Here is a 56836-nt window from a genome sequence, read left to right on the forward strand (position 1 = left end):
TTCTATTACGTTGTGTGGTTATTTGGAATAGCCTCACCCCGCCGGCGCCACCAACACCGGCACCTGCACCCCATCAATCACCTTCCCGCTCACCGAAGGGTCCAACAACCGCCCCAGCCGCGACAGATGCCGGTGCCCCATGATGATCAACTCACACCCCAGCGCCCGCGCCTTCCCCACAATCACCTCAGCCGGCAGCCCAGCCATCATGTGCCCCTGGCACTCAAACCCCGCCCGCTGCAGATCATCCACAGCCGCCCCCACAGCCTGATCCGCATGCTGCTGCTCCTCGCAAGCCGCAGGGTACTCCTGCATTTCCTCAGGCGTATAAGGCCCAGGCACATCATGCACCGCAAAGGTGGCATCAATGGCCAGCAGCACATGCAGGCGGTGTTCCCCAGGTTGGCAATACCGCCTGGCCAGGGTAACCAGCGCGTGGGAGGCGGGGGAGGCGTCAATGGCAATAAGGACAGGGCAGGGCATCGTGTTTCCTTGAGTCGGCCAGGCGAAAGGGGCTGTCTTCGAGCCACCATTCTTCGCCCAACCCACCCTGTGGATAAATACCCCACCGCGCACGAGCGCATTGCACCAGACGCAATCGGGCAACCTGCTACCATCGCCCCATCGAAATAGCGCGACGGAAACCACCCCCATGCAACTCCCGGACATGAACCTGCTGGTCGCCCTCGATGTGCTGCTCGACGAGGGCAGCGTGGTGGGCGCCGCGCAGCGCATGAACCTGAGCCCCGCTGCCATGAGCCGCACCCTGGGGCGCATCCGGGAGGCGCTGGGCGACCCGATACTGGTGCGCGCCGGTCGCGGCCTGGTCCCCACCCCACGCGCACTGGCCCTGCGTGACCAGGTGCACGGCCTGGTCGAGCAGGCCGGCCAGGTGTTCCGCAGCCGCGAAGGCGTGGACCTGGCCAACCTGCACCGGGCCTTCAACATCCGCACCAACGACCTGTTCATTGCCCTCTACGGGGCCAAGCTGCTGCGCATGATGCTGGCCGAGGCGCCCCACACCGTGCTGCGCTTCGTGCCGGAGGGCAGTGGCGATGACGATGCCATGCTGCGCAACGGGCAGATCGACCTGATCGTCAGCTCGTCCGTGGAACTGGGCCCGGAGATCAAGGTGCAGAGCCTGTTCAATACGTACTTCGTGGGGCTGGCCCGTACCGACCACCCCATCTTCGACGGCCCCATTACCCCCGAACGCTTTGCCGCGTTCCCGCAGATCAGCGTGTCCCGGCGGGGCCGCGCCAACGGGCCAATCGATGTGGCCTTGGCCAACCACCGCGTGGAACGGCAAGTGGCACTGATTACCACCAGCTTCCATTCCGCGATGTTCTCGCTGCCGGACTCGGACCTGATCCTGCCCATACCCGCCAACATCCTGAACAGCGTGCAGCGCCTGAAACTGCCGTTGCGGTCTTTTGAGATCCCGGTGCCGCTGGAAACCGTCACCGTGATGCAGGCCTGGCACCCGCGCTTTGACAACGACCCCGCCCACCGCTGGCTACGCCAGACCATGAAAGCCTGCGGTATCAGCGACCCGTGAAAGTCGTCGATTGCGTTTGACGCAATATAAACCTGCTGACAATTCAGTTTTCGTCATCATTCGACCTTCTTAAAATTGCTCCAGTCGCAAATATGTTGCTGGAGATTTCTGTTAATGAATGCCTTTTCTGCCCCTTCTACCGGAACCGCCGCCGCACCCGCGCCGGCCGTACCGGTGCCGAGCCCCTTCGGCCTGCGGGTGGTGGTTGGGCTGTTTGGCGTGTTGCTGGCCGTGCTGTGTGCGGGCCTGAATGAATCGGTGACCAAGATTTCCCTGGCCGATATCCGCGGGGCCATGGGTATTGGTGCCGACGAAGGCGCCTGGCTGCTGGCGGCGTACAGCGCCGCCTCGGTGTCGGCCATGGCCTTCGCGCCGTGGCTGGCTACCACCTTCTCCCTGCGGCGCTTCACTCTCTGCGCCATCGCAGTGTTCGCAGTGCTGGGCCTGCTGCAGCCATTTGCCCCCAACCTGCACAGCCTGATGCTGCTGCGGGTGCTGCAGGGCTTTGCCTCCGGTGCCTTGCCGCCGATGCTGATGAGCGTGGCCCTGCGCTTTCTGCCCCCAGGCATCAAGGTGTATGGGCTGGCCTGTTATGCCCTGACAGCAACGTTCGGCCCCAACCTGGGCACGCCGCTGGCGGGCCTGTGGACCGAGTACGTCGGCTGGCAATGGGCGTTCTGGCAGATCATTGTGCCGTCACTGCTGGCGGGTGCCTGTGTGGCCTGGGGCCTGCCGCAGGACCCGTTGCGCCTTGAACGCTTCAAGCAGTTCGACTGGCGCGGTGTGCTGCTCGGCCTGCCGGCCATCAGCAGTATCGTGCTGGGGCTCTCGCTGGGCGACCGCTGGGGCTGGTTCGACTCGCCGCTGATCTGCTGGCTGCTGGGCGGGGGCGTGTTGCTGCTGGTGCTGTTCCTGTTCAACGAGTGGTCCGAGCCCCTGCCGTTCTTCCAGTTGCGCATGTTGTCGCGGCGCAACCTGAGTTTTGCCTTGCTGACACTGTGTGGCGTGCTGGTAGTGCTCTCGGGCGTAGGCAGCATCCCGTCCGCCTACCTGGCGCAGGTGCAAGGGTATCGGCCCGCGCAGACCAGCCCGTTGATGCTGTTGGTGGCCATGCCCCAGCTGATCGCGCTGCCGCTTACCGCCGCACTGTGCAACATCCGCGCGGTGGATTGCCGGTGGGTGCTGGCTTGTGGGCTGGCCATGCTGTGCTGCTCGTGCATTGGCAGCAGCCTGCTGACCTCACAGTGGATACGGGGCGACTTCTACCCGTTCTACCTGCTGCAGGTGTTTGGCCAGCCCATGGCCGTGCTGCCCCTGCTGATGCTGTCCACCACGGGCATGAGCCCGCAGGACGGGCCGTTTGCATCCGCCTGGTTCAACACCGTCAAGGGCCTGTCCGCCGCCATCGCGGGCGGCCTGCTGGACGGGCTGGGTACCGTGCGCCGGCATTTCCATTCCAATCACCTGGTCGACAGCCTGGGCAATGCCGCGTTGGTAGACGGCAACACCCCTGGCCTGGCTGCACGCATTCACGAACAAGCCGCAGTACTGACCTCCGCCGACCTCTACCTGGTCATGGCGGGTGTCGCCGTTGCCCTGATCTGCCTGATTCCTTTCGTGCCTACCCGGGTCTACCCGCCGCGTGCGGTGGCCTGACCCCTGGATGACTTCGAGTAACGCTGAAATGACCCAAAACCGCAAAACCCTGTTCATTGGCTCGGTGCTGGCCGTGGCCGTGCTGGCCGCCCTCGTTGGCCCCTGGCTGTTTGGCAGTGACCACCGGCAGAGCACCAACGATGCCTATGTGATCGCCGACTACACCGTGGTCGCGCCCAAGGTCGCCGGCTTCATCAAGGAGGTATTGGTGGAGGACAACCAGCAGGTCAAGGCTGGGCAGTTGCTGGCGACCATCGACGCCCGTGACTACCAGGCCGCCCTGGATGCTGCCCAGGCGCAGTTGCTGGTGGCCCAGGCACAAAGCGCCGACGCCCGCGCCACCCTTGACCGGCAGGGGGCACTGATCGCCCAGGCCGAAGCGGCGGTAAAGGCGGCCCAGGCCGAAGTGAGCTTTGCCGACCATGAAGTGCGCCGCTACGGCCGGCTGGCCGAGCAGGGCGCCGGCACCGTGCAGAACGCCCAGCAAGCCCGCAGCCGGGTGGACCAGGCCCGGGCCCGTCTGGCCAATGCTCAGGCGGCGCTGGTGGCTACCCGCAAGCAGGTGGACATCCTCACCGCCCAGGTGGCCAGTGCCGATGGCCAGCTCAAACGTGCCGAAGCGGGCCTGGAGAAAGCCCAGCTGGATTTGTCGTACACCCGCATCACTGCACCGGTGGACGGCATGGTGGGTGAGCGCGCCTTGCGCGTGGGTGCCTATGTAACGCCCGGGGCGCGGCTGCTTTCGGTGGTGCCGTTGCAGCAGGCCTATGTGGTCGGCAACTTCCAGGAAACCCAGCTGACCCACGTGCAGCCCGGCCAGCCGGTGACTGTCAGCGTCGACACCTTCGCCGGTGAGCAACTGCACGGCCACGTGCAAAGCATCGCCCCGGCAACGGGCGTCACCTTCGCCGCCGTCAAACCAGACAACGCCACGGGTAACTTCACCAAGGTGGTGCAGCGCATCCCGGTGAAAATCGTGTTCGATGACGGGCAACCCCTGCTGAGCCGCCTGCGGGTTGGCATGTCGGTGGAGGCCACCATTGATACCCAGGCGCAAACACTGCAGGGCAGCGAGGTCAGTGCACGATGAAGCCGGCATTACGCTTGAGCCCGTTGCTGCTGGCCCTGTGCATGGCCGGCTGTACCCTGGGCCCGGATTTCCAGCGGCCCGACAGCCAGGCCCCGCAGCAGTGGGCCGGTATCCAGGGCCAGGCTGCGGCCAGCCAGCCGCAACCTGAGCCCCTGGAAACCCGGTGGTGGGAAACCTTTCACGATGCGCAGCTCACCGCGCTGATCCAGCGGGTTGCCGAGCGCAACCTCGACCTGCAGATGGCCAGTGCGCGCCTGCTGCAAAGCCGGGCGATGCGCAGCACCGTGGCGGCCGACGAAGCGCCGACAGTGGAGGCCAACGCCGGTTACAGCCGCGCCCGCAACAGTGCGGAGGGCCTGAATGACCCCTCGGGCAAGGCCGGCAAGCAGGCGTTCAGCCTGTGGCAGGGTGACCTGGTGGCCGGGTGGGAGCTTGACCTGTGGGGCCGTGTGCGACGGCAAGTAGAGGCGGCGGATGCCTCGGTGCAGGTGGCTGAAAACGATCGCCGCGCCGTGTTGCTGGCATTGCTCTCGGAAACCGCCGGGGACTATATCCAGTTGCGCGCCGTGCAGCACACCCTTGCTGTGACGCAGGACAACCTCAAGGTCGCCCGGCATAGCCTGAAGCTGTCTGAAGACCGCCAGGCCGAAGGCGTCGCCACCCGCTTGGACGTGGCCCAGGCCAGTGCCCAGGTGGCGTCCATCGAAGCACGCCTGCCCACGCTGGAAGCTCGGCGTGACGACCTGATCAACGCCCTGAGCCTGCTCGCCGCCGAACCGCCGCGCAGCCTGCAGGCCCAACTGCAGCAGGGCGCCGACCTGCCTGCACCGCAACAGCGCTTTGCTATCGGTCTACCGTCCGAACTGGCCCAGCGCCGGCCCGACATTCGCCGGGCCGAAGCCCGCTTGCATGCGGCCACGGCCAGCATTGGCGTGGCCAAGGCCGACTTCTACCCCAGCATTCGGCTGTCGGGCAATGTCGGCTTCCAGGCCATGCAACTGGCCGATTTCGGCGCCTGGGATTCGCGCCGCTTCGCGTTTGGGCCGCAGTTGTCGTTGCCGATTTTCGAAGGGGGCCGGCTCAAGGGCACCCTGGCGCTGCGCGAGGCGCAGCAGCAGGAGGCGGCGTTGAACTACCGCAAGGTGGTGCTGGGCGCGTGGCACGAGATCGACGACGTGCTGCGGCTGTACAACGCCAGCCAGCTGCGCCGCGATCACCTGGCAGAAGCCGTGCGCCAGAACCGTATCGCCCTGGAAACGGCCCAGCGCCAGTACGTGGAAGGTGCGGTGGACTTTCTCAATGTACTGACCGTGCAGGGCGCCTTGCTGACCAGTGAAGAGCAACTGATCGACAGTTCGGCGGCAGTTTCCCAGGCCCTGGTGGGGTTGTACAAGGCGCTGGGCGGTGGGTGGCAGGGGTTTGAGCAGGGTTGAACCTTGGTGTCGATCTGCGCACCACCGTACAAACCACGTCCTGCCTCAAAGCCCGCGCAACAACCCAAACCGTTTGCGCAACACCCAGTCCAGCAGCCGCCGCGGCAGCACTCGCGCCAATAGCGGCAGGGCGGTGCTGCCATTGCCGAGCCTGACCAGCACCGGCACGGGCGAGCGCCGCGTTGCCGCCAACACACCCTGGGCAAAGCTCGCCGCAGGGGTGGGCCTGTCCTGGGAAGCACGGGCCCTGGCCTGGATCTGCTCACGTAACGGCCACCAGGGCGACGTCGGTGCCAGCAACTGCTCAGCCTCGTGTTGCGCATGGCTGGCAAACTGCGACGCGATGGCACCGGGCTGCACCTCCATCACCCGAACGCCGAACGGCGCCAGCTCCAGCCGCAGGGCGTCGGTCAGTGCATGCACAGCGGCCTTGGAGGCGCAGTAAGCCCCGGCGAACGGCGTCACCAGCACACCCGACACACTGCCGATATTCACCACCAGGCCTCTGGACCGGCGCAGCAACGGGAACAACGCGCGGGTTACCCCCACCAGGGCGAACACATTGGTCTGGAACTGGCGCTGCATGGCGTCTACCCCACCATCGAGCAGGGGCCCCATGGCGCCGTAGCCTGCGTTGTTGATCAGGATATCGAGGGTGGGCAGCTCCTCGGCCAGCCGGGTCAGTGCCTGCGGGTCGTTGACGTCCAGCGGCCTGGCAGTAAAACCTGCAGCGGCCAGGCGTTCAACGTCTTCAGGTTTACGGGCGGTGGCCCACACTTCATGGCCGGCATCGCGGAAGGCGTCGGCCAGGGCGCGGCCGATGCCGCTGGAACAACCGGTGATCAGAACGGTGGGCATGGCAGAGCCTTAGGTCAGGGTCGGTTAGTTGGCGAAGGTGCCTTGCAGGTGCTCGGCGCGGAATTCCAGGGTTTGCGCACGGTAGCCTGCGCGCAGTGGGGGCAGTGGCAGGCAGTCGCTCCATTGGGCACCCGCCTGCAGTTCGCCAGGGCCACGGTAGCGCGGTGCGTTGTAGGTGTTTTCGGCAAGGTTGACGGTGTCGCCCGGCGCATAGGCGGCCACCCGCCAGCGCAGTTCGGTGAGCGGCACCGCGTTGTCGTTGCGGATTGTGACCTGCAATGGGCGATCGGCCGGGCATTGGGCAGGTGCATGGACCAGCCGCAGGTCTAACCGCGCCAGTTGCGACGCCTCGCGGCTGTCCTGCCAGATGACGAACAGTGCCACCAGCCCCAGCCCACCAATGGCCGCCAGGGAGATCGGCAATGCCTTGGCCGGGTAGCGCAGCAGCAGTACCAGCCAGGTAAGGATGAGCAGGGCGCCGATGATCATGGGGATGCAGACCTGAGTTGCGCGGGGTCTGAGCATCGTAGCGTGAAATGGGAATGGGCTCAAAACGGCGGCAGTCACTGCCTTGACCCGTTCGAGCCCATCGCTGGCAAGCCGGCGCCTACACCGGCCTCATCAACCCAGGCCGGTCGCGCCCTCTGCCGCCACCGAGGTACGCCCATACACGTCCTCGAAACGCTCGATATCGTCCTCGCCCAGGTAGCTGCCCGATTGCACCTCGATGATTTCCAGCGGGATCTTGCCGGGGTTGCGCAGGCGGTGTACCGAGGCGATCGGGATGTAGGTGGACTGGTTCTCAGTCAGCAGGAATACCTTCTCGTCACAGGTGACCTCGGCGGTGCCGGACACCACGATCCAGTGTTCCGCACGGTGGTGGTGCATCTGCAACGACAGGCTGGCGCCCGGCTTCACGGTGATGTGCTTGACCTGGAAGCGGCCGCCCATGTCTACCGAATCGTACGAGCCCCACGGGCGATAGACTTCCAGGTGGTTCTGGGTTTCGCTGCGGCCCTGCTCGTCCAGCGACTTGACCATCTGCTTCACGCCCTGAACCTTGTCCTTGTGGGCGATCATCATGGCGTCCTTGGTCTCGACCACCACGATGTTCTCCAGGCCGATCACCGACACCAGCTTGCCATTGCCGTGGATCATGCAGTTGTGGCTGTCCTGCACCATCACGTCGCCCTTGGTGACGTTGCCGTTGTCGTCCTTGTCGTGCACATCCCACAGCGACGACCAGCAACCCACGTCGCTCCAACCGGCCGACATCGGCACCACGCAGGCGCGCCGGGTTTTCTCCATCACCGCATAGTCGATGGAGTTGTCCGGGCAGCAGGCGAAGGTGGCTTCATCGATGCTCAGCGTGTCGCCATCGGCCTGGCTGCGTTCCAGGGCCAGCATGCAGGTGTCGTAGATATCGGGGTCGTGCTTTTTCAGTTCTTCGATGAAGCGGCTGGCACGGAACAGGAACATGCCGCTGTTCCAGAAGTAGCCACCGGCCTGGACGAACTCGGCAGCGCGCTTTTCATCGGGCTTTTCCACGAACTGGGCCACCCGCGCCACCCCTTCGGGCAACAAGGCATCCTGGCTGGAACGGATGTAGCCATAGCCGGTTTCAGGCTTGGTCGCCGGCACCCCGAACAGCACCATCTCGCCACGTTCGGCAGCTACCGTGGCCAGGGCCAGCGCGCGTTGCAGGGCCTTCTGGTCATCGATCACATGGTCGGCTGGCAGTACCAGCATCAGCTCGTCACGGCCTTCATTCACCAGCTTCATGGCGGTCATGGCCACGGCTGGGGCGGTGTTGCGCCCGAATGGCTCCAGCAGGATGCCCTGGGTCTGCAGCGACAGCGCGGCCAGTTGCTCCTGCACGATGAAGGTGTGGTCCTTGTTGCAGACCACAATGGGCGCATCCATGCCTTCGAACACCAGCCGTTCGATGGTTTGCTGGAACAGGGTGTGCTCGCCGGTCAGGGCCAGAAACTGCTTGGGGAACTGCTTGCGCGACAGGGGCCACAGGCGCGAACCGCTACCACCAGAAAGAATTACCGGGATCATCGTGTTTCTCCACTAGTCATCGAGGGGTAGTTGAAATCAGTTGCCCGATACCGGGCGGGTGACCCAGACCGGCGACAGCGCGCTGCCGGAACCGGTGACGTACAGCACGGCCGCTTCGCCGCGCTCCAGGGCGACGGGTTTCACGTCACCCACTTTCTTGCTGCCCTGGTACAGCGCCAGGTTGACCTTGACCGGGTTGATTTCCCGTTCGCCACGGCCGTGGGCGGCCACCGGCTTGACCACTTCGGTCTTGCCGTCGGCGGTTTTCAGGGTGAGTGACTGGTCGCTCAGGTTTTGCACGCGTACCAGGGCCTTCTGCTTGTTCTTGAACGGCGGCTCCTCCACCAGCTGCGGGTTGCCGGTACCGCTGTTGACCAGGGTGTAGTACTTGTCGGAGGCCAGTTGCACCGGCACCTGCTTGCCGCCGACCTGGGCGGTGTAGTCACCGCCTGGCAGGAAGCTGAAGTCGCTGCTGGCCTGGGCACCCACCTGCTTGATCTGGGTATTGCCGACGCTGGCGGCAGCCGGTGCGCTGGCGGCGTTGAACAGGCGCACGAAGGTGGAGCCTTTTGGCGCGCTCGGCCCGTAGAGGGCGGCGTCGGCGCCGGCGAAGGCCTGCAGTGATGCCAGGGACAGGCCGGCTGCGAGGGTGAGGGCCTTGGCAATGGAAGTTTTAGGAGTCATGTGCGGTTTCCTCTCTATCAGGGGTGCGTCCGGGTGGACGACATGGCCAGGTTTGCTTCGGACTTGCGGGTGTTCTTCAGCTGCGCGATCCATTGCGGATCGAAGCGGCTGAGGTCGGTTTTCATCGGCAGGTAACGCTCGGGGAATTCCCACACCACCACTTGCGGCGGGGCATTGCGCAACGCGTCGCTTTGCAGGTACTTGAGCATCGGCACCAGCGGCCCGTGGCCGTCTTCGGCGTAGTTGGCCACGTCGCTGCGCAGCGCCTGCTGCAGTGCCCCCAGGAAATTCCAGTGCGGGTTGGCGCTGTAGCTGGTGCCCACCAGGGCCACCGGAATGCGGGTGTCGGCGAACAGCGCGTCATCGCCCTGCGTTTCGGCCTGCGCCGGGCGCGTGGTGCGCTGTTGCAGGGTGTCGGGTGCCGGCAGCAGGTTGCTGAACAGCGGGTCCAGCGGCAGGAAATGGGTCAGGTCGCCCTTGTACGGGGCGGTGGGGCCGGCTTCGGTCACGAAGGCCTGTTGCTCGCCTTCGAGCAGGTGCTGGCGGCCGACCGCTTCGGCCAGGGCCTGGGCTGCGGTCTCGGCGCCCATCGGTGTCCAGTGGGTGTCGGTACGCAGGAACACCTGGCCGCGGGCCTTGGCTTGTTCCAGCGGCGCCATCAGGTCTGGGGCAAACACCCCGGCCTGGCGCGCCCTGGCATGGAAGCGGTTGTACAGGTCCTCGTGCAGGCTGGCCGGGCGTTGCTTGCCCAGGTACTCGTCATACACCCGCGCCTTGGCCGGTACGATCGCCAATACCAGCTGGCTGCCCTGCTGTTGCAGGGTATCGCGCACGCCACGGATCAGCGCCAGGTTGTCCTGCATCCGTTGCTCGGCGCCGGCGGCGGGCTTGAATTCCTCGTCGCTGTACAGCCACTGGTCGCGCCCCAACACCACACCGGGGCGGCCCTCGTTGAACAGTTTTAAATCCATGGCCGCCCACAGGTTGGTGCCCAGGCGCTTGATCGGGAACTGCGCGTCGTAGTGCGTCTCGGCGGCCTTGGCCAGCTTGCCATCCAGCAGGGTCATCGGCGCCGTGCGCTGGAATCCCTGCAGGCCACCAAGGGACCACACCCCCATGCCTACCAGCAGACCGAGGAACGACAGGGAATAGGTGATGCGTAATGTGCGGGTCATGTGAGGCCCCTCAGAACTGGAAGTACAGGAACGGCGAGTAGCTCTGCGCCGAAAGCTTGAGGACCGAGGCGGCGAACAACAGCAGCACCAGCACACGGGTCAGTACTCGCGTCACGTCCACGCCCACCGAACCGTCGGCGTTGACCTGCGCCGGGGTGGGCAGGGCCGCTGCCGGGGTGGCCGTGCGATAGAAGTCGCGCAGGCCGAACCACGCCAGGGTGAGGTAGGCAATCACCAGGGTGGCCACCTGCAGGCCGGTCAGCTGGGCGCGGTTGAGCTCCGACAGCTGCCAGTCGCCGAAGCTGAACATGGCGCCATACATGCGGCCGGCCACGTGCAGGTTTTCGGCGCGGAAGATCACCCAGCCGACCACCACCAGCAGGAAGGTGAATGCCCATTTGACCGGGTTGAAACGCTGCGGGTTGGTGTCGATGCCCAGCGCGCGTTCGATCGCCAGCCACATGCCGTGCCAGGCACCCCAGAGGATGTAGGTGAAGTTGGCGCCGTGCCACAGGCCACCCAGCAGCATGGTCAGGAACAGGTTGCGGTAGGTGTTGAAGGTGCCTTTGCGGTTGCCACCCAGGGTGATGTACAGGTAGTCGCGCAGCCAGGTCGACAGGCTGATGTGCCAGCGGCGCCAGAACTCGGTGATCGACTGGCTGATGTACGGCTGCTTGAAGTTCTCCATGAAGCGGAAGCCCATCATCAGGCCAAGGCCGATGGCCATGTCGCTGTAGCCACTGAAGTCGAAGTACAACTGCGCGGTGTAGGCCAGTGCCCCCAGCCAGGCGTCACCGGTGGTGGGTGCCTGCAGGGCGAAGCAGTGGTCGGCGATCACGGCCAGGGTGTCGGCGATGAACACCTTCTTGATGAAGCCCTGCATGAAGCGGGTGCAGCCTTCGGAGAACTTGTCCAGGGTGTGGGTGCGGTTGTTGAACTGCTCCACCAGGTCCTTGAAGCGCAGCACGGGGCCGGCGATCAGGTGCGGGAAGATCGCCACGAACGCCGCGAAGTCGATCAGGTTGCGGGTGGCCGGGGTGTCGCCGCGGTACACGTCGATGATGTAGCTGATGGACTCGAAGATGTAGAACGAGATACCGATCGGCAGCAGCACGTGGGTGAGGATGAACGGCTCCAGGCCGAACGAGGTGACGATGGCGTTGAGGCTGTCGACGCCGAAGTTGGCGTACTTGAAGTAGCCCAGTATTGCCAGGTCCACGCCCACGCCCAGCAGCAGCCAGCGCTGTGCCGGCTTGGTACGCACGCCGGCTGCACCGACCTTCAGGCCGATCCAGTAATTCCACAGCGTGACGCCGGCGAACAGGGCCAGGAAGTCCACCCGCCACCAGGCGTAGAAGATGTAGCTGGCGACCAGCAGCAGCAGGTTGCGATAGCGCTGCCCGCTCAAGTAGTACAGGCCGAGGAAGATCGGCAAGAACAGGAACAGGAACACGTTGGACGAGAAGACCATCCCGGCTCTCCTAATTGGCTCACAGCATTCAGGGCAAACGCCCCCCAAACCCCCCACGCAGACGCGGTGGGCTACCTAGACTTTCCGTAGGCGCGCGTTTACCCGCGCCTACGGGCTTGCGTCAGTTTTTCGGGTCATACACCCGGGTCATGTCGCCACCCATGCGGAAGCTGTTGAACGGCTGCATGCCGTGCTTGCGCTGCAGGGTGTCGCCTACGCAGTGGTACAGCGCACACCAGGGTTCGAGCCAGGCGTACTTGGTGTCCACTTTCAGGTCCTTCATGTCCTGTTTCTCGCCTGCCCGTTCGGCGAAATGGCGCGGGTCGCGGGCGCCGGCCAGCACGCCTTCGCCCAGGCGCTGCAGGGCGAAGTTGTTCTCGCTGCGCAGGTCCACGCCGTTGGCCTGGGCGAAACTTGCGATCAGCGCCAGCGGCGGCAGGGCGTAGTTGTGGTAGGCCAGGGCGCGCTGCCTGCGTTTGATTTCATTGGGCAGGAAGCCCTGCTCGTCGACCTGGTTGGCGCCCACCTTGTATTCCTTCACGGCCCAGTCGAACAGGTCGCGGCGGTCGGTGGCCACGGCAGTGGCCATCACCGACCAGGCGGCCCAGTAACTGTGGTTGTTGATCTTCTGCAAGGGCAGGTTGCTCCAGTCGCGCACGGTCTGCTCGGCCAGGCGGGCGAACCACTTTTCGATCAGTTCGGCCTCGGCCTGGTGGGCCGCCAGCGGTTGCGAGCGGGAGAACTTCAAGCGCAGCCAGGAGCCGCTCATGCTGCCCAGCGCCCATTTGCGCATCGACTTGCCGGTGTGGTTGTACTGGGTGGACATCAGCGCATCGGCCCGGGCCCAGGTGCCCAGCCAGGTCAACGCGCAATCGAGCTGCGCCGGGCGGCCGTCACGCATGTACTGGGTGACCATCTTGCTCACGCCTTTTTCAAGGGTGGTGATGGCTTCGGTCGAGGTGCGGAAGGCGTGTTCGGAGTCGAGGTTGAGGGTGGCCCGCGCCTTGTCCGAGCCCTCGTACTTGCTGCGAAATTGCAGCGCGCCGGTATAGGGTTTGGGCGCAGCTTCACAGCGGAACTTGCTGTCGCCGGTCTTGAGCTTTTCGATGCCTTCGTAGTACCCCTGCGGCGGTACCAGGGCGGCCTGTGCGGCACTGCCGCAAAGGGCCAGGGCGAGCAGGGCGGGGCGCAAGATGTTCGTGTAATGGGTCATGGTCGCCTCACTGGCCGGCTTGCGCGGTGTGCGCAGGCCCGGCGAAGTTGTTGCGTTTGCAGAGCTTGGCCTCGACGTTCTGGGTGCCTTTTTCCGGCCCCTGTACCTCGAAGGCCAACAGGCTTTGATCGGCCCAGTCCTCGTCTTCGCGCATCTGGAACACGAAGCGGCCGTCGGTATCGGAGGTTTCCGGCTTTTCCAGCTTGAGGTCTTCGTGCCGGCCGTTGAGGTACCACAGGGTGGCTTGCAGCACCTTCACCGACGGGTCTTCGAACTTCACGTCCATCTGCAGGTTGCGGTTGACCAAGGGCTTGATCACGCCACCTTTGCCATTGACCATCAGTTGGTTCTGGCCAGGCTTAAGCGCAGTGCTGGCGCTCATCAGCGCGGGGCGGTCGTCACAGCCATCGTCGAGCAGGCCGAGGATCTGCCGCCAGATGGTCTCCTGGTCCAGGCGGTACAGCGGCGAGAACTCCCACACCAGGATCTTCGGCGGGTTCTTCCGGAATTCTTCGCTGCCCAGGTACTGGATCATCGAGCCTTCAAGGCCGCCGCCGGGGAAGGCGACGTTCAGCACGTCGGCACCGATGTACTGCTCCAGAAAGCCGGCAAAGTTGTAGTTCTTGCCGCTGTGGCTGGTGCCCACCAAGGTGATCTGGGCGTTGCCTTGGTCGCCGAACAGGTCGTCGCCATCGCCGCTCGCACCCTTGGGCTCGGTGCTGAACTGGTCCATGTACTGCACGGCGTAGCTGGTGCCGCACAGCTGCCCGGCCACGTTATGCAGGGTGCCGGTCTTGCCCATGCGCCCAGACTGGGTGGTTTCGAATTCCTTGCGCGGGATGCCCTCGAACGCCGGCATCTTGTGCACCGTGTCGGCCACGATTCGCGCGGCGCGCTCGGCGCCGTAAGGGGTCCAGTGCTGGTCGCCGCGGAAGTAGAAGTCCTTGCCCTGGTCGGCAGCGGCCAGTTGCTCGTTGGTCAGGGGCGACAGGTCGGGCACGTTGTAGCCCATGCCGGCAAAGCGCTTGAGCATGGCCTGGTAGTTGGCCAATGCCTTTGGGTAGTTGAAGGCGGCTTTTTCAGCCGGTTCGAGCATGTTGCGGTTCACCAGGCCACGGGTAGGCTGGTACACCACCACCAGCTCGACACCGCGCTTCTTGAAGGCGTCGTGCACCTGCTGCAGGCGCTTGTAGCCGGCCGGTGTGGTGCCGAATTCGGTGCGCAGGTCTTCCCGGGTACGGAACAGCCAGTCCCCTTTGGCCTGCACCAGCGTGGTGAAGTTCTGCTGGTAGCGGGTGGTGTAGCGGCTGGCATCGTGCGCTTCGGGGCACAGCTGGCAGCACGGCTCGGCGGTGAAGGTGGGGGCCTTCACCTGGTCGGCGCGCGCGCCCTGGCTGATGGCCAGAAGGGCGCAGGTAACGCCCAGCAGTTTGAGGGGGTGTGCGGTCATGGTCGGGGCTTCCTTAATCGATCATTTCGGCCTGGCGTTCGACCGGGTCGATCAGCACAGCCTTCTGCTGGCGCACCAGCAGGTCGAGGATTTCGTCCTGGCGCTGGCCCAGCACGCCACTGAGGGTGATACCGCTGGCCTTGCGCGGGGCCAGCATGGCCACCTTGTACAGCTCCACCGACAACGGCGAGTCGATAGACAGCGGGCCGGAGCCGTTGGCCACCAGCTGCCCGCCCACCACAATCAGCGACACCTTGGTATCGAACGGGTCCAGGGCGATGTCGCGGTCGGTGTCGGACAGGTCCTTGATATGGCCGTACACCCCAACCAGGCCGTTGGCCATGGCGACGTTTTCGTACAGCCGGATGTTCACGCTGTTGCGCACGCGGATGCCGTGGCGGCGGTTGTTGACCAGCTTGTTGCCCCAGATCAGGTTGTCGCCGCTTTCGTACAGGGTGATGCCATCGGTGTGGTTGCGGTAGATCTCGTTGTAGGCCACCAGGTTGTTGATGCTGTTACGGTCGATCACCACCCCGGAGAGCTTGTTGTCGAAGCTCTTGTTGTTGATGATCCAGCTGTCGTTCACCTCGCGGGACACGATGATGCCGTGCTTCTTGCGCGTGCCATGCACCGTGTTGCCGGCAATGATCAGGCCATGGGAGCGGTCGTGCGGGTCGATGCCGTAGACGATGTTGTCGCGGTAGGTGTTGTCCTTCACCACGAAGTCGCGGGTTTCATAGCAGTAGAAGCCGTACCACATGTCGCTGAACTGCGACCCGATGATCCAGCCGGTCGGCTCGGGCCGGCCCATGCGCCTGGCCAGGTTGGGCGTGTACTGCGAAATGCTCACGCCGTAGGACTTGGACTTGGCATAGCCGAGGCTGGCCATGGTGGTGTTGACGATGTAGGTCTCGGTGCCGCCCCACGACAGCAGGAACGGGCGAAACGCCTTGGGCGAGCGGAACGTGGCCGGGCCGTTGCTTCGTTCGCGCCAGCCGGTCACCTGGGTGTCGGTGACGAACAGCTTGCCGTCGTTTACCAGAAACGCACCGCCTTCCTCGGACAGGCGCAGTTGCCTGACCTTGCTGTTGATCTCCAGCGTGCCCTTGCGCCCGACCACGATGGGCAGGCGTGCCAGGTACACGCCCGGCTGCACTTCGTTCAGGTACTGCCTGGGCACCTGGCGGCTCAGTTGCGCCAGGTCGACATGGCCGTCATCGATGAAGATGGCCTGTGGAATGCCGTGCTGGCGCTGCACCCACTCGGCGGCCTTGTTGTCGCCACCGACGAACTCCTTGAGGCTGTCTTCCTGGAACATGCGGCGCACCGTGACCTTGCCCGGGTGGCTGCGGTCGATCTTGCTCTGCACGGCTTGCGCGGTGTAGCCGGAAAGGTCGGGCAGCGTGGGCGGGTCCATGTGCAGCGGTTCTGTCGGCGCGCTGGACACCGTATAAGTGCGTGCCTGCTGCAGTTCCTTGGCCAGCAGGCGCGGCTCTGCGGCGGCGACCAGGCCGCTGGCCAGCAGCAGGGCGCTGGCCAGCAGGCCGTGGCGCAAATGTGGATGAAGGTTCATGGCAATCCCCTTGCGGCCTCAGAAACGCCAGATCACATCGACGAAGGCGCGGTGCATGTAGCTGTCCGCCTCCTTGCCGTATGCATCGCCCGGCTTGAATACTCCGGCGCGCAGGCGTACCAGTGCGGAGGGCTCGTCGATGGCCTGGCTCATCGACGCCGGCAGCAGGCCTTGCTTGAAGTACTTGGTGACGACCACGTCCATTTCCTGGCCAAGGTCCTTTTCGCCATCGACCAGCGGGCGGTTCACGCCGTTGTCGTTGACCACTGCATTGATGCCGCTGGAGCCGATATTCTGCTTGCCGTCCACGCGCCAGAACTTGTGGTAGAGGAAGCTGGCGTCGTAGTCGTCGCGCAGTTGCCAGGAGGCGAACAGGGTGGCCGCCTGCAGGTTGCCCAGCTCGCCGCGGAACGCTTCGCCGAAGCGGTGCACGCGCGACCGGGTGCCGGTGAAGTTGGAGCGGTTGCTCTCAAGGCCGGTTTGCTCGAAATTGTTGCCGCCGTCGTCCCCACCCCCACTGCCGCGCGCATAGGCGGCGCCGACCTGCCACTGCGGGTTGAGGCGCAGGCGCATACCCAGGTCGGTGGCCCAGGCATTCACGTCACCGCGCTGGGTGCCGCTGGCCACTTGCTGGCCGCCGACCTGGCGGCTGCCGAGGGTGTCGCGGTTACCGGTCAGCCAGGTCAGGCTGCCCCAGTAGTTGATGCTGTGATCGTTGCGCCAGTTGTAGGCGTCGCTGTTGGCTTCCAGGCCCAGCCAGGTCAGGTCGCCGGTGCGGGTCTTGTCCAGCGCATCAACGGTTTCACCCGGCTGCTTCAGGCTGCCGCTGTCATGGGTATGGTGGGCGCGCAGGCCAACCCAGTGTCCAGGTGTCCACTGGGTGGCTATGTTGCCGTAGACGTGGGTGCGGTCCTTGTCCTGTGGCGCCAGTTCGGTGAGGTCGGTGCGGTATTCGCTGAAGCGCTGGGCAACGCCCAGGTCGGCCTTGAGCAGGGTGGTGTCGAAGGTCCAGTTGAGGGCTTCGATGTTGGTGTCCCGCCACATGCCGTCATCGCTGCGCAAGCGCTGGCGGCCCAGGCGCAGTTGCTCGCCGGGGTAGGCGGTGAGGCCGCTGTAGCCTACCCAGAACTCACGCATGGCCAGGTAGCTTTTGTCTGGCTGACGGCTGTCTTCAGCCGTGTCGGTGGTGGTGCCGTCGTCGTTCTGGCGCAGGGTGTCGGTTTCGATGGTGTCGGTAGCAGTGACCGCCTGGCCCATGGCGTAGGCGCTCCAGTTGCCGCGCTCGCCGTACACCCAAGGGCGCAGGTCCAGGCCCAGGCCATTGACGTCGCCACCGGGGCGGGTGCCCAGGTCGCGGTCGTCTTCGGACTGGCCAGTGACTTTCACTTCCAGGCCGAAATTCTTGTCGGCGGTCAGCTGCGCCAGGGTGGGGCAGGACCATAGCAGGGCGAAGCTCAGGCCGATGCCGGCTTTCATGAAGGCATTGAGCGTCATAGCGAATCCTCGGCGTCTTCGTCTTGTTCATCGCCCTGCAGGGCCTGGAGGGCCAGAATGCTGTTGGCGCCTTGCGCCATGGCACTGCGGGCCTGGGTTTCCTGGGCGAGCGTGTGCTGGGCCTGGTCGCGCTGCTCGGGCGTGAGCTGCTGGTCGAGTTGCTGCAGCAGCTCGGCAGACTGCGGCGTAGGGTTGGCCTGGGCCAGCTGGGCGAACACCCAGGCGTCGGCGGGCTGCGGGCGCACGCCGTGGCCTTCGCTGAACAACTGGGCCAGGGCATAGTCGGCGCTGTTCTGCCCGCCGCGGGCGGCGGCCAGCAGGTTGTCCAGTGCCTTCTGCGGCTCGACGTTGCCCAGGTAGCCGCGGCGGTACAGCTGGCCCAGGTAGTAACGGGCGCTGGGCTCACCGGCCTCGGCGGCCGCTTGCAGGTGCTGTTCGGCCTTGGCCGCGTCGGCGGGTACGCGGTTGCCTTCGTAGTACAGGCGGCCCAGCAGCAGGTCAGCGCGGGGTTGCTGCGCGTCACGGCCTTTTTCGAGGTAGGCCAGCAACCGGTCGGTATCGCCCAGCTCAGGGAAGTCGTACAGCAACTGCGCCAGGCTCACCCAGGACGCCGGGTTGGCCGGGGCGATGCGTTCGAGCAGTGCCTGGGCGGTTTTCTCGTCGGTGTGGCCAAGGCTGCGATCAGGCAGCACCCGGGCCACGCTGTCTACCCGGGTGCCCGGCACGGCGCCGCGGGCGTAAGCCGACTTGAGCTGCTTGAGCAGGGCGGCCTGCTGCTCGGTCTGGCCGCGTTTTTGGTAGACGGTGGCCAGTTCCACATAACAGCTGTCGGCAGTGGCCAATGCGGCCTTGCACAGCTGTTCGACCTCGTCCAGATGCTGGTCGTAGGTGCCTTGGGTGCGGTACAGCAGCACCTGGGCCACGCCTGCCTCCGGGTAACCGTCGGTGCGCCACTGGTCGATCTGTTTCTGCGCATTGATGCTGGGGAAGCTTTGCGGATACACCAGGTACAGCATCGCCAGCGGGATCAGGGTGTTGCCCTGGCCCTGGCGGGCGGCGAGCTTGAGCAGGGTTTGCGCCTCTTCGCGTTCGGCCTGGGTGCTGCCGGGCTTTGCCACCAGCAGGCGGCCCAGGCGCGCCTGGGCACGGGACGAGGTGGCTGCGGCAGCGCGGTAGGTCGCCTCGGCCTGTTCGAGCTGCGCCGGGTTGCCGGTGGCCACCTTGATGTCGGCCAGCCCCACCTGGGCGTCGCTGTAGCCAAGGTTTGCCAGGGCCTGGTAATTGCGCTCGGCCAGTGCGGTGTCCCCGCGCTTGAGGGCTTCGTTGGCCAGGCGCTGGTCGGGCAGGCCCGCGCAGCCGGCCAAGGTCACGGCCAGGGCGAGCGTGCACCAGGTGAAGGGGCGAGGGCACAGCCCTTGCAGCGGCGGCATGCAGTTCATCACGCGCTCCCCTTACAACCCACGGGCTTGAGCGCTGTCGAACAGCCCGTTCAACGAGGGCCCACGGTCGCTGCTGACCGCCACCGGGCGCCCGGCCAGCTCTGCCGGCAAGCCGCTGTCGGGTTTGATCTGCACGCGGATGTCGGCAGCCAGGTCTTCGCTGTTCAGGCTGCTGCTGCCGACGATCTGGCCAGTTCGCACCTGGTCTTCACCGGCGACCTGGAAGTTGACCCGGGTGCCTGGCTTCACCTCGTCGAACTGGCGGTAGCTGAAGCGTGCTTCCACGGTCGGGGTGGTGGTGCGCGGGATCAGCTGGAAGATCGGCTGGCCCTTGGCGGCGTACTGGCCGTCGTCCACCCACTGGCGGGCGACCACACAGTCGCAGGGGCTGGTGAGGGTACCGGACAGCTGCTTGCCGAACAGCTCTTCGATCTTGGCCGGTTCCAGCTGTGCGTCGTCCAGGCTGCCCTTGAGCATGTCCAGCATGCTGGTGGTGAAGCTGGCCAGCGGCGCACCCTTGCCGATCTGCCCGCCGCCCTGCACCAGGCTGTTGACGGTGCCGTCACGGGGCATGGTGATGGTGGTGGCGGGCACGGCGACCACGCCGGCTTCGGCGCGGCTGACGAAGTACATGCCGTACAGCGACTTGGCGACAAAGCCAAAGGCGGCGATGCCCACCACGAACACACCCAGGGTCACACTGACCGCCTTGAAGCGGCCAAAAGGGGTCAGGCCGCTGCCGCTGTCCTTCTGCTTGCGCGCCTTGGTGAAGTTGTCGCGTTGCAGGGTGCTGAGCACGTCGCCCAGGGTGATCAGCTCACCGGACAGGTGACTGGTGATGAGGTGGCGCAAGGTGGCGATATCGCGGGGTTCCAGGTTCTGGAACTGCGCACCGGTGCGGCCGTCGCCTGCGTTGTAGGCACGTACCTGGAACTCGATGTCCATCGACAAGCCGAGGTTGTCGACCGTGAACTGCAGCCGCCCCCGCAGCACCTCGCCCACGGCCAGCGGCTGCTGGGTATGGAAGCTCAGGCCACCCGCGGACAGGTCCTCGACCTTGACTTCGTGGGGCTGGCGCTGGGCATCGAGGAAACGCAGCTTGGCTGGGATGCGGACCCGGGCATGCTGGCGCTGGGCTTCGGACTCATGCACGACGTTGACGTTCACGGCGGTATTCATGGGGCTCTGTTCCTGTAAGTTCCGATCCGGGTTGGGTCACACGACCATGAACAGCACAGCGACGAAGATGCTGGCGGCCGAGAAGGTCATGGCCCGCGAGGACCAGGTGTTGAACCATTGTTGAAAGCTGGCGAGGTCACGCTTGAGGGCAGTGGGCTGGCGCGTCCACGACTGCTTGTCGAGGCGGAAGAACACGTAGATCTTCATCAGCGCGCCGATGATCTGGTTGTAATAGAGGATCAGCGGGTAGGCCGGGCCCACGCTGTGGCCTGAGCACAGCAGCATGATGGTGAGGATCAGCCGGGTGATGCCGATCCACAGCAGGTACACCAGCAAGAAGGCCAGGCCGAACTTGAGGCTGGCGATCACCGCTACGGTCAGGCCCAGCAGGCTGGTCCACATCGACACCCGCTGGTCGAACAGCACGATGCCGGTGAACAGGCCCAGCCGGCGCAGGCCCAGGCCCAGTGCGCGGGAGTTCTGCCGCAGGTTGTTGCCGTACCAGCGGTACATCAGCTTGCGGCTGGCCTTGAAGAAGCTCTTTTCCGGCGGGTGCTCAACCGTGTTGATGGCTGCGTCCGGCACATAGAAGGTGTCGTAGCCCAGGCGCATCAGGCTGAACCAGCTGGATTTGTCGTCACCGGTCAGGAACTTGAAACGGCCCAGGCGCCAGTGCATCAGCGAGTCGCTTTCCACGTCGGCGATGAACTCGGGGTCGGTCACCACGCTGGCGCGGAACATCGACATGCGCCCGGTCATGGTCAGCACGCGCTTGGACAGGGCCATGGAGCACATGTTGATGTGGCGCTGGGCGAAGCGCAGCTTGTGCCATTCACTCATGATGTAGCCGCCGGGTACTTCGCAGAACTCATTGGTGGTCAGGCCACCGACGTTGGGGTAGAGCTTGAACCAGGGCACGGTCTTGCGTACCACGCCGTCGGCCAGCACGGTGTCGCCATCGATCACCGCCACCACGGCATTTTCGTCCGGCAGCATGCGCGAGATGGCGCGAAAGCCGTAGGCCAGGCCGTCCCGTTTGCCGGTACCGGCAATGCGCACGATGTCGAGGGTGACGTGGGGCGGCGGGTTGTACTTGGCCCACAGGCTCTTCACCAGCAGTTCATCGGACATCTCCACCAGTGAGCACACCACGGTGGTAGGGAAGCCGCAGTTGATCGCTTCACGGATCACCGAGCTGTACACCTGGGCGGTGGTCAGTGCTTCGATGCGAAAGCTGGTGACCATCAGGTACACATGCGAGGGGTCGGCGGCCTTGCCCATGCGCTGCACCTTGCGGCGCAGGTACGGGTACACCCCGTAGAGAAAGATCATGCCGCGGATGAAATGGGTGGCGCCCATGGAGTAGCGCCAGATGCCGACTGCGCCGACCAGGAAGATGAAGTGCTTGGACTGCGCGTCGAAGATGTCGGCTGGCAGGGCCAGGGCGATCAGCATGAGCAGGCTCATGTAGAGCAGCCAACCGGCGCACTGCAACAGCACTGTCTGAAGCCTTTGCATGTTCAGCATCCGTGGAGAATTCAGAAGTAGAGGCAACGCGGGGAGGTGCCCGCGTCGCCTGGCCCGGCCGTTACCAGCAGATGCCTTCGGTACGGCCTTGGGCGCTGGTTGGCTTGCTCATGAAGCCCACCAGGTCGATCACCTGTTTGCCCGCCGGTGCCTTTTGGGCCAGGGCGCGGAACTGCTCGTCACGGTTGCCCAGCACGATGATGTCGGCGTTGTCGATCACCTTCTGGAAGTCGGCGTTGAGCAGCGAGGACACGTGCGGGATCTTCGACTCGATGTACTCCTTGTTGGCCCCGTGGACGCGGGCGTACTGCACGTTCTCGTCATAGATATCGAGCTGGTAGCCCTTGCCGATCAGGCGTTCGGCCAATTCCACCAGTGGGCTTTCGCGCAGGTCGTCGGTGCCTGCCTTGAAGCTCAGGCCCAGCAGGGCGACCTTGCGCTTGTCGTGGCTTTCGATCATGTCGAAGGCGTTCTGCACCTGGGATTCGTTGCTGCGCATCAGCGAGTCCAGCAGCGGCGCCTTCACGTCCAGGCTGGCGGCGCGGTAGGTGAGGGCGCGCACGTCCTTGGGCAGGCACGAGCCGCCAAAGGCGAAGCCAGGGCGCATGTAGTACTGGGACAGGTTGAGCGCCTTGTCCTGGCACACCACTTCCATCACTTCGCGGCCATCCACACCCACGGCCTTGGCAATGTTGCCGATCTCGTTGGCGAACGTGACCTTTGTGGCATGCCACACATTGCAGGTGTACTTGATCATCTCGGCCACTTCGACCGACTTGCGGATGACCGGGGCATCCAGTTCTTCATACAGGGCTTGCAGCACGTCGCCGCTGGCGCTGTCCAGTTCACCGATGACGGTCATGGGCGGCTGGTCGTAGTCCTTGATGGCGGTGCTTTCACGCAGGAACTCCGGGTTCACCGCCACGCCGAAGTCGATGCCGGCGCGTTTGCCCGAGCAGTCCTCCAGAATCGGGATGACCACGTTCTTCACGGTGCCCGGCAACACGGTGCTGCGGACCACGATGGTGTGGCGGCTGGCCTTTTCACGCAGCACATAGCCGATTTCACGGCACACCGACTCGATGTACTCCAGGCCCAGGTCGCCGTTTTTCTTGCTCGGCGTACCCACGCAGATCATCGACACGTCAGTGGCGCGGATGGCTTCGGCAAAGTCGGTGGTGCCGCGCAGGCGGCCATTGGCGATCCCCTGTTGCAGCAGCGTTTCCAGGCCCGGCTCGACGATGGGCGACTTGCCGTGATTGATCAGGTCGATCTTGGTAGCGGACACGTCCACACCGATCACTTCATGGCCACGTGCCGTGAGGCAGCCTGCACAGACTGCACCTACATAACCCAAACCAAAGATGCTGATACGCATCGCTATCACCTCATGTGTTTATCATGCCGACACTGTTCGCCAGCGTCGAACTGGGTGGATCAACCGCAATTTCTGGGCGCAAGGGGGCATGGCAGATGCACACTTCGCCAAGCGCAGATAAAGTAAGTTGTTCAGCGCATTTGAAGATGCACTGCAAGTAGGCAGCATTAAGCCGTTAATTAAAAACAGGCCCTGCTCTGTCGTCGTCTTTATTGCAGTGCGCTACCTGGCGCGCTGCAGTGCTTGTTCTTTCAAGTTGAAAAAAACCTTTGAAATCAACCACGTGGACGATGTGTCGGGCGCGTTTCTCCTGCATGAACAGCCGTTGCGAACGCGGTCGCCTGGCCGGTCGGAAGTTTCAGGTTGAGGCGTTTAAGCCTGCCTGCTCATCTGTACGTCATTTCTCACAACCCGGGGGCATGAATATCGTTACGGCACTATGAGCGGCCTCAAGAAGGTAAGTTCCGCGATGGGATAGGGCTGCATGAAGGATCTTTCAATTATCGATCTTCATCAGGTAGTTTCAATTTGATAGCACTGTTCGGTCAAACCCCCGTATATACGGGGCGGAATTGTTTCTAGATGTATTTTTGCCAGTATCGCTATCTTTTTAATAAAAAAATTGCAAAAAGGGTTAAGCGGCATGATGGCGTTATGAAATTTTCACAGTGATGTTTATTTTTTGGCGTCAAATTTTTGTAGCGCTGACACAGGTTTAGCGGTGCGCTTGCATATCCTGTTACGACTGAAGACCCTTCGGACGCTAAGGTTTTTATCACGATGGCCGTCAACCACACTGGACGTCGTCGAGGATGACTGTGTACGAAGGAGCGTCTCTGGCACCCCGTGGCTATTGCCATGACGGCGTCTCACCCATAACCACAGGGAAGAGACGAGGCTTGATACCGATGAAAACATTTACCCGAATCCTTTGTGCGGCGGCCGCATTGCTTGCGGCGAGTACAGCGCTTGCCGGGCCACCGGTCGAAGTGACCTTCAGGAACCTTGGCACTGAGCCGGTGAAGCTTCAGCTGACGAATGCCAATGAGACGAGTACGTACCAGATTGCCAGTCCGAAGCCTCACGAGGAGGTGAAACCAGGTGAAACCATCAGGTTCACAGTACAGCGGCTGGTAAGCCCTGATACGAACAGTGCGATGATTCGTTACTCAATCGGACGCAAAACATGTGCGTTCAGCACGACGTTTGTGATGATGATGTCAGGAGGCGTCAAACAGCCGAAATGGAACAAGACTGCCACACCGACCGGCGGCGCTGTGTGTACTGCAGTCAACTCCGGATTTAGAGCCAACTATGCCTGGAAAGCTGAGTTCACAATGAAATAAACCTCTCCCTATTCCCCACTCTGTCACTTGCCATTATAGGCATGCAGGGTGGGGCCTACAGGCGAGCATTTTTCAAGTGTAATTAGCGAATGGTGTAGTAATGGACAGCATCCAAAAAAATAGTCCGTCATCTCAGTGGGCGGTACAGAAAATCCAGTCAGAGTCACCGGCGAACAATGCAGTCTCTAGCGCCGTATCAACAGTGGTCGACCAGGGTGAGGTGCGTTCTGGGGTATCTGCCCTGGCACGTCAGCTGGCTGCTGCAGCGGAGCGTGCAGCGCTTCGTGATAGCCAACTGAGTCGTCAGGAGCTTGCCAAGCTGGGCTCGCGGATTCAGATGGAGTTGGGAGGACGAGGATACACCTCAACCAAGCCGCTGCATGACGCATTTGTTCCCAGCACTGATGACCCGGAACTCCTGGACCGCGCAAAGCGTGCGACCCACTTTCTCAACGGCAGTGGCGAGAATCCTTTTAAAGGCCTGAGTACTGAACAACTTGCATTAATAGGTTACGACGAAGGCGATGATTTTACACACAACGAACGCTTGGCCGCGAGCACGGAACTCAGTCATCGCTATGCGCTATGGACACACTACATCGTCGATAAAGCTAACAGTGAGTATGACAACACCGGTTATAGAGACGATGCGCTGAGAGAGATGATTCAGTATTACAAAGGCTTGCCCCCCATTATGGAGGCAGGCTTCGGTAACTATGAAATCGACTTAACGCTGCTGATCGGCAAAACAGACCAGCGACAAAGCAGCGAAGACGATCCGCTGATCGAAATGATCTTGAAAACGGTGCGTAAACTCGAAGATGAGGCTGAAAAAGCGCATCCGCCGATTGATCCATCGATCAAGCCCGGAGGCCTCGCATGAGCGCCATCGTGAGCCTCATCGAGGTGAGCCGCTTCCATGCCGGGTTGCCCGTGCTCAAGGACGTCAACCTAGTTGTTCCAAGTGGGCAAACGTGCGCCATTGTCGGCCCATCCGGTTCAGGCAAAAGTACGCTGCTGAACCTGATCGGTCTGCTGGACAGGCCGTGCTCTGGCCGTGTGCAGTTGGTGGGTAATGACATGACAGGGGCCAGCGCGGACCAGTGCGCTGTCGTGCGCAATCGTCTGATCGGGTTCGTCTTCCAGAGCTTTAACCTGCTGCCGCGTCTGTCCGCCCTGGATAACGTCGCGCTGCCGCTTTCCTACCGTGGGTTGCGCTTGCCAGCAGCCCGGGTGCTCGCCCAGAACCAGCTGGAAGCGGTAGGTATTGGCGAGCTTGGCCCGCAACGATCTGCCGAGCTATCGGGTGGCCAGCGCCAGCGTGTTGCCATCGCCCGGGCTCTGGTAACCGAGCCCGCGTTATTGGTGGCGGACGAGCCTACCGGCAGCCTGGATACAGGACCTGCCTACCGTTCATGAAGGCCAGCTGGCCCGGGTCACAGTCGCCGGGCAGGTTTTCCAAGGCCGGGTTGCCCATATTGCACAGCTGCCCAGAACCGAGGGGGCGCAAGACGCCTGGTACGACTTGGTGGCGGACATCGATCTGCCTTCGCTGGAGCCCGGCCGACCTCTGCGCTTGGGCATGAGTGCCCAGGTTGAAGTGCTGGTTTCGAGCAAGGACCGGGTATGGGTAGTGCCACCCGATGCCGTTGAGCAAGACAAGGCAGGGCTGAGTTATGTGTGGTTCCGTGAGCACCCCAACCAGTTGCCGAGCAAGGTGCCGGTGAGCATTGGCTCGATATGGCCACAGGGGTTGGAAGTGGCCGGGCTGAGGTCAGGGTACGTGCGACTGCCCTGACACCAGCCCGCTCGCAACCGGGCTCACTCGCCAGGATGATCCCGCAAAAACACCAGATGATCCGCTTTCGACTGCTCGGCACTGTAGTAGTACCCCTGCACATCGAACTGCTTGAGCTGCGCTGGGTCGCTGATGCGCTCTTCGATGGCGAAGCGGGTCATCATGCCGCGGGCTTTCTTGGCGTAGAAGCTGATGATCTTGTATTGGCCGTTCTTCAGGTCCCTGAAGTCGACGTTGATCACCCGGGCGTTCAACGCGCTGCGTTTCACTGCGCTGAAATACTCGTTGCTGGCCAGGTTCAGCAGCACGTCGTCGCCCTGTTCGGCCAGGGCCTGGTTCAGCCATTCGCTGATGCGGGTGCCCCAGAAGGCGTACAGGTCCTTGCCGCGGGCGTTAGCCAGCTTGGTGCCCATCTCCAGGCGGTAGGGTTGCATCAGGTCCAGCGGGCGCAGCAGGCCGTACAGGCCCGAGAGCATGCGCAAGTGGCCCTGGGCGAAGGTGAAGTCGTCCTCGCCCAAGGTTTCGGCAGCCAGCCCGGTGTACACGTCGCCCTTGAAGGCCAGCAACGCCTGCTTGGCGTTCTGTGGGGTGAAGTGCGGCGTCCAGCTGCCGAAGCGGGCGGCGTTCAGGCCGGCAAGCTTGTCGGAGAGGTGCATCAGTTCGCTGATCTGCGCCGGGCTCAGTTCGCGCAGCTGCCCGATCAGTTCCTGCGAGTCATCGAGGTAAGCGGGCAGGGTGAAACGCTCGGTCACCGGCGGGGTGTCGTAGTCGAGGGTCTTGGCGGGGGAAATCACCGTCAGCATCGGGTCGGCTCCTGGCATCGTTGACCGTGAATTCTACGGGCTGGGCGTGGTAAGTCCAAACTATGGCGACGATAGTGGGCGCTCATGGAGCGTGCAGGCGCTATAGTGCCTGTTTTGCCATTGGGGAGCCTTGGACCGTGCGCATAGCCTCAGCCCTGCTGGCCGCGCTGCTGAGCGTGGCCGTGCACGCCGCGCCCAGCGACCAAGTGAGCCTGGACCGCAGCCTGTGGCCCGAGCAGTTGGACAGCCCGGTGCTGTTCGACGTGGCGTCGCGTGCCGAGATACTGTCGTTTGCCCAGGTGCTGCATGAAAGCGAGCTGCTCGACGATGCGGCGCTGGCGGCGCGGCTGGGGCTGCGCCAGATCAACCTGCACAAGGTGCGCCTGGTGCGGGCGCGCATGTGGCAGCGCCTGTGGAGCGGTTACCAACAGGCCCAGCGCAGTTGCGAGCAGGATGCCTCGTTCTGCTACGCCGTCACCTCCATGGCAGAACTGCGCACGCAAGCCGCTACCTTCGCTGCCGATGTTGGCGCGTTCTACACCGGCTGGGTCGAGCCTAGCCACCGCTTCCATGTGCGCTACCTGGACGAGCAACTGCGCAAGGCGGCGTTGATGCCGCAAACCAGCAGTGAGGTGGAGCGGCTGTCACCGGCCGAGCGCAACGGCGACGAACTGAACGACCGGCTGTTTCTGCTCACCTTCGTTGGTGGGCCGGGGCCGGTGGGTGGCAGTACCGATACGTTGGCCGACTACCTGCGCGGGCAGAAGCTGGAAGGGACTTTTTTCGTCCTGGGCAACCGTTTGCAGCAACGTCGCGAGGGCACCTCGCTCGACGCCCTGCGCACGTTGTATGACGGGCAGTGCGTAGGTATTCAGGGCTGGGAGTACAGGTCCCACGCGCAGTGGAATGGCTGGCAGGACTCGCTCAGGCGCAGCCAGGGGCGGGTGCAGGCAGATCTGCCTGAGCAATACGTGCCATTGTTCAGGCCCCCCTATGGCCAGCGCAGGGCGGATGGGGACGCGTTCATGGCCAGCCAGCAACTGCGCGTGTCACTGTGGGACATCGACGCCCAGGATGACGGCGCGCTGGATGCCCAGGCCTCGGCCCAGCGGGTGCTGACCTTGATGCTGCTGTGGCGCAAGGGGGTGATCCAGTTTCACGATGCCCTGCCCAAAGCCCAGCCCGCCGTGCAATGGCTGCTGGAGCACACCGCACAGAGCGGCATCGGCTGGCAGGGCTGCAAGGAATATGCTTATGCACAATGAGCAATCTGACTTCTGACTGTAGACCCGCCTGGCCGCCCCGCCAAGGGCAGTTCGTCAATCGGAAAAATAAACTTCAAAAACGCGTAAAAATGCTTTTTCCGGTCATGCCTTTTGCGGTATGAAGAAACCAGACAGCCGATTCCTGCAGCACAGGTGGCGTCATACAGGCTCACCTGGCCAGGTTCGCTTCCCGCCCGTAACAACGCGGATACGGGGAGACCGGCAGTCACTTTGCGGCGTAACAGACCGCGCCGTGTGGCTTCGACATAAGGTGACCGAGTATGGATGACCAAGGACGCACCCCTTCCTCCAGCAAGCCAATCCTCTATGTGCTCGATACCAACGTCCTGATTCACGACCCTAACGCATTACTCAACTTCGAGGAGCATCACGTCGCCATCCCGATGACGGTGCTGGAGGAACTCGACAAGCTCAAGGCCGGCAAACAGAGCATCGCCGCCGAATGCCGCCAGGCCATCCGCCTGATCGACCAGACCCTGGGGGACGCCTCACCCAGCGTGGTCGAGCAGGGTGTACCCATCCAGCGTGGCAAGAGCGGGCCCAAGGGCTTCCTGTCCATTCTGATGACCCCGCGCAACGAGCCCAATCGCCTGCTGCCGGAAACCCTCAACGACAACATCATCATCAACCAGCTGCTGGAAGTGCGGGCACGGCGCACCGACCTGGATGTGGTGCTGGTCACCAAAGACATCAACATGCGCCTGAAGGCGCGCGCCTGTGGCATTGCGGCCGAAGATTACAGCACCGACCAGTTGGTAGACGACGTGTCGCTGCTGTCCAAGGGGTACCACTCGGTCACAGGTTCGTTCTGGGACCGGGTGAACAAGGTGGATACGCGCCAGGAACGTGGCCGTACCTGGCACCGTGTGCAACTGGCCGAGAACCTGCCGGCGGTACACGTCAACGAGTTCATCATCGACGAGCAGGGCTTCGTTGGCTGGATCAAAGGCATCCGTGAAAACGAACTGCTGCTGCTCGACCTGCACCAGGAGCCGCTGCTGCACCAGGAAGCCTGGGGCCTGAAGCCACGGGATATTCACCAGAGCCTGGCGCTGTTCGCCCTGCTGGACCCAGACATCCACCTGGTCAACCTGACCGGCGCTGCGGGCTCGGGCAAGACCATCCTGGCACTGGCTGCCGCCATCGAGCAGACCATGGTCAGCAAGCGCTACCGGCGCATCATCGCCACCCGCAGCGTGCAGGGGCTGGACCAGGAGATCGGCTTCCTGCCGGGTACCGAGGCCGAGAAGATGGAGCCTTGGCTGGGTGCGATCACCGACAACCTCGAAGCCTTGCACATGGACGACGAAAGTACCCATGGCAGCGTGGAGTACATCCTCGAGCGGGTACCGTTGCAGTTCAAGTCGCTGAACTACATCCGTGGGCGCAGCTTCCAGCAGAGCCTGATCCTCATCGATGAATGCCAGAACCTCACCCCGCACCAGATGAAAACCATCATCACCCGCGCCGGTGCCGGCTCCAAGGTGGTGTGCCTGGGTAACCTGGCGCAGATCGACACACCTTACCTGTCCGCCACCAGCTCGGGCCTTACCTACCTCACCGAGCGTTTCAAGGACTTCCCCCACGGCGTGCACATCACCCTGCAGGGTGTGCCGCGGTCGGTGCTGGCCGAGTACGCCGAGTCGCACATGTAACGGCATATCGGGGCGGCCTGCCCAGGCCGCTCCAACTTCCCGCCCGGCTACAAACCCGTGCCTAAAGCTGACCCACGGGTTTACACTCGTTGCTCCCTTCACAGGAGCAGAGCAGTGCTGACACATCTTGATTCCCAGGGGCGGGCCAACATGGTCGACGTCACTGAAAAAGCCGTCACCGAGCGTGAGGCCACCGCCGAGGCGCGGGTGCGCATGTTGCCGCAAACCTTGCAGATGATCGTGGATGGCGCACACCCCAAGGGCGATGTGTTTGCCGTGGCGCGCATCGCCGGCATTCAGGCGGCGAAGAAGACCAGTGACCTGATCCCGTTGTGCCACCCATTGATGCTGACCAGCGTGAAGGTGGAGCTCGATGCCGACGGTGAGGATGCGGTGAAGATCGTCGCCCGCTGCAAGCTGGCCGGGCAGACCGGCGTGGAGATGGAAGCGCTGACGGCGGCCAGTGTCGCGGCACTGACCCTTTATGACATGTGCAAAGCCGTGGACAAGGGTATGGTCATCGAACAGGTGCGCCTGCTGGAAAAGCTCGGCGGCAAAAGTGGCCATTACAAGGTGCAAGGCTGATGAACGTGAAGGTGATGTATTTCGCCCGTTACCGCGAACGGCTGGGGGTGGACGCGGAGCGTGTCGAAGGTGCTTTCGCGGTGCTCGACGATGTGCGTCAGGCGCTGGTGGCCAGGGGCGCGCCGTACGACGTGCTGGGCGAGCAGAACCTGATGTGTGCACGCAATGAAGAACTGTGCAAGCTCGATGAGCCGCTGGAAGAGGGCGATGAAGTGGCGTTCTTCCCGCCGGTAACAGGAGGCTGAACATGGCTGTGCGCGTTCAGGAGGCTGCATTCGACCCGGGGCTGGAAGTCAATGCCATGCACGCGGCCAACGCGGGCGTGGGGGCGGTTGTCGCTTTTGTTGGCTACGTGCGGGATTTCAACGAAGGGCGCGAGGTGGCGGGGATGTTGCTTGAACACTACCCGGGCATGACCGAGAAGGCCCTGGCCAAGATTGCCGCCGAGGCCCAGCAGCGCTGGCCGCTGTTGAAGGTAGAAGTGCTGCACCGCATCGGTGCGCTGGAGCCGGGCGAGCCCATTGTGTTCGTGGGGGTGGCCAGTGCTCACCGGCAGGCCGCGTTCGATGCCTGCAACTTCATCATGGATTACCTGAAAACCCGGGCGCCGTTCTGGAAGAAGGAAATGACCGGGGACGGCCCGCGCTGGGTCGAGGGCAGGCAGAGTGACCAGGATGCGGCGGGGCGCTGGTAGCCCTGTGTTGGGTGGCCGGGGCTATGCCCCGGTTCGCGGGTACAGGTCAGTGATGCTTGCGCGGCACGGGCTGCAGCAGTTCATCCGGCGGCATCTCGCACTTGATCTTGCGGCCCAGCAGTTCTTCGATCGCCGGCAACTGATACGAGTCATCCTCCCCGGCAAAGCTGATCGACACACCGCTGGTGCCTGCACGGCCAGTACGGCCGATACGGTGCACGTAGTCGTCCGGGTCTTCGGGCAAGGTGAAGTTGATCACGTGGCTGATACCGTCGATGTGAATACCCCGCCCGGCCACATCGGTGGCAACCAGCACGGTGATGCGCCCTTCACGGAAGTTTTCCAGCGTGCGGATACGCTTGTGCTGGGGCACGTCGCCTGAAAGCTGCGCGGCATTGATGCCGTCACGCACCAGTTTTTCCTCGATGCGCCGCACTTCGTCCTTGCGGTTGGCGAATACCATCACCCGTTCCCACTGGTGTTGGGTAACCAGGTTGTACAGCAGCTTGTACTTGTCGCTGCCCGCCACCGCATACACATGCTGCTCGACCGTTTCGCTGGCAACGTTCTCGGGCTCGATTTCGACGATGGCCGGGTCGGTCGTCCACTGCTTGGCCAGGTTCATCACGTCGTCGGTGAAGGTGGCCGAGAACAGCAAGGTCTGGCGTTCGCTCTTGGGCGGGGTCTGGCGGATGATCTGACGTACCTGGGGGATGAAGCCCATGTCCAGCATGCGGTCCGCTTCGTCCAGCACCATCACCTCGACCATGTCCAGGTGCACCTCGCCGCGCTGGTTGAAGTCCAGCAGCCGGCCTGGGGTGGCCACCAGAATGTCGCAGTGCCGGGCTTCCAGCGCCTTCAGTTGCTTGTCGAAGTCCATGCCACCGACGAAGCTCATCACGTTCAGGCCGGTGTACTTGGTGAGGGCCGCAGCGTCCTTGGCGATCTGTACCACCAGCTCGCGGGTGGGCGCGATGATCAGCGCACGGGGTTCGCCCATGTAGCGCTCTTTGGGCGGTGGGGTCTGCTGCAACTGGGAAATGATCGAAATCAGAAACGCTGCCGTCTTGCCCGTACCCGTCTGGGCCCTGCCGATCGCGTCCTGCCCACGCAGGGTGTAACCCAGCACCTGTGCCTGGATCGGCGTGCAGTACGGGAAGCCCAGGTCGTGGATGGCGTGCATCAGTTCGTTGGACAGCTTGAAGTCATGGAAGCGGGTTTTGCCTTCCTGCGGCTCGACCACGAAGTCTTCCGGCTTCCACAGGCTGGCCTGCGGCTTGGGCTTGCGCTCGCGGCGCGGTTTTTCTTTTGCCGGCGTTGCCGCCGCAGGCGCGGTTGCCACCGGCTGGCTGGCCTTGGGGGCAGGTTTGGCGCGCGGTGGCTTGGGTGCGGTTACTGGACGGGCCTCGGAAACGGGCGCGGGCGATGCAACGCTGGCAGCAGGCGCGACAGCCTGCGGGGCGTCGTCTCTCTTGCCGAATATTTTTTTAAGTGCCTTGAGCACGGTCGTCTCGTCAACTGGTTAAGGAATGTACGCCGGGCAGTGTAATGCAAGAACCCTGCGCGGCGTAGTGGAACTGACGCACAACTACAGGCGGCGTGGGTTATTGAAGTTGCCTGGCCAGCCAGTGGTAGATGTCGTTCAGCTCCTCGACCACCACCTCGTGCTCCATGGGGTACTCCTGCCAGGTTGCGGCAATGCCCCAGGTATTGAGGTATTCGAAGGCGGTACGGCCCATCGACGGGATCACCACCGGGTCATGCACGCCGTGCAGGCACAGCGCCGGGGTACGCTGCTGGCAGGCACTGAGCTGATGCCCTTCACTGAACGTGGGCGCATAGGTAGACAGTGCCAGCACCCCGCCCAGGGCCTCCTGCCACTTTATATAGGCGGTGTGCAGCACCACCGCGCCGCCCTGGGAGAAACCGGCCAGGAAGATGCGTGACAGGCTGACGCCCTTTGCCTGCTCGGCCTTGATCAGCGCGATGACCTGGTCGGCCGACGCGTCAAGCTGCGCCTCGTCGATGGCGCGGGCCGGGCTCATGGCCTTGATGTCGTACCAGCTGGGCATGGCGTAGCCGCCGTTGATGGTGACCGGCTGGGTCGGCGCCTGGGGCATGATGAAGCGCGTGCTGTTCAGCCGCTCCTGCATGAATTCAGCCACAGGTAGGAAGTCGTAACGGTCGGCCCCCAGGCCGTGCAACCAGATCACACAGGCATCTGCGGTGGTCTGGGGTTCCAGGATCAGTGGGTCGGTCATTGCTGCTCCGAAAGTGTGCGGTTGGGCGGTTAGCGTGCATGAATATAAAGCGCGTGTGCAGCGCGCGAGAACGAGAATGTCGCAACGCTGAAACTTTACCCACTTGACTCTGGCTTAATCGCTCCAGCCAAGCGAACTGGTACGCGCTTTGCAATTCCATCTGTGATGCAAAGGGTAGGCCGGGAACGGTAACACCCTCTGTAAGCGAAGGCTGTCACAGAACAGCCCATTGCGCCAATTGACCCAATAACAAGCCAATACGGGTCGGATGCGCCTCAAAAGGGTGCGGTGCAATTCCGGCTCGATACAACAAGAGCGATGTGGAGGTAGTGAATGAAGATGTTGAAAACCACCCTGGCAGTCCTGACCGCTGCCGCCGCGCTGGGCGCCGTGAGCACTGCCCAGGCCGGCGCCACTCTCGATGCGGTTAAAAAGAAGGGCTTCGTCCAGTGTGGCGTGAGTGACGGCTTGCCTGGCTTCTCGGTACCGGATGCCCAGGGCAAGATCATCGGCATCGATGCCGACGTCTGCCGCGCCGTCGCGGCGGCGGTGTTCGGCGACGCGACCAAGGTCAAGTTCAGCCAGCTCAACGCCAAGGAACGCTTCACCGCCCTGCAGTCGGGCGAAGTCGACGTGCTGTCGCGCAACACCACCTGGACCAGCTCGCGCGATGCCGGCATGGGCCTGGTGTTCACCGGTGTCACCTACTATGACGGCGTCGGTTTCCTGGTCAACAAGAAGCTGGGTGTTTCCAGCGCCAAGGAACTCGATGGCGCAACCATCTGCATCCAGGCAGGTACCACCACTGAGCTGAACGTGTCGGACTTCTTCCGCGCCAACAACCTGAAATACACCCCGATCACCTTCGACACCTCTGACGAAAGCGCCAAGTCGCTGGAGTCGGGCCGTTGCGACGTACTGACCTCTGACAAGTCGCAGCTGTTCGCCCAGCGCTCCAAGCTGGCCGCACCCACCGAGTATGTGGTGCTGCCAGAAACCATCTCCAAGGAGCCCTTGGGCCCGGTGGTGCGCAAAGGCGACGAAGAGTGGTTCAGCATCGTCAAGTGGACGCTGTTCGCCATGCTCAACGCCGAAGAGGCGGGTATCACCTCCAAGAACGTCGAAGCCGAAGCCAAGGGCACCAAGAACCCTGACGTGGCCCGCCTGCTGGGTGGCGACGGTGAATACGGCAAGGACCTCAAGCTGCCTAAAGACTGGGTAGTGCAGATCGTCAAGCAAGTCGGCAACTACGGCGAAGTGTTCGAGAAGAACCTGGGCCAGAGCACCGACCTGAAGATCGACCGTGGCATGAACGCCCTGTGGAACAACGGCGGCATCCAGTACGCGCCACCTGTGCGCTGATGGTTGCACCCTGCGGCGGCATCCTGCCGCCGCAGGCAGTTCGGCACCCTCTCTTCCGGGGCATTTCATGCAAAATCGAATCGGCGCACAAAAGGGTTTATCCCTGAGCGATCCACGTGTGCGTGCGTGGCTGTTCCAGATCCTCACCATCGTCTTCGTGGTGGGTCTGGGCTGGTACCTGTTTCACAACACGCAAACCAACCTGCAACACCGCGGCATTACCTCGGGCTTCGACTTCCTCGACCGCAGTGCCGGCTTCGGCATCGCCCAGCACCTGATCCCCTACGTGGAATCGGACAGCTACGCCCGGGTATTCGTCATCGGTTTGCTCAACACCCTGCTGGTGACACTGATCGGCGTGGTGCTGGCCACCATTCTTGGCTTCATCATCGGTGTGGCGCGGTTGTCGCCGAACTGGATGATCAACAAGCTGGCGACGGTGTATGTGGAAACCTTCCGCAACATCCCGCCGCTGCTGCAGATCCTGTTCTGGTACTTCGCGGTGTTTCTCACGCTGCCGGGGCCCAGGGGCAGCATCAACATCGACGACACCTTCTTCATCAGCAACCGTGGCCTGAACATGCCGGGGGCCTCCATGGCCGAGGGCTTCTGGCCATTCGTCATCGCCGTTGCCCTGGCTGTGCTGGCCGTGGTGGTGATGGTGCGGCGGGCCAACCGGCGTTTCGAAGAAACAGGTGAGCCCTTTCACAAGTTCTGGGTGGGCCTGGCCTTGCTCGTGGTCATCCCCGGTGCCTGCGTGCTGCTGTTCGGCAGCCCTGTGCAGTGGGAAGTGCCGCAATTGAAAGGCTTCAACTTCGTGGGTGGCTGGGTGCTGATCCCCGAGCTGCTGGCATTGACCTTGGCGCTGACCATCTACACCGCCGCGTTCATTGCCGAGATCGTGCGTTCGGGTATCCGTTCGGTGAGCCACGGCCAGACCGAGGCTGCACGGTCGCTGGGCCTGCGCGAAGGGCCGACCCTGCGCAAGGTGATCATCCCCCAGGCACTGCGGGTGATCATTCCGCCGCTCACCAGCCAGTACCTGAACCTGGCCAAGAACTCGTCGCTGGCGGCCGGTATCGGCTACCCGGAAATGGTCTCGCTGTTTGCCGGCACGGTGTTGAACCAGACCGGCCAGGCCATTGAGGTGATCGCCATCACCATGAGTGTCTATCTCGCCATCAGCATCAGCATTTCGCTGTTGATGAACTGGTACAACAAGCGCATTGCGCTGATCGAGCGGTGAGGATACGCCTGTGAATGCCCATGTTTTCAAACCTGACATGCCGCCACCGGTAAAAACCGTCGGCGTGCTCGCCTGGATGCGTGCCAACCTGTTTTCCAGCTGGCTCAATACACTGCTCACCCTGTTCGCCGTGTATCTGCTGTGGCTGATCGTGCCGCCGTTGCTGCAATGGGCGCTGATCGATGCCAACTGGGTGGGTACCACCCGCGCCGACTGCACCAAGGAGGGCGCCTGCTGGGTGTTCGTGCAGCAGCGCTTTGGCCAGTTCATGTACGGCTACTACCCTGCCGAGTTGCGCTGGCGGGTGGACCTTACCGTGTGGCTGGCGGTACTCGGCGCGGCACCGTTGTTCATCAGCCGCTTCCCGCGCAAGGCGGTGTACGGCCTGGGCTTCCTGGTGCTGTACCCGGTGCTGGCCTATACCCTGCTGCACGGCGGCTACCTGGGCCTGGACACGGTGGCTACCAGCCAGTGGGGCGGGCTGATGCTGACCCTGGTCATCGCCACGGTCGGCATCGTCGGTGCCTTGCCCCTGGGCATTGTGCTGGCGCTGGGCAGGCGCTCGCGCATGCCGGCGGTGAAGGTGGTGTGTGTGACCTTCATCGAGTTCTGGCGCGGCGTGCCACTGATCACCGTGCTGTTCATGTCGTCCGTGATGCTGCCGTTGTTCCTGCCCGAGGGCATGAGCTTCGACAAGCTGCTGCGGGCCATGATCGGTGTGATTCTGTTCCAGTCGGCGTATATCGCCGAGGTGGTGCGCGGTGGCTTGCAGGCCATTCCCAAAGGCCAGTACGAGGCTGCCGCGGCCATGGGCCTGGGTTACTGGCGCTCGATGGGCCTGGTGATCCTGCCCCAGGCGCTGAAGCTGGTGATCCCCGGCATCGTCAACACCTTCATTGCCCTGTTCAAGGACACCAGCCTGGTGATCATCATCGGCCTGTTCGACCTGCTCAACAGCGTCAAGCAAGCAGCTGCCGACCCGGCCTGGCTGGGTATGGCCACCGAGGGCTACGTGTTCGCGGCCCTGGTGTTCTGGATTTTCTGTTTCGGTATGTCCCGCTACTCCATGCATCTGGAGCGCAAGCTGGACACTGGCCACAAGCGTTAGGAGTTTCGAAATGAGTGAAGCGATCAAGCAGCCTGCTGGCCCCGAAGGCATCATCCAGATGCAGGGCGTGAACAAGTGGTATGGCCAGTTCCATGTGCTCAAGGACATCAACCTGAACGTGCGCCAGGGCGAGCGCATCGTGCTGTGCGGGCCGTCGGGTTCGGGCAAGTCCACCACCATCCGCTGCCTCAACCGCCTGGAGGAACACCAGCAGGGGCGCATTGTGGTCGACGGGGTAGAGCTGACCAACGACCTGAAGCAGATCGAGGCCATCCGCCGCGAGGTGGGCATGGTGTTCCAGCACTTCAACCTGTTCCCCCACCTGAGCATCCTGGAAAACTGCACACTGGCGCCCATGTGGGTACGCAAGATGCCGCGGCGCAAGGCCGAGGAAATCGCCATGCACTACCTGGAGCGGGTACGCATTCCGGAGCAGGCGCACAAATTCCCGGGGCAGTTGTCCGGTGGCCAGCAGCAGCGGGTGGCCATTGCCCGTGCCCTGTGCATGAAGCCCAAGATCATGCTGTTCGATGAACCGACTTCGGCGCTGGACCCGGAAATGGTCAAGGAAGTGCTCGATACCATGGTGGGGCTGGCTGAAGACGGCATGACCATGCTGTGCGTTACCCACGAGATGGGCTTTGCCCGCACCGTGGCCAACCGGGTGATCTTCATGGACAAGGGGGAGATTGTGGAGCAGGCCGCGCCGGATGATTTCTTCGACCGGCCGCGCAGTGACCGTACCCGGTTGTTCCTGAGCCAGATCTTGCATTGATGCAGGTAGGGGCTGCAAAGCAGCCCCTTTTACAGGCTATTTCTCTTCCTGTTTGGCCACTGGCGCTGGCGGCGGCCTCAGGCCTACTTCGGCCACCAGCTTCAACTGCTGCCCATTGCGCATCACCTCGATGGTGATCTTCTCGTTGGGCTTGATGCGCGCCACCTGGTTCATCGACTTGCGTCCGTCACCGGCCGGTTCGCCGTTGATGCTCAGGATCACGTCACCCAACTGCAACCCGGCCCTGGCCGCCGGCCCCTCGCGGAATATACCCGCGACCACGATGCCGGGCCGGTCTTTCATGCCGAACGATTCAGCCAGTTCGGTGCTCAGTGGCTGCACTTCGATACCCAACCAGCCACGGATCACCTGGCCGTGCTCGACGATGGACTTCATCACTTCCAGCGCCAGCTTCACCGGGATGGCAAAACCGATGCCCTGGGAGCCGCCAGACTTGGAGAAGATCGCGGTGTTGATGCCGATCAGGTTGCCATTGGCATCCACCAGTGCACCGCCGGAGTTACCCGGGTTGATCGCCGCGTCGGTCTGGATGAAGTCTTCGTAGTTGTTCAGCCCCAGCTGGTTGCGGCCGGTGGCGCTGATAATGCCCATGGTCACCGTCTGGCCTACGCCGAACGGGTTGCCGATGGCCAGCGAGACATCGCCGATACGGATGGTGTCGGAGCGGCCGATGGTAATGGCCGGCAGTTTCTTCAGGTCGATCTTCAGCACCGCCAGGTCGGTTTCCGGGTCGCTGCCGATAACCCGGGCCAAGGTCTCGCGGCCGTCTTTCAGGGCCACGACGATCTGGTCGGCACCGCTGGTGACGTGGTTGTTGGTGAGCAGGTAACCCTCGGGGCTCATGATGACTGCCGAGCCCAGGCTGGACTCCCAACGCCGCTGCTTGGGCAGGTTGTCCCCGAAGAAGCGGCGGAACTGCGGGTCTTCGAACAATGGGTGCGAGCTCTTGTTCACCACCTTGGTGGTGTACAGGTTGACCACCGCGGGGGCGGCCAGGGTCACGGCATCAGCGTAGGAAACCGGGCCCTGGACCACGCGTGTGGTCTGGGGCGCCTGTTGCAGGTTGACATCCTGGCTGGGCAGGCCGACCCACTCGGGGAAACGCTGGATGATCAGCACGGCAATGAGCACACCGGTGAGCAGGGGCCAGCCAAAGTAACGCAACGCCTTGAACATGAACGAGTCCTGGATAGAGCAGGGGGCCAGCGGCCACCGAGTGGGGCATGCAGGGGTACGTGAACCGCACGCGCAGGCACCGGTTCCCCCGGTGCCGACGACGGCCCATAATGGCCGGCATTATACGGGCGTTCAGCCGGCGTTGTGCCTGTGGGATGCGTAGATTTCGAGGAGAATTTAATGGCCGTCGCTCTCAATACCCTGGTCGAGGAAGCCGAGCGCTTTCTGGGCAGCAGCAAGGTCCAGGACTATTGCCCCAACGGCCTGCAGGTCGAAGGCCGGCCCCAGGTTGGCCGTATCGTCAGCGGCGTGACTGCCAGCCAGGCGTTGCTGGACGCGGCCGTGGAGGCGCAGGCTGACCTGGTGCTGGTGCACCACGGCTACTTCTGGAAGGGCGAAAACCCCTGCATCACCGGGATTCGTCAGCGGCGCCTGAAAACCCTGCTGAACCATGACATCAGCCTGCTGGCGTTTCACCTGCCGCTGGACCTGCACCCCGAGGTGGGTAACAACGTGCAGCTGGCGCGCCAGCTGGATATCACTGTCGAAGGCGCACTGGACCCGGCCAACCCCAAGGTGGTTGGGCTGGTCGGGTCACTGGCAGAACCCATGACCGCTCGCGACTTTGCCCGCCGGGTGCAGGAAGTGCTGGGCCGTGAACCGCTGCTGGTGGAGGGCGAGCAGATGATTCGCCGGGTGGGTTGGTGCACCGGGGGCGGGCAGGGCTACATCGACGATGCCATTGCCGCAGGGGTGGACCTGTACCTGACCGGTGAGGCTTCGGAGCAGACGTACCACAGTGCCCGCGAGAATGGGGTCAGCTTCATTGCCGCCGGGCACCACGCCACCGAGCGGTATGGCGTGCAGGCGCTGGGTGATTACCTGGCGCGGCGGTTTGCCGTGGAGCACCTGTTCATCGATTGCCCGAACCCCATCTGACCTTGGCGGCCTCATCGCCGGCAAGCTCGCCCCCACAGGGATCGCACAGCATTCAAAGCCTGTGTCAGCCCTGTAGGAGCGGGTTTACCCGCGAAGGGCCTGGCCTGCAACGCCCAAACCCCCAGTCATATAGTTAGACGCTTTCGATCTAGCCAGCCGCCTAAATAGAAGCATCTGCTGTGATAGAGTGGCTCGCTCGAACACGGCCCGCTGGCCGTCCATAAGATCGTTTTTCGTGAGTAGCCATGGTCGACAAACTGACGCACTTGAAACAGCTGGAGGCGGAAAGCATCCACATCATCCGCGAGGTGGCCGCCGAGTTCGACAACCCGGTGATGCTGTACTCGATCGGCAAGGATTCCGCCGTGATGCTGCACCTGGCGCGCAAGGCTTTCTTCCCGGGCAAGCTGCCGTTCCCGGTGATGCACGTCGACACCCGCTGGAAATTCCAGGAAATGTACCGCTTCCGCGACAAGATGGTCGAGGAAATGGGCCTGGAACTGATCACCCACGTCAACCCTGAAGGGGTGGCGCAGGGCATCAACCCATTCACCCATGGCAGTTCCAAGCACACCGACATCATGAAGACCCAGGGCCTGAAGCAGGCACTGGACAAGCACGGCTTCGATGCCGCCTTCGGTGGTGCGCGCCGCGACGAAGAGAAGTCGCGGGCCAAGGAGCGCGTGTATTCATTCCGCGACAGCAAGCACCGTTGGGACCCGAAAAACCAGCGCCCCGAGCTGTGGAACGTGTACAACGGCAAGGTCAACAAGGGCGAGTCGATCCGCGTCTTCCCGCTGTCGAACTGGACCGAGCTGGACATCTGGCAGTACATCTACCTCGAAGGCATCCCGATCGTGCCGCTGTACTTCGCCGCCGAGCGTGAAGTGATCGAGAAGAACGGCACCCTGATCATGATCGATGACGAACGCATCCTCGAACACCTCTCCGAGGAAGAAAAGGCGCGTATCGTCAAGAAGAAGGTGCGTTTCCGTACCCTTGGCTGCTACCCGCTCACGGGCGCTGTCGAGTCGGAAGCCGAGACGCTCACCGACATCATTCAGGAAATGCTCCTGACGCGCACTTCCGAGCGCCAAGGCCGGGTCATCGACCACGATGGCGCCGGCTCCATGGAAGACAAGAAACGTCAGGGCTACTTCTAATTTCAGGGTTACCTCATGTCGCACCAATCTGATTTGATCAGCGAGGACATCCTCGCTTACCTGGCCCAGCACGAGCGTAAGGAACTGCTGCGTTTCCTCACCTGCGGCAACGTGGATGACGGCAAGAGCACCCTGATCGGGCGCCTGCTGCACGACTCGAAGATGATCTACGAGGACCACCTCGAGGCCATCACCCGTGATTCGAAAAAGTCTGGCACCACCGGCGAGGAAGTCGACCTGGCGCTGCTGGTGGACGGCCTGCAGGCCGAGCGGGAGCAGGGCATCACCATCGATGTGGCCTACCGCTACTTCTCCACTGCCAAGCGCAAGTTCATCATCGCCGACACCCCGGGCCACGAGCAGTACACCCGCAACATGGCCACCGGCGCGTCCACCTGCGACCTGGCGATCATTCTGGTTGATGCCCGCTATGGCGTGCAGACCCAAACCCGCCGCCACAGCTACATCGCGTCGCTGCTGGGCATCAAGCACATCGTGGTCGCGGTCAACAAGATGGACCTCAAGGGCTTTGACGAGCAGGTGTTCGAGTCGATCAAGGCCGACTACCTGGCGTTCGCCGAAGCGATCAACCTGACCCCAAGCAGCCTGCACTTCGTGCCGATGTCCGCGCTCAAGGGCGACAACGTGGTCAACCACAGCGAGCGTTCGCCGTGGTATGCCGGCCCGACGCTGATGGAAATCCTGGAAACCGTTGAAGTGTCGGCTGACCGCAACTTCACCGACCTGCGCTTCCCGGTGCAGTACGTGAACCGGCCGAACCTGAACTTCCGTGGCTTCGCCGGCACCCTGGCCAGCGGCGTGGTGCACAAGGGCGATGAGGTCGTGGTGCTGCCATCGGGCAAGAGCAGCCGCGTGAAATCCATTGTTACCTACGAAGGTGAACTGGAAAGCGCAGGCCCCGGCCAGGCGGTGACGCTGACCATGGAAGACGAGATCGATATCTCCCGTGGCGACCTGCTGGTGCATGCCGACAATGTGCCGCCGGTAACTGACCAGTTCGACGCCATGCTGGTGTGGATGGCCGAAGAGCCGATGCTGCCGGGCAAGAAGTACGACATCAAGCGTGCCACCAGCTACGTGCCTGGCTCGATTGCCAGCATCACTCACAAGGTGGATGTGAACACCCTGGAGAAGGGCAGTGCCAGCGCGCTGCAACTGAACGAGATCGGCCAGGTCAAGGTGGCCCTGGATGCGTCTATTGCCCTGGATGGCTATGACAGCAACCGCACCACCGGTGCCTTCATCGTCATCGACCGCCTGACTAACGGCACCGTCGGCGCGGGCATGATCATCGCGCCCCCTGTGCTGCCCCACGGCAATACCGGCCAGCACGGCAAGCTGGCGCACGTGTCCACCGAGGAACGTGCGCTGCGCTTCGGCCAGCAGCCTGCCACCGTGCTGTTCAGTGGCTTGTCCGGTGCCGGCAAGAGCACCCTGGCCTATGCGGTGGAGCGCAAGCTGTTCGACATGGGCCGGGCGGTGTATGTGCTCGATGGCCAGAACCTGCGCCATGACCTGAACAAGGGCCTACCACAGGACCGCGCCGGGCGTACTGAAAACTGGCGCCGCGCTGCCCATGTGGCGCGTCAGTTCAACGAAGCCGGCCTGCTGACGTTGGCAGCGTTCGTGGCCCCGGATGCCGAAGGCCGTGAGCAGGCCAAGGCGCTGATCGGCAAAGACCGCCTGGTGACGGTGTATGTTCAGGCCTCGCCGCTGGCGTGCCGCGAGCGTGACCCGCAAGGGCTTTACGCAGCCGGCGGCGACAACATCCCGGGTGAGAGCTTCCCGTTCGATGTGCCGCTTGATGCAGACGTTGTGATCGACACCCAGGCCACCAGCGTGGACGAAGGCGTCAAATTGGTGCTGGACGCGCTTCGCCAGCGTGGTGCGATCTGACGGCGTTTGAAGGTTAGGCTGGGGCGAGCTGCGCTCGCTCTGGCAGAACTGCAAATAACCGTTGAGCCAGCAGGGACCTGTGGGAGCGGCTTCAGCCGCGAACACCGGCGAAGCCGGTGCCCTCCACCGCGCTGTCTGCTTCGCGGGTAAACCCGCTCCCACAGGGGGGCGGGCTTGCTTGCGAAATCAATGCTCTGCGCGAAAGCGCAGCTCGCGATCTTCCAGCTGTACCCAGCTCTCCGGCCCCGCCAGGATCTCCTCCTCGCTCAGCAAGCATCCATCCAGCGCCACCCTCAGCGCATCAACGTCCAGCCCCTGGCCGATGAACACGATTTCCTGCCGGCAATCGCCCACGTTCTCATCCCATTTACTCATGATCGCCTGGCGCCGATAGGCTTCCAGCGGCCACTGTGCCTGCTCGACGAAGCGCCACCAGCGCCCGCTGTATTCCCACTCGAACCGCCCGCCGCTCAACGCCAGCATGCCGATTTCGAAAAACCGGCTGGCCGACCAGAAATAGCCCTTGCAGCGCAGCAGGTGCCCGTGTGCCCACGGCTGTTCGAACAACGCCCGCAGCCGTTGCGGATGGAAGGGCGCGCGCTCACGGTACACCCATGACGTGATGCCGTAGGTTTCCGATTCCGGCTCCGGCTGTGCCTCACGGTCCATCTGCTGCATCCAGCCCGGCGACTGCGCCAGGCTCGGCAGGTCGAACAGGTGCGTACCCAGCACGTTGGCCAGGTCCGTTTCGCCGCGCACCATCGGCACGATGCGCGCACGCGGGTTCAACTGGCGCAGCAGGGCCTCCAGCGCCGGGTAGCGCTGGGGTTCCAGCAGGTCGAGTTTGTTCACCAGAATGACGTCGGCATACTCCACCTGTTCGACCAGCAGGTCGCCCAGCGGCCGCTGCCCGGGCTCACCCCCGGCCGGGGCAGCGGCACCCAACAAACCTTCGAAGCTGCTGGCGTCGACCACCGTGGCCAGCGTGTCCAGGCGGGCCAACTCACTCAGGCTGAACCCGTCGCGGTCGAGAAAGGCGAAGGTTTCGGCCACCGGCATGGGCTCGGAGATCCCCGTGGATTCGATCAGCAGGTAGTCATAGCAGCCGGCCCTGGCCAGCGCGCTTACCTGCTCCAGCAGGTCGGCGCGCAGGGTGCAGCAGATACAGCCGTTGGTCATCTCCACCAGCCGGTCGCTGCCACGCTCCAGGGTGACGTTACGCCCAACGTTCTCGGCGTCTATATTCACCTCGCTCATGTCGTTGACGATGACCGCCACCCGCAACCCCTCGCGGTTATGCAGGATGTGATTGAGCAGGGTGGTCTTGCCTGCGCCGAGAAAACCCGACAGTACGGTCACGGGCAGCCGAAGGGGGGTGTCGGCTGCACGGCTCATGCCGGCTGCACCGGGTCCAGGTAGCTCTCAAACAGGTCGACCACCACACGCCCGTCGTCTGCCGCCTCGCCCCACAGGTCCCGCACCTCGAACTGCACGTGGTAGGTGGGTTGCAGCGCCGCCGAGCGGTCACCGTGGCCGATGCTGTCGGGGAACGGCCAGCGTTCGCGGGTGCGGTGCAGCACCACGCCTTCCTTGCCCCGCACGTAGGCGGGGCAACGCACGTGGCCGGCGAAGCGCTCGTCACGTACCCGTACCCGCTGGCCCACCTCGAACGGCGGGCGGTTGGTGATGGCCACCCGCCCCTTGCTGTGGGGCGGGTTGGCCAATTTGAACGGTGAGCCCAGGGCTTCGTCCAGCGCCTCCTGGGTGATGGCCTGCGCCTCCACCAGCAGCGAGGCGGTGGCGATGACATAGCGCTCGTAATAGGTGGTGCCCACATGCTGGCGCACATCCAGGCGCTCCACGGCATGGCGGGCCTCGTCGATGCTGAACAGGCCAAGGTGGTCACTGGCCACGAACATCAGGCTGTACGCCAGGTGCTCCCAGTCTTCCTTGAAGACCGGTGTGTAGCTGAGGGTGTCGATGCGGTGGGCGACCTTGCCGAAGCCCTGAAAACCGCCGAGATCGTGAAATCCGTCCATTACGCTTTACCTGTGTGGAATGGGGAAAAGGTGCGCCTAGCGCACCACGGGCAGGGCGACGCCGATCAGCACATCCTTGGTGACCAGGCGGCGCAGCGCCTCTTCATCCAGGTGCTCGCTGCCGGCCGGGCGCTGGGGCAGTACCAGGTAGCGGCTCTCGGCACTGGTGTCCCACACACAGACCTGCATGTCGGGCGGCAGCTCGGTGCCGAGTTCGCGCAATACCGTGCGGCCTTCGCGCACCAGGCGGGCGCGGAATTCGAAGCTCTTGTACCACTCAGGCGGCAGGCCGAGCACCGGCCAGTTGGTGCACGAGCAGAGGCTGCAGACGATCACGTTCTTGACCGTGGGGGTGTCTTCCAGGGCCACGATGTACTCGCCCTGGGGGCCGGTGTAGCCGTACTCGGCGCAGGCGGCGGTGCCGTCCTCCAGCAACAGGCGGCGGTAATCTTCGTCGACCCAGGCACGGGCGACCACCCGCGCGCCATTGGCCGGGTCCCACTGGTTCTCCATCAGGTCGGTGAGCTGTTCGATGTAGCCGTCGGGCACCATGCCCTTGTCCTGCATCACTTTCAGCAGCGCCCGGGCACGCTGGCCCGGGGTCGAGGTGTCGGTGGTTGGCACTGATGTGCTCATGATGGTGGGCTCCTGATCAGGCATTGCGGTCAAAGGGTTCGCCAGTCGACGCTGGCTTCGAAAGCGCTGGCGGCCTGGTACAGCACGCCCTCGGCGTAGTGCTTGCCCACCAGCATCAGGCCCACCGGCAGGCCGTCCACGTTCCCGCACGGGATGGACATGGCCGGGTGGCCGGTGATGTCCTGGGCGCTGGTGTTGCCGATCATCTCCAGCGCCCGGGCCACGTATTCGCTGATCGAACAGCCTGCCGGCGGGTGGGGTTGGGCGATGATCGGCACGGTTGGCAGCACCAGCAGGTCGTAGCGCTGCAGCGCCTGGTCATACCCTGCGCGGGCCAGGCGGGCAATGTTCTGGGCCTTGGCGTAGTAGCGCCCGTGGTACCGCTCCAGGCCGTACTGGCCCACCAGCATGCACAGCTTCAGTGAGGGCGACAGCACATCAGCCTGGTTGCGCCAGCCGGCCTGTTTGTCCAGCAGCGCCACGTCGTACAAGCCTTTCCAGTTGAACCCGGCGCCGTTGGCGTGCATCAGCTGGTGGGTCAGGCCCTCGCAACCGATGGGGTGCCACAGCGCGCCGGCCAGCCGATGTTCGGCGACGGATACCGGCTCCACCACCGCGCCCAGTGCGCTCAGGCGTTCGATGGCGGCGTGCACGGTGTCGCGTACCCGTGGGTCCAGGTTGTCCAGCTCGAAGCCTTCCTGGAGGACGCCGATGCGCAGGCCGCTGACGCCGCGGTCCAGATACTGGGTGTAGTGGTCCACCTGCGGGGCGGCCTGGCGCGGGTCCAGGCCGTCGGCACCGGCCAGTACTTCCAGCATCAGCGCGTTGTCGCGCACATTGGCGGTGATGGGGCCAGCATGGTCGATGGTCGCCTCGATGGCCATGATGCCGGTGTAGGGCACCAGGCCGTGGGTGGGCTTCATGCCGTAGGTGCCGCAGAAGGCCGACGGGATGCGAATGGAGCCGCCCTGGTCACCGCCAATGGCCATGTCCACCTGGCCAGCGGCGACCAGCGCCGCACTGCCCGAGGACGAGCCCCCGGACGCATAGCCGTGACGGTGCGGGTTGTGTACCGGGGCAGGGTCGGACGTGTGGCTGCCGCCGGAGATGCAGTAGTGCTCGCAGGTCGCCTTGCCGACGATGGTGGCCCCGGCCTCCAGCAGGCGCGTCACCACGGTGGCGTCGAACCCCGGCACGAACCCTTCCAGGGGGGCGGCGCCGTTCATCATCGGTACACCGGCCAGGGCGATGTTGTCCTTCAGGGCCACACTGCGCCCGGCCAGCTTGCCATCGCTGGCACCGCTGATTTCGGTGCGCTGATACCAGGCATTCAGCGGGTTTTCGGCGCCGGACGGGCGATGGCTGGTGCGCGGCTTGCCAGCTGTGACCGGGGTGTAGTCGGGCAACTCGTCGATCAGGTCATAGGCATCGAAGCTGCCTTGCATCAGTGCCAGGTACTCCGTGGCCTGTTCGGGGCTCAGTTGCATGTGCAGACGTTTGGCGAGGTCTTGTACCTGTGTTGCGGTGGGGCGGACGATGGCCATGGGGCAATCCTTTCAGGTATTGGGTGATGAATGCGGGGTACGCTGCCTCAGAAGATGTGTGCATAGCGCAGGTTGATGCGCAGGTTCTCCTTGGGCCCGTTGTCCACCGACAGGTCGCGCCCCAGTTGCAGCTGCAGCTGGTCCTGCGCAGTGACGAAACGGGTGGCGGTCAGACGCAGGTTGGTGGTGCCCAGGCGGTTGTCCTGGTCCACACGCTCGACCTCGGTTTCGCCGCCCCAGGTGCGGCCGACGCCAACGGCAAAGGTGGTGGCCGTGTCCGGCATGTAGCGGGCCATGATCTGTGCAGCGTAGGACACGTCCTGCTCTAGTTTCTGGCCAGCTGGCCCGTAATCGTCGTTGTCGCCATACCAGGTGGCGCCACCGACCAGGTCCACCGCCCAGTGGGCGTCGAAGTGCTTGATGTAGGCGCCCTGCAGTTCGAACTTCCACCGGTTTTCGCCGATGTTCAGCGGATCATCGCGGTCGTAGTTGCCCGTGGGCACGAACAGGTACGGGGTCAGGCTGAGGGTGTCCCGGGCTTCGTTGAGCCGTAGCTTGAACGGCGCAGCCAGGATCAAGTCGCCGATACCGTCGGCATTGCCCAGGGGCGACGCATCGCCGCTGCTGGACACATGGCCGAAGGGCAGCAGGAACTGTGGGTCGACGGTCACCGTGTCACTCAGGGCGATGACGTGCAGCAAGCGCAGAATGCCCACGTCCGACCTGAGCTTGAAGTCCGAACTTATCTTGTGGCCCTGGGCGTAGGCCGCGTTGGTGGTGGAGTGCTGGTAGTACAGCGCACCGATGGTGGCGCCCACCGGGTACTGTTCGTAGTCCCCGGGTGCCACCTCCACGGCCTGGGCTGCGGCGGCTGGCAGCAGCGCGCCCAAGGTAAGCAGGCGCAACTTGTTCATGCCGGGCGCCCTCATGATGCGTGCGCCTGGTGCGGGCAACCGGTAGCGGCGGGTAGCGCATCGCGCATCATGCCGGTATGGGGGTGGCAGTTGATGTACTCGAACAGCTGCTGGCGGCCATCGCTCACGGACACCTCATGGTACAAGCGCAGTTTTTCCAGGCCGCTTGCCACGCGGAAGAAGGTGACGAAGATGCGCAGGTGGGTGGGGTGCGATTCGGCCCAGCGCTCGAGCTTTTCAACCGACCGCCAGTGGCCGATGTTGTAGCTTGAGTCGAGCAGGTTGCCCTGCAGGTCGATATTGCGTACGAAGCGGTTGCTGTAGCAGCCCAGTGGCGCCCCCTGGTCACGCAAGAAATCCATGCCTGCCTGCAGGGTGGGAAGGATCTCGTCAAGGTACAGCGAGCGTTCCTCGGCCTCGGCCTCCACCCAGTCCTGCCCGGAGCGGATCAACGCGATGTTGTCATGGCCGCGCACCACCACTCGGCCGCCTTTGGCAGGGTCACCACTGACGATGCGCAATTCGCCGTCGGGCAGCATCCAGTCGGTCTGCGACACCGGGAAACGGTCGCGCATGGAGCCCCAGTAGCCATGTTCCTCGATCTCGCCGCTGGTGCTGTCCATTACCGCGCCCACACCCGGCAACCGGTCCTGGAAGGCATACAGCGTTTCGAACTGTTCCGCCCGTGGGGCGATGATCTCGCGGAAATACCCCAGCCCATCCTGCAGCCGCGCTTCGGCGGCCCACCACTGGGCCACTTCCGGTGAGTTCAGCCAGCGGCCATAGGCGGCCGGGTCTTTCCAGTAGCCGACCACCATCAGGTTGTCGTAGCCACTGTTGTCGGTGTGGTGGGTCAGGTCATGGTTCAGCGGGCCATCGGCCAGGCTGAAGCTCGCCACGATCTGGCCCATGGCCTGCAGCGCGGCGGGCTGGTGTTGCTGGCCCTGGTACTGCACGCCCAGGTAAGCCATCACCACCTGCTGCATGTGCTCGCCGGCGCGGGCCACCCACATGGGGAAGGGCGGTTGGTAGTCGTCGGGCACACGGCGGGACAGGCTTCTTGGGCACTTGAGGTGCTTGTCGATCGCGGATTCCATAGGCTGCTCCTTTCTTCTTGATGTTCATCAGGCCGCACGCAGTGGCCTTGGAGGGCACCGGGGAAATGACCGGTGTTGCCTAAACGTTATGCAGCGCAAGGCCCATCCGCTTTGTTCGGCGTGACAACCGATTGGCTGGAAAGGACAGGTTCACGCCACGGCGGCAGGCGTGTTCGAGGGTGGTGCCGGGCGCGCGCCACGTGCGCCATTGGGAGGCACTTACTGGGGCGTGCTGCTGCCCCGGCAGCGTGGGGCGGCGGTTACCGGGCTGGCGTGGAACTTGCTGAAAAATCGGTTGGCGAGTTGCCCGCGACTCTCCCGATTCATGACGCAGTCCGCCTTGTGAGGTAAGTGCCATGCCTGTGCCCAGCCACTACTCGACCGTCGCAGTGGAAGCGCCACGTCGTTTCGATTACTGGAAGGATGTGGTCTGCCAGCACTGCCTCAAGGCCGACAGCCAACCCGCGTCGCAGAGCGATTTCGAAGGCATGCTGGCGGTGAAGGGCATCGGTGCGCTCGAGCTCTATACCCTGTCCTCACCCCTGCATCACTGGGCGCGCAAACCGGGTCACGTGCGCAGCGATCCGAATGACGACCTGTGGCTGGCATTCACCCCAAAAGGCTTCGGGCAATTCGAGCAAGGTGGGCGACAGGCTGCGTTTTCTGCCGAGGACGTGTTTCTTTACGACGCAGACCAGTGTTTCCGTTTCAGCCTGGGTGGTACCGAAAACCACCTGCTGCGTATCCCCCGGGCGTGGCTGGCTACCCGTGTACCGGCCATCGAGCAACGCACCGGCATGCTGCTGGATCAGCGGCGGCCGGGCGTATTGCCATTGCGGGCAATGATTCAGCAGGCAGCCAGCCACGGTACGGTCGGGAGCGACGTGCTCAGCGAGCGCTACGCCGACACCTTGCTCGATCTGCTGGTATTGAGCCTTGAGTGGCAGGACCTGACCGTCACTCAGCACGAACTCGACCTGCATGGCCGGGTCATGCACTACATCCGCCAGCACCTGGCCGACCCCGACCTCAATCTGGAGCGCCTGGCGCAGGCGCATCATGTGTCGACGCGCACCGTTACCCGGGCCTTCGCCCGCCACCAGAAAACCCCGGCGGCGGCCATCTGGAAAGAGCGCCTGGATGCCAGCCGCACTGCGTTGGAGCGCGGCCGAGTGAAGAGTATTTCCCAGGCGGCGCTGGATTATGGCTTCAGCGATTTTTCCCATTACAGCCACGCGTTTCGCAAGGCATTTGGTGTGGCGCCGTGCACGTTGTTGAACCGGGGCACGAAAGTGTCTTTGGACTGAAACGGCGCTTGCATGCACCACGGCCGGTGTTGTTCAAATGTGTTTTTCCGCGACGGGGACCATTCGCCGCTCCTTCACCGCCTTGTAGGAAAAACTCGAATAGATCTCCTTCACCCCCGGCAGGCGCTGCAGCACCTCGCGGGCAAATTCGCCGAAGGACTCCAGGTCGCTGGCCACGATTTCCAGCAAAAAATCGTACCGCCCGGAAATGTGATGGCAGGCGACAATCTCGGGTATCTCCATCAGCCGCTGCTCGAACGCCAGCGCCATGGGCTTGGTGTGGGAATCCATCATGATGCTGACGAAGGCGGTTACCCCGAACCCTAGCGACTTGGGTGAAAGCATGGCCTGGTAGCCGGTGATGTAGCCGTTCTCCTCCAGCAGCTTGACCCTGCGCCAGCAGGGCGAGGTAGTCAGCGATACCAGGTCGGCGAGTTCAGCGACCGTCAGGCGGGCATTGTTCTGCAAGGCGGCGAGCAGGGCGCGGTCGATGCGGTCCAGGGGTGCAGGCATGATTTGCCCTCAAGTATTCAGGTTTATTGTTTTTGTTCCAAAGCAGCGTAGTTAGGCTGGCGATTTTGGAAAAATTCTTGGGTTGCGCTGGCATAAGCTTAGAGCAACCTACAAGAGGCAGTTGCCATGCGCGGCTCCGACAACAACACCGGTTTTTCTACGCGGGCGATCCATTACGGGTACGACCCCTTGACCCAGGGCGGTGCCTTGGTGCCGCCTGTCTACCAAACTGCCACCTATGCCTTCCCTACGGTTGAGTACGGTGCTGCGTGCTTTGCCGGGGAGCAGGCCGGGCATTTCTACAGCCGTATTTCCAACCCTACCCTGGCCCTGCTGGAGCAGCGCATGGCCTCCTTGGAGGGCGGCGAAGCGGGGCTGGCGCTGGCTTCGGGCATGGGTGCCATCACCTCGACGATGTGGACGCTGCTGCGCCCGGGCGACGAGTTGATTGTCGGGCGCACGCTGTATGGCTGCACGTTCGCCTTTCTGCACCATGGCATCGGCGAGTTCGGGGTAAAGGTTCACCACGTGGACCTGAACGATGCGGCGGCATTGAAGGCGGCGCTCAACGACCGCACGCGCATGATCTACTTCGAGACGCCAGCCAACCCGACCATGCAACTGGTCGACATCGCGGCGGTTGCCGAGGCCGTACGCGGGCGGGATGTGCGGGTGGTGGTCGACAACACCTACTGTACCCCTTACCTGCAACGCCCGCTGGAACTCGGTGCCGACCTGGTGGTGCATTCGGCCACCAAGTACCTGAGCGGTCACGGTGACATTACTGCGGGGCTGGTGGTGGGGCGCCAGGCCCTGGTCGACCGCATCCGCCTGGAGGGGCTCAAGGACATGACCGGGGCGGTGCTGTCGCCCCATGACGCGGCGCTGCTGATGCGTGGCATCAAGACCCTGGCGCTGCGCATGGACCGCCACTGCGCCAATGCCGGGCAGGTGGCGCAGTACCTGGCAGCCCAGCCGCAGGTCGAGCTGATTCATTACCCGGGGCTGCCAACGTTTGCTCAGCATGCGTTGGCCAACCGCCAGATGCGCTTGCCCGGTGGCATGATCGCTTTCGAGCTCAAGGGCGGTATCGAGGCCGGGCGACGGTTCATGAATGCCTTGCAGCTGTTTGCACGGGCCGTGAGCCTGGGGGATGCCGAGTCGTTGGCCCAGCACCCGGCGAGCATGACCCACTCCAGCTACACGCCCCAGGAGCGGGCGCATCACGGCATCTCCGAAGGGCTGGTGCGTTTGTCGGTGGGGCTGGAGGATGTGGAGGACTTGTTGGCGGATGTGCAGCAGGCCCTGCGCGCATGTGCCTAGGCTGGGGTAGCCGCGCGCGGTAGGCACAAAAAAGGCCTCTTGCGAGGCCTTCATTGTGTTCAGCGGTTCAATGCTTGAGGCCGTAGCTCTCGTCCAGCATGCCTGGCGAGTTCGGCGTCTTGGGCGCGTAGTCGCGGGGCACTTCGGCCGTGTCCTTCGGTGGGGTCAGGCGGTCACGGTGACCATGGGCGCCTTCCGAATGCAGTGCGGCCAGCAGGCGTTGGCGGGTCAGCTCGTCCAGGGCCAGGTGGTTGGCACCGTCGGCCAGGTGATCCTGCACATCCTGGTAGCTCTGGTTCAGCTTCTTCACCAGCACCGCCGTGCTGTTGAAATGGGTAACTACCTGGTTCTGGTAGCTGTCGAAACGCTGCTGGATGTCATCCAGCTGGCGCTGTGTGCTGCTGGGGGCGGCATTGGGCAACAGGCGGGCCACGACGAAACCTACGACCACGCCAATGACCAGGGCCAGGGTCGGCAACAACCAAACAAGGAGCGAGAGTTCCACGAGTCCTTCCTCTATAAACGGCTTTGCTTTACGTTAACGGCTCAGACCTGCGCTGTATACCGCGAGCGATCGCAAATCAGAACAGAATTCCTCACCTAGACGAATCGACCTCTCCCAAGGTCACGGAGTAGTGCCTTGCTTGTCCGCGAAACCGCCTTGTTCATCGACGGCCCCAGTGGCCCGCTCGAAGCTCTGTACCTGGACGTTGCCGATGCCCGTGGTGCGGTGCTGATCTGCCACCCCAACCCGGTCCAGGGCGGCACCATGCTCAACAAGGTGGTCTCGACGCTGCAACGCACCGCCCGCGATGCCGGCTATGTGACCCTGCGTTTCAACTACCGCGGTGTCGGGCAAAGTGCCGGCACCCATGACATGGGCGCTGGCGAGGTGGCCGATGCACAAGCCGCGGCCGCCTGGCTGCGGGCCACGCACCCTGCGCTGCCAGTGGTATTGATGGGCTTCTCGTTCGGCGGCTTCGTGGCCACCAGCCTGGCCGGCCGCCTGGAAGCCGACGGCGTGACGTTGCAGCACCTGTTCATGATTGCCCCGGCGGTGATGCGCCTGACCGCAGCGTTCCCGCTGCCGGAGCAGTGCCCGATCACGGTGGTGCAGCCCGAAGCGGACGAAGTTGTGGAACCGCAGCTGGTTTACGATTGGTCCCACAACCTGTCGCGCCCCCATGAGCTGCTGAAAGTGGCAGAATGCGGACACTTCTTCCATGGCAAGCTGACCGATCTGAAGGATCTGCTGCTGCCACGCCTTTCGAACTGAGCCAAGCCTGAATAAGCGAACACCCATGACCACGCGCATCCTTACCGGTATCACCACCACCGGCACTCCGCACCTGGGCAACTATGCCGGTGCCATCCGCCCGGCGATTCGTGCCAGCCAGCAGCCCGGCGCCGACTCGTTCTATTTCCTGGCCGACTACCACGCGCTGATCAAGTGCGACGACCCGCTGCGCATCCAGCGCTCGCGCCTTGAAATCGCCGCCACCTGGCTGGCCGGTGGCCTGGACCCGAACACGGTGACCTTCTACCGCCAGTCCGACATCCCGGAAATCCCCGAGCTGACCTGGCTGCTGACCTGCGTTGCCGCCAAGGGCCTGCTCAACCGCGCCCATGCCTACAAGGCCTCGGTGGACAAGAACGTGGAAAACGGCGAAGACCCGGATGCTGGCGTTTCCATGGGCCTGTTCAGCTACCCGGTACTGATGGCGGCAGACATCCTGATGTTCAACGCCAACAAGGTGCCGGTGGGCCGTGACCAGATCCAGCACGTGGAAATGGCCCGCGATATCGGCCAGCGCTTCAACCACCTGTTCGGCCAGGGTCAGGACTTCTTCGCCCTGCCAGAGGCCGTGATCGAGGAAAGTGTTGCGACCCTGCCGGGCCTGGATGGGCGCAAGATGTCCAAGAGCTACGACAACACCATCCCGCTGTTCACCAGCGCCAAGGACATGAAGGATGCGATCTCGCGCATCGTCACCGACTCGCGCGCCCCTGGCGAGGCGAAAGACCCGGACAACGCGCACCTGTTCACCCTGTTCCAGGCGTTCTCCACGCCAGCACAATGCGCCGAGTTCCGCGCGGAGCTGGAGCAAGGCCTGGGCTGGGGTGAAGCAAAACAGCGCCTGTTCCAATTGCTGGACGGCCAGTTGGCCGAAAAGCGCGAGTACTACCATCAGTTGATCGCCCGCCCGGCCGACCTGGAAGACATCCTGCTGGCGGGTGCTGCCAAGGCGCGCAAAATCGCCACCCCGTTCCTTGAGCAACTGCGTGAAGCGGTAGGTTTGCGCTCGTTCCGCAGCAGCGTACAGGCTACCGCCGACGTGAAGAAAAAGGCCGCCAAAAGTGCCCGCTTCGTCAGCTTCCGTGACGAAGACGGCAGCTTCCGCTTCCGCCTGTTGGCCGCCGATGGCGAGCAACTGCTGCTGTCGCGCAGTTTTGCCGACGGCAAGAGCGCCGGGGCTGTAAGCAAACAGCTGCAGCAGGGTGGCGAGCCCGATGTACGCGCCGAGGGCCTGGGCTTTGGCCTGTGGTTGAACGGCGAGCACGTTGCCGACGGGCCGCAGTGCAGCAGCGTCGACGCCCGTGATGCGGCCATCGAAAGCCTGCGTGCAGCCCTGCAGCCGCAATAAGGCTGAATGTAGGAAATGCACTCGGGCTGAGGCATTTCGCCGCAAGTCTGATTGCCATTAAGCGGGCCGGTCGCTACAGTGACGGCCCGTTTTTTGTTGCCTCGCTAACGAATCATGACTCCCTTAGAACGCTATCAAGCAGATCTGAAACGTCCCGACTTCTTCCATGACGCGGCGCAGGAAAATGCGGTGCGTCACCTGCAGCGCCTGTACGACGACCTGGTGCATGCACAGAACAACAAGCCGGGCATGTTCGGCAAACTGTTTGGCAAAAAGGAGCAGACCCCGGTCAAGGGCCTGTACTTCTGGGGTGGGGTAGGGCGAGGCAAGACCTACCTGGTCGATACCTTCTACGAGGCGCTGCCGTTCAAGCAGAAGATGCGCACGCACTTTCACCGCTTCATGAAGCGGGTGCACGAGGAAATGAAAACCCTCAAGGGCGAGAAGAACCCGCTGACCATTATTGCCAAGCGCTTCAGCGAAGAAGCCAAGGTCATCTGCTTCGACGAATTCTTCGTGTCGGATATCACCGATGCCATGATCCTCGGCACCTTGATGGAAGAACTGTTCAAGAACGGTGTATCGCTGGTGGCCACGTCCAACATCGTGCCGGACGGCCTCTACAAGGATGGCCTGCAACGTGCGCGCTTCCTGCCGGCCATTGCCATGATCAAGCAGTACACCGACGTGGTGAACGTCGACAGCGGGGTCGACTACCGCCTGCGCCACCTGGAGCAGGCTGAGCTGTTCCACCACCCGCTCGATGAAGCCGCTCAGCAGAGCATGCGCGCCAGCTTCAAGGCGCTGACGCCTGAGTGCACCCAGGCGGTGGAAAACGATGTACTGATGATTGAAAACCGCCCGATCCACGCGCTGCGCACCTGCGACGACGTGGCCTGGTTCGACTTCCGCGCCCTGTGCGACGGGCCGCGCAGCCAGAACGACTACATCGAACTGGGCAAGATCTTCCATGCCGTGTTGCTGAGCAATGTGGAACAGATGGGCGTCGCCACCGACGACATCGCCCGCCGCTTCATCAACATGGTGGACGAGTTCTACGACCGCAACGTCAAGCTGATCATCTCAGCCGAGGTGGAGCTCAAAGACCTGTACACCGGCGGCCGCCTGAGCTTCGAGTTCCAGCGCACGCTAAGCCGGCTGCTGGAAATGCAGTCCCACGAGTTCCTGTCCCGTCCCCACAAGCCCTAGCGGGCAGCTGCAAGCTATAAGCGGCAAGCGGCAAGCTAAAGCCAGTGCGGTGTACGCGCTGCTGTGGCTTTTTCTTGCAGCTTGCAGCTTATAGCTTGCCGCTGCAGGCGGCCCCTAGGCCTCCTGCATGAATTGCTGGCGATACTGGTTGGGTGACAGTTCGGTGTGCTGGCGGAACAGCCGCGCGAAGAAACTGGCATCGTCGTAGCCCACCTCGTAACTGATGGTCTTG

The 56836-nt window shown here is 63.4% G+C and carries 52 protein-coding genes and 1 pseudogene (1 of these 53 cut by a window edge); 25 read left to right on the plus strand and 28 right to left on the minus strand.

What is annotated here, in order from left to right:
- Positions 1-33: 33 nt before the first annotated feature.
- Positions 34-483 (minus strand): universal stress protein, encoded by a 450-nt coding sequence (locus tag APH25_RS20820; RefSeq protein WP_060483227.1) that lies wholly within the window; start codon positions 481-483, stop codon positions 34-36.
- Positions 484-652: 169 nt separating this feature from the next.
- Between APH25_RS20820 and APH25_RS20825 the strand changes: the two genes are divergently transcribed.
- The 4 genes from APH25_RS20825 to APH25_RS20840 all read left to right on the plus strand — a co-directional run bounded on the left by APH25_RS20825 (position 653) and on the right by APH25_RS20840 (position 5737).
- A complete protein-coding gene (locus APH25_RS20825; RefSeq protein WP_060483228.1) occupies positions 653-1558 on the plus strand; it encodes a LysR family transcriptional regulator in 906 nt (301 codons plus the stop codon).
- Between the two features lie 114 nt (positions 1559-1672).
- Positions 1673-3214 (plus strand): MFS transporter, encoded by a 1542-nt coding sequence (locus tag APH25_RS20830; RefSeq protein ID WP_060483229.1) that lies wholly within the window; start codon positions 1673-1675, stop codon positions 3212-3214.
- A gap of 28 nt (positions 3215-3242) precedes the next feature.
- On the plus strand, positions 3243-4304 hold the full coding sequence (locus APH25_RS20835; RefSeq protein WP_060483230.1) for an HlyD family secretion protein: 1062 nt from the start codon (positions 3243-3245) through the stop codon (positions 4302-4304).
- Complete coding sequence (locus APH25_RS20840) at positions 4301-5737, plus strand: efflux transporter outer membrane subunit (RefSeq protein WP_060483231.1); 1437 nt, start codon at positions 4301-4303, stop codon at positions 5735-5737. Before APH25_RS20835 ends, APH25_RS20840 begins: the two co-directional genes overlap by 4 nt.
- A 45-nt stretch (positions 5738-5782) precedes the next feature.
- On the opposite strand, the gene APH25_RS20845 is transcribed toward APH25_RS20840, so the two are convergent.
- From APH25_RS20845 to APH25_RS20910, 14 genes are all read right to left on the minus strand, one after another.
- A complete protein-coding gene (locus APH25_RS20845; protein ID WP_060483232.1) occupies positions 5783-6595 on the minus strand; it encodes an SDR family oxidoreductase in 813 nt (270 codons plus the stop codon).
- A gap of 24 nt (positions 6596-6619) precedes the next feature.
- Complete coding sequence (locus tag APH25_RS20850) at positions 6620-7084, minus strand: hypothetical protein (protein WP_060483233.1); 465 nt, start codon at positions 7082-7084, stop codon at positions 6620-6622.
- A gap of 132 nt (positions 7085-7216) precedes the next feature.
- Positions 7217-8659: a mannose-1-phosphate guanylyltransferase/mannose-6-phosphate isomerase gene (locus APH25_RS20855; RefSeq protein WP_028635244.1), complete on the minus strand. Its 1443-nt coding sequence runs from the start codon at positions 8657-8659 to the stop codon at positions 7217-7219.
- 36 nt (positions 8660-8695) lie between these two features.
- Positions 8696-9343 carry an alginate O-acetyltransferase AlgF gene (locus APH25_RS20860; RefSeq protein ID WP_028635243.1) on the minus strand — a complete coding sequence of 216 codons (648 nt, stop codon included), beginning with the start codon at positions 9341-9343 and terminating at the stop codon, positions 8696-8698.
- A gap of 17 nt (positions 9344-9360) precedes the next feature.
- Positions 9361-10518 carry an alginate O-acetyltransferase gene (locus tag APH25_RS20865; protein WP_060483234.1) on the minus strand — a complete coding sequence of 386 codons (1158 nt, stop codon included), beginning with the start codon at positions 10516-10518 and terminating at the stop codon, positions 9361-9363.
- A 10-nt stretch (positions 10519-10528) separates the two neighbouring features.
- Positions 10529-11989, minus strand: coding sequence for an MBOAT family protein (locus tag APH25_RS20870; RefSeq protein ID WP_060483235.1), 1461 nt, complete (start codon positions 11987-11989; stop codon positions 10529-10531).
- 121 nt (positions 11990-12110) lie between these two features.
- Positions 12111-13202 carry a mannuronate-specific alginate lyase gene (locus APH25_RS20875; RefSeq protein WP_060483236.1) on the minus strand — a complete coding sequence of 364 codons (1092 nt, stop codon included), beginning with the start codon at positions 13200-13202 and terminating at the stop codon, positions 12111-12113.
- Positions 13203-13209: 7 nt separating this feature from the next.
- Positions 13210-14652, minus strand: a complete 1443-nt coding sequence (locus tag APH25_RS20880; protein WP_060483237.1) for an alginate O-acetyltransferase — start codon at positions 14650-14652, stop codon at positions 13210-13212.
- Positions 14653-14665: 13 nt separating this feature from the next.
- Positions 14666-16225, minus strand: coding sequence for a mannuronan 5-epimerase AlgG (algG, locus tag APH25_RS20885; RefSeq protein WP_060483238.1), 1560 nt, complete (start codon positions 16223-16225; stop codon positions 14666-14668).
- 18 nt (positions 16226-16243) lie between these two features.
- Positions 16244-17719, minus strand: a complete 1476-nt coding sequence (locus APH25_RS20890; RefSeq protein ID WP_060483239.1) for an alginate export family protein — start codon at positions 17717-17719, stop codon at positions 16244-16246.
- Positions 17716-19149, minus strand: a complete 1434-nt coding sequence (gene algK, locus APH25_RS20895) for an alginate biosynthesis TPR repeat lipoprotein AlgK (protein WP_060483269.1) — start codon at positions 19147-19149, stop codon at positions 17716-17718. The genes APH25_RS20890 and algK overlap by 4 nt, the downstream gene beginning before the upstream one ends.
- A gap of 21 nt (positions 19150-19170) precedes the next feature.
- Entirely contained in the window at positions 19171-20337 is a 1167-nt protein-coding gene (locus APH25_RS20900; protein ID WP_060483240.1) for an alginate biosynthesis protein Alg44, read from the minus strand.
- 36 nt (positions 20338-20373) lie between these two features.
- On the minus strand, positions 20374-21855 hold the full coding sequence (locus tag APH25_RS20905; RefSeq protein WP_060483241.1) for a glycosyltransferase family 2 protein: 1482 nt from the start codon (positions 21853-21855) through the stop codon (positions 20374-20376).
- Between the two features lie 70 nt (positions 21856-21925).
- A complete protein-coding gene (locus tag APH25_RS20910) occupies positions 21926-23242 on the minus strand; it encodes a nucleotide sugar dehydrogenase (protein ID WP_028635233.1) in 1317 nt (438 codons plus the stop codon).
- A gap of 908 nt (positions 23243-24150) precedes the next feature.
- Here APH25_RS20910 and APH25_RS20915 point away from each other — a divergent pair.
- The 4 genes and pseudogenes from APH25_RS20915 to APH25_RS20930 all read left to right on the plus strand — a co-directional run bounded on the left by APH25_RS20915 (position 24151) and on the right by APH25_RS20930 (position 26386).
- Positions 24151-24588 carry a hypothetical protein gene (locus APH25_RS20915; protein ID WP_060483242.1) on the plus strand — a complete coding sequence of 146 codons (438 nt, stop codon included), beginning with the start codon at positions 24151-24153 and terminating at the stop codon, positions 24586-24588.
- 100 nt (positions 24589-24688) lie between these two features.
- Complete coding sequence (locus APH25_RS20920) at positions 24689-25471, plus strand: hypothetical protein (protein ID WP_060483243.1); 783 nt, start codon at positions 24689-24691, stop codon at positions 25469-25471.
- Positions 25468-25995 (plus strand): annotated as a pseudogene (locus APH25_RS20925) (ABC transporter ATP-binding protein); the annotation flags it as partial. The gene APH25_RS20920 and the pseudogene APH25_RS20925, both read left to right, overlap by 4 nt.
- A 121-nt stretch (positions 25996-26116) precedes the next feature.
- A complete protein-coding gene (locus tag APH25_RS20930; protein ID WP_154660100.1) occupies positions 26117-26386 on the plus strand; it encodes a hypothetical protein in 270 nt (89 codons plus the stop codon).
- A 23-nt stretch (positions 26387-26409) separates the two neighbouring features.
- Here APH25_RS20930 and yaaA read toward each other — a convergent pair whose 3' ends face one another.
- The gene (gene yaaA, locus APH25_RS20935; protein WP_060483245.1) at positions 26410-27189 is read right to left on the minus strand and encodes a peroxide stress protein YaaA; all 780 of its coding nucleotides are present in this window, start codon (positions 27187-27189) and stop codon (positions 26410-26412) included.
- 137 nt (positions 27190-27326) lie between these two features.
- Between yaaA and APH25_RS20940 the strand changes: the two genes are divergently transcribed.
- From APH25_RS20940 to moaE, 5 genes are all read left to right on the plus strand, one after another.
- Positions 27327-28454, plus strand: a complete 1128-nt coding sequence (locus APH25_RS20940; RefSeq protein WP_028635230.1) for a polysaccharide deacetylase family protein — start codon at positions 27327-27329, stop codon at positions 28452-28454.
- Positions 28455-28735: 281 nt separating this feature from the next.
- The gene (locus APH25_RS20945) at positions 28736-30130 is read left to right on the plus strand and encodes a PhoH family protein (RefSeq protein WP_028635229.1); all 1395 of its coding nucleotides are present in this window, start codon (positions 28736-28738) and stop codon (positions 30128-30130) included.
- 114 nt (positions 30131-30244) lie between these two features.
- The gene (moaC, locus tag APH25_RS20950; protein WP_060483246.1) at positions 30245-30715 is read left to right on the plus strand and encodes a cyclic pyranopterin monophosphate synthase MoaC; all 471 of its coding nucleotides are present in this window, start codon (positions 30245-30247) and stop codon (positions 30713-30715) included.
- On the plus strand, positions 30715-30960 hold the full coding sequence (locus tag APH25_RS20955) for a MoaD/ThiS family protein (RefSeq protein ID WP_028635227.1): 246 nt from the start codon (positions 30715-30717) through the stop codon (positions 30958-30960). Before moaC ends, APH25_RS20955 begins: the two co-directional genes overlap by 1 nt.
- A gap of 2 nt (positions 30961-30962) precedes the next feature.
- Positions 30963-31409, plus strand: coding sequence for a molybdopterin synthase catalytic subunit MoaE (gene moaE, locus APH25_RS20960; RefSeq protein ID WP_060483247.1), 447 nt, complete (start codon positions 30963-30965; stop codon positions 31407-31409).
- 46 nt (positions 31410-31455) lie between these two features.
- On the opposite strand, the gene rhlB is transcribed toward moaE, so the two are convergent.
- The gene (rhlB, locus tag APH25_RS20965; protein ID WP_060483248.1) at positions 31456-32913 is read right to left on the minus strand and encodes an ATP-dependent RNA helicase RhlB; all 1458 of its coding nucleotides are present in this window, start codon (positions 32911-32913) and stop codon (positions 31456-31458) included.
- A 100-nt stretch (positions 32914-33013) separates the two neighbouring features.
- Positions 33014-33670 (minus strand): alpha/beta hydrolase, encoded by a 657-nt coding sequence (locus APH25_RS20970; protein WP_028635224.1) that lies wholly within the window; start codon positions 33668-33670, stop codon positions 33014-33016.
- A gap of 333 nt (positions 33671-34003) precedes the next feature.
- Here APH25_RS20970 and APH25_RS20975 point away from each other — a divergent pair, with 333 nt between their 5' ends.
- From APH25_RS20975 to APH25_RS20990, 4 genes are all read left to right on the plus strand, one after another.
- Complete coding sequence (locus APH25_RS20975; protein ID WP_028635223.1) at positions 34004-35032, plus strand: amino acid ABC transporter substrate-binding protein; 1029 nt, start codon at positions 34004-34006, stop codon at positions 35030-35032.
- 67 nt (positions 35033-35099) lie between these two features.
- Positions 35100-36278 (plus strand): amino acid ABC transporter permease, encoded by a 1179-nt coding sequence (locus tag APH25_RS20980; RefSeq protein WP_028635222.1) that lies wholly within the window; start codon positions 35100-35102, stop codon positions 36276-36278.
- Positions 36279-36288: 10 nt separating this feature from the next.
- Positions 36289-37386: an amino acid ABC transporter permease gene (locus APH25_RS20985; protein WP_028635221.1), complete on the plus strand. Its 1098-nt coding sequence runs from the start codon at positions 36289-36291 to the stop codon at positions 37384-37386.
- 10 nt (positions 37387-37396) lie between these two features.
- Positions 37397-38161 carry an amino acid ABC transporter ATP-binding protein gene (locus APH25_RS20990; protein ID WP_028635220.1) on the plus strand — a complete coding sequence of 255 codons (765 nt, stop codon included), beginning with the start codon at positions 37397-37399 and terminating at the stop codon, positions 38159-38161.
- Between the two features lie 36 nt (positions 38162-38197).
- Here the strand turns inward: APH25_RS20990 and algW are convergent, their stop codons facing one another.
- Entirely contained in the window at positions 38198-39358 is a 1161-nt protein-coding gene (algW, locus tag APH25_RS20995; protein ID WP_028635219.1) for a Do family serine endopeptidase AlgW, read from the minus strand.
- A 180-nt stretch (positions 39359-39538) separates the two neighbouring features.
- On the opposite strand from algW, the gene APH25_RS21000 reads away from it, so the two are divergent.
- The 3 genes from APH25_RS21000 (at position 39539) to cysN (ending at position 43377) form a co-directional block, all read left to right on the plus strand.
- A complete protein-coding gene (locus tag APH25_RS21000) occupies positions 39539-40297 on the plus strand; it encodes a Nif3-like dinuclear metal center hexameric protein (protein WP_060483249.1) in 759 nt (252 codons plus the stop codon).
- 245 nt (positions 40298-40542) lie between these two features.
- Positions 40543-41460: a sulfate adenylyltransferase subunit CysD gene (gene cysD / locus APH25_RS21005; RefSeq protein ID WP_028635217.1), complete on the plus strand. Its 918-nt coding sequence runs from the start codon at positions 40543-40545 to the stop codon at positions 41458-41460.
- Between the two features lie 15 nt (positions 41461-41475).
- On the plus strand, positions 41476-43377 hold the full coding sequence (gene cysN, locus APH25_RS21010) for a sulfate adenylyltransferase subunit CysN (protein ID WP_028635215.1): 1902 nt from the start codon (positions 41476-41478) through the stop codon (positions 43375-43377).
- Positions 43378-43563: 186 nt separating this feature from the next.
- Here the strand turns inward: cysN and APH25_RS21015 are convergent, their stop codons facing one another.
- From APH25_RS21015 to APH25_RS21040, 6 genes are read right to left on the minus strand one after another with little or no spacing between them, the layout of a single operon-like run.
- Complete coding sequence (locus APH25_RS21015) at positions 43564-44772, minus strand: GTP-binding protein (protein WP_060483250.1); 1209 nt, start codon at positions 44770-44772, stop codon at positions 43564-43566.
- A complete protein-coding gene (gene nthB, locus APH25_RS21020) occupies positions 44769-45416 on the minus strand; it encodes a nitrile hydratase subunit beta (protein ID WP_060483251.1) in 648 nt (215 codons plus the stop codon). Before nthB ends, APH25_RS21015 begins: the two co-directional genes overlap by 4 nt.
- A gap of 36 nt (positions 45417-45452) precedes the next feature.
- Positions 45453-46052 (minus strand): nitrile hydratase subunit alpha, encoded by a 600-nt coding sequence (gene nthA / locus APH25_RS21025; protein WP_028635212.1) that lies wholly within the window; start codon positions 46050-46052, stop codon positions 45453-45455.
- A gap of 29 nt (positions 46053-46081) precedes the next feature.
- Positions 46082-47596, minus strand: coding sequence for an amidase (locus APH25_RS21030; RefSeq protein WP_060483252.1), 1515 nt, complete (start codon positions 47594-47596; stop codon positions 46082-46084).
- A gap of 47 nt (positions 47597-47643) precedes the next feature.
- Complete coding sequence (locus APH25_RS21035; RefSeq protein ID WP_060483253.1) at positions 47644-48510, minus strand: transporter; 867 nt, start codon at positions 48508-48510, stop codon at positions 47644-47646.
- Positions 48511-48521: 11 nt separating this feature from the next.
- The gene (locus tag APH25_RS21040; RefSeq protein WP_028635209.1) at positions 48522-49607 is read right to left on the minus strand and encodes a phenylacetaldoxime dehydratase family protein; all 1086 of its coding nucleotides are present in this window, start codon (positions 49605-49607) and stop codon (positions 48522-48524) included.
- Between the two features lie 356 nt (positions 49608-49963).
- On the opposite strand from APH25_RS21040, the gene APH25_RS21045 reads away from it, so the two are divergent.
- Positions 49964-50914 (plus strand): helix-turn-helix domain-containing protein, encoded by a 951-nt coding sequence (locus APH25_RS21045; protein WP_060483254.1) that lies wholly within the window; start codon positions 49964-49966, stop codon positions 50912-50914.
- 33 nt (positions 50915-50947) lie between these two features.
- On the opposite strand, the gene APH25_RS21050 is transcribed toward APH25_RS21045, so the two are convergent.
- Positions 50948-51427 carry an Lrp/AsnC family transcriptional regulator gene (locus APH25_RS21050; protein WP_028635207.1) on the minus strand — a complete coding sequence of 160 codons (480 nt, stop codon included), beginning with the start codon at positions 51425-51427 and terminating at the stop codon, positions 50948-50950.
- A gap of 126 nt (positions 51428-51553) precedes the next feature.
- On the opposite strand from APH25_RS21050, the gene APH25_RS21055 reads away from it, so the two are divergent.
- Complete coding sequence (locus tag APH25_RS21055; RefSeq protein ID WP_060483255.1) at positions 51554-52750, plus strand: methionine gamma-lyase; 1197 nt, start codon at positions 51554-51556, stop codon at positions 52748-52750.
- Positions 52751-52817: 67 nt separating this feature from the next.
- Here the strand turns inward: APH25_RS21055 and APH25_RS21060 are convergent, their stop codons facing one another.
- The gene (locus APH25_RS21060; RefSeq protein ID WP_028635205.1) at positions 52818-53255 is read right to left on the minus strand and encodes a YhcB family protein; all 438 of its coding nucleotides are present in this window, start codon (positions 53253-53255) and stop codon (positions 52818-52820) included.
- 135 nt (positions 53256-53390) lie between these two features.
- Between APH25_RS21060 and APH25_RS21065 the strand changes: the two genes are divergently transcribed.
- The 3 genes from APH25_RS21065 (at position 53391) to zapE (ending at position 56604) form a co-directional block, all read left to right on the plus strand.
- Positions 53391-54026 carry an alpha/beta hydrolase gene (locus APH25_RS21065; protein ID WP_028635204.1) on the plus strand — a complete coding sequence of 212 codons (636 nt, stop codon included), beginning with the start codon at positions 53391-53393 and terminating at the stop codon, positions 54024-54026.
- A 25-nt stretch (positions 54027-54051) separates the two neighbouring features.
- Entirely contained in the window at positions 54052-55395 is a 1344-nt protein-coding gene (locus APH25_RS21070; protein WP_060483256.1) for a tryptophan--tRNA ligase, read from the plus strand.
- 114 nt (positions 55396-55509) lie between these two features.
- On the plus strand, positions 55510-56604 hold the full coding sequence (gene zapE / locus APH25_RS21075; RefSeq protein WP_060483257.1) for a cell division protein ZapE: 1095 nt from the start codon (positions 55510-55512) through the stop codon (positions 56602-56604).
- Positions 56605-56718: 114 nt separating this feature from the next.
- Here the strand turns inward: zapE and APH25_RS21080 are convergent, their stop codons facing one another.
- Positions 56719-56836, minus strand: partial view of a GlxA family transcriptional regulator gene (locus APH25_RS21080; protein ID WP_174435890.1) — the 3' end only. Its footprint extends 803 nt past the window's final position; the window shows 118 of its 921 coding nt (coding positions 804-921); its start codon lies beyond the right edge, outside the window; it ends in the stop codon at positions 56719-56721.

Source organism: Pseudomonas sp. NBRC 111119 (assembly GCF_001320125.1).
Lineage (GTDB): Bacteria > Pseudomonadota > Gammaproteobacteria > Pseudomonadales > Pseudomonadaceae > Aquipseudomonas > Aquipseudomonas parafulva.

What these genes read in the sequence shown, in the direction of transcription:
- APH25_RS20820 (WP_060483227.1), bottom strand. Translation starts at nt 483, where the DNA reads ATGCCCTGCCCTGTCCTTATTGCCATTGACGCCTCCCCCGCCTCCCAC.
- APH25_RS20825 (WP_060483228.1), top strand. Translation starts at nt 653, where the DNA reads ATGCAACTCCCGGACATGAACCTGCTGGTCGCCCTCGATGTGCTGCTC.
- APH25_RS20830 (WP_060483229.1), top strand. Translation starts at nt 1,673, where the DNA reads ATGAATGCCTTTTCTGCCCCTTCTACCGGAACCGCCGCCGCACCCGCG.
- APH25_RS20835 (WP_060483230.1), top strand. Translation starts at nt 3,243, where the DNA reads ATGACCCAAAACCGCAAAACCCTGTTCATTGGCTCGGTGCTGGCCGTG.
- APH25_RS20840 (WP_060483231.1), top strand. Translation starts at nt 4,301, where the DNA reads ATGAAGCCGGCATTACGCTTGAGCCCGTTGCTGCTGGCCCTGTGCATG.
- APH25_RS20845 (WP_060483232.1), bottom strand. Translation starts at nt 6,595, where the DNA reads ATGCCCACCGTTCTGATCACCGGTTGTTCCAGCGGCATCGGCCGCGCC.
- APH25_RS20850 (WP_060483233.1), bottom strand. Translation starts at nt 7,084, where the DNA reads ATGATCATCGGCGCCCTGCTCATCCTTACCTGGCTGGTACTGCTGCTG.
- APH25_RS20855 (WP_028635244.1), bottom strand. Translation starts at nt 8,659, where the DNA reads ATGATCCCGGTAATTCTTTCTGGTGGTAGCGGTTCGCGCCTGTGGCCC.
- APH25_RS20860 (WP_028635243.1), bottom strand. Translation starts at nt 9,343, where the DNA reads ATGACTCCTAAAACTTCCATTGCCAAGGCCCTCACCCTCGCAGCCGGC.
- APH25_RS20865 (WP_060483234.1), bottom strand. Translation starts at nt 10,518, where the DNA reads ATGACCCGCACATTACGCATCACCTATTCCCTGTCGTTCCTCGGTCTG.
- APH25_RS20870 (WP_060483235.1), bottom strand. Translation starts at nt 11,989, where the DNA reads ATGGTCTTCTCGTCCAACGTGTTCCTGTTCCTGTTCTTGCCGATCTTC.
- APH25_RS20875 (WP_060483236.1), bottom strand. Translation starts at nt 13,202, where the DNA reads ATGACCCATTACACGAACATCTTGCGCCCCGCCCTGCTCGCCCTGGCC.
- APH25_RS20880 (WP_060483237.1), bottom strand. Translation starts at nt 14,652, where the DNA reads ATGACCGCACACCCCCTCAAACTGCTGGGCGTTACCTGCGCCCTTCTG.
- algG (WP_060483238.1), bottom strand. Translation starts at nt 16,225, where the DNA reads ATGAACCTTCATCCACATTTGCGCCACGGCCTGCTGGCCAGCGCCCTG.
- APH25_RS20890 (WP_060483239.1), bottom strand. Translation starts at nt 17,719, where the DNA reads ATGACGCTCAATGCCTTCATGAAAGCCGGCATCGGCCTGAGCTTCGCC.
- algK (WP_060483269.1), bottom strand. Translation starts at nt 19,149, where the DNA reads ATGCCGCCGCTGCAAGGGCTGTGCCCTCGCCCCTTCACCTGGTGCACG.
- APH25_RS20900 (WP_060483240.1), bottom strand. Translation starts at nt 20,337, where the DNA reads ATGAATACCGCCGTGAACGTCAACGTCGTGCATGAGTCCGAAGCCCAG.
- APH25_RS20905 (WP_060483241.1), bottom strand. Translation starts at nt 21,855, where the DNA reads ATGCAAAGGCTTCAGACAGTGCTGTTGCAGTGCGCCGGTTGGCTGCTC.
- APH25_RS20910 (WP_028635233.1), bottom strand. Translation starts at nt 23,242, where the DNA reads ATGCGTATCAGCATCTTTGGTTTGGGTTATGTAGGTGCAGTCTGTGCA.
- APH25_RS20915 (WP_060483242.1), top strand. Translation starts at nt 24,151, where the DNA reads ATGAAAACATTTACCCGAATCCTTTGTGCGGCGGCCGCATTGCTTGCG.
- APH25_RS20920 (WP_060483243.1), top strand. Translation starts at nt 24,689, where the DNA reads ATGGACAGCATCCAAAAAAATAGTCCGTCATCTCAGTGGGCGGTACAG.
- yaaA (WP_060483245.1), bottom strand. Translation starts at nt 27,189, where the DNA reads ATGCTGACGGTGATTTCCCCCGCCAAGACCCTCGACTACGACACCCCG.
- APH25_RS20945 (WP_028635229.1), top strand. Translation starts at nt 28,736, where the DNA reads ATGGATGACCAAGGACGCACCCCTTCCTCCAGCAAGCCAATCCTCTAT.
- APH25_RS20955 (WP_028635227.1), top strand. Translation starts at nt 30,715, where the DNA reads ATGAACGTGAAGGTGATGTATTTCGCCCGTTACCGCGAACGGCTGGGG.
- moaE (WP_060483247.1), top strand. Translation starts at nt 30,963, where the DNA reads ATGGCTGTGCGCGTTCAGGAGGCTGCATTCGACCCGGGGCTGGAAGTC.
- APH25_RS20970 (WP_028635224.1), bottom strand. Translation starts at nt 33,670, where the DNA reads ATGACCGACCCACTGATCCTGGAACCCCAGACCACCGCAGATGCCTGT.
- APH25_RS20975 (WP_028635223.1), top strand. Translation starts at nt 34,004, where the DNA reads ATGAAGATGTTGAAAACCACCCTGGCAGTCCTGACCGCTGCCGCCGCG.
- APH25_RS20980 (WP_028635222.1), top strand. Translation starts at nt 35,100, where the DNA reads ATGCAAAATCGAATCGGCGCACAAAAGGGTTTATCCCTGAGCGATCCA.
- APH25_RS20990 (WP_028635220.1), top strand. Translation starts at nt 37,397, where the DNA reads ATGAGTGAAGCGATCAAGCAGCCTGCTGGCCCCGAAGGCATCATCCAG.
- algW (WP_028635219.1), bottom strand. Translation starts at nt 39,358, where the DNA reads ATGTTCAAGGCGTTGCGTTACTTTGGCTGGCCCCTGCTCACCGGTGTG.
- APH25_RS21000 (WP_060483249.1), top strand. Translation starts at nt 39,539, where the DNA reads ATGGCCGTCGCTCTCAATACCCTGGTCGAGGAAGCCGAGCGCTTTCTG.
- cysD (WP_028635217.1), top strand. Translation starts at nt 40,543, where the DNA reads ATGGTCGACAAACTGACGCACTTGAAACAGCTGGAGGCGGAAAGCATC.
- cysN (WP_028635215.1), top strand. Translation starts at nt 41,476, where the DNA reads ATGTCGCACCAATCTGATTTGATCAGCGAGGACATCCTCGCTTACCTG.
- APH25_RS21015 (WP_060483250.1), bottom strand. Translation starts at nt 44,772, where the DNA reads ATGAGCCGTGCAGCCGACACCCCCCTTCGGCTGCCCGTGACCGTACTG.
- nthB (WP_060483251.1), bottom strand. Translation starts at nt 45,416, where the DNA reads ATGGACGGATTTCACGATCTCGGCGGTTTTCAGGGCTTCGGCAAGGTC.
- nthA (WP_028635212.1), bottom strand. Translation starts at nt 46,052, where the DNA reads ATGAGCACATCAGTGCCAACCACCGACACCTCGACCCCGGGCCAGCGT.
- APH25_RS21030 (WP_060483252.1), bottom strand. Translation starts at nt 47,596, where the DNA reads ATGGCCATCGTCCGCCCCACCGCAACACAGGTACAAGACCTCGCCAAA.
- APH25_RS21035 (WP_060483253.1), bottom strand. Translation starts at nt 48,510, where the DNA reads ATGAACAAGTTGCGCCTGCTTACCTTGGGCGCGCTGCTGCCAGCCGCC.
- APH25_RS21040 (WP_028635209.1), bottom strand. Translation starts at nt 49,607, where the DNA reads ATGGAATCCGCGATCGACAAGCACCTCAAGTGCCCAAGAAGCCTGTCC.
- APH25_RS21045 (WP_060483254.1), top strand. Translation starts at nt 49,964, where the DNA reads ATGCCTGTGCCCAGCCACTACTCGACCGTCGCAGTGGAAGCGCCACGT.
- APH25_RS21050 (WP_028635207.1), bottom strand. Translation starts at nt 51,427, where the DNA reads ATGCCTGCACCCCTGGACCGCATCGACCGCGCCCTGCTCGCCGCCTTG.
- APH25_RS21055 (WP_060483255.1), top strand. Translation starts at nt 51,554, where the DNA reads ATGCGCGGCTCCGACAACAACACCGGTTTTTCTACGCGGGCGATCCAT.
- APH25_RS21070 (WP_060483256.1), top strand. Translation starts at nt 54,052, where the DNA reads ATGACCACGCGCATCCTTACCGGTATCACCACCACCGGCACTCCGCAC.
- zapE (WP_060483257.1), top strand. Translation starts at nt 55,510, where the DNA reads ATGACTCCCTTAGAACGCTATCAAGCAGATCTGAAACGTCCCGACTTC.